Below are 57,486 nucleotides of genomic sequence, written 5' to 3' on the forward strand. Positions count from 1 at the left end.
GGACTTCACGACGGAGCGCAGCTCGCGGTCGAAGTCGCGCACCGGCTGCGCCACCGAGCGCAGCGCCGGGTCGTCGAACAGGCGGATGGGCCGGACCGTCACCGAACCTCCCCGAAAGGTCGCTTGGCGGGAAGGCTTCCCGCGCCCGCCGGCGATCAATCCCGGAGGTGCGGCGGATGTGGCATCGCGGTGACACCCGCAGGCGCGGGCCGGCGGCGGCGCTTGTAGCACAGCGGTAACAGAAGGGACCCAGCGGCGAAACGGCCGGAAAGCACCATTGAGGGCGTGATCTCACTTCTGGTTCACGTGCCTGTGATGTCCGGCCGGGTGCTCGGGGCCCGGCCGGGCCCGCCGGCGCCCCCGACCCGTCAGGAGGTGCCCGCGTGAGCGCCCCGTCCGCCGCCGAGGACCCGTTCCGCCCCGACGAGACGGCGGCCGAGTCCCCGGCCCGCCCGCACGAGGCCGCGGCCGTGGGGCCGGCCCGGCCCCACGAGATGGCCCCCAACGCCCTGTCCGGCTTCACGGTCGGCGTCACCGCCACCCGCCGGCGCGAGGAGTTCGGCGCGCTGCTCGAACGGCGGGGTGCCCGCGTGGTCAGCGCCCCCGCGATCCGCCTGGTGCCGCTCGCCGAGGACGCCGACCTGCTGGCCGCCACCCGCCACAGCCTCGAACGGCCCCTCGACGACGTGGTGGTCACCACCGGCGTGGGCTTCCGCGGCTGGATGGCCGCGGCCGAGGGCTGGGGCCTGTCCGGCGAGCTGGTCGCCCAGCTCGCCCGCGCCCGCCTGCTCACCCGCGGCCCCAAGGCCAGGGGAGCGGTGCGCGCCGCCGGCCTGGACGACCACTGGACGCCCTCCACCGACTCCTGCAAGGAGGTCAAGGAGCACCTGCTCGCCCAGGACCTGCGGGGCCGGCGCATCGCGGTGCAGCTCCACGGCGAGCCGCTGGCCGACTTCGTCGCCGACCTGCGGGCGGCGGGCGCCGAGGTCATCGAGATCCCCGTCTACCGCTGGCTGCCCTACCGCGACCCCTCGCCGCTGCGCCGCCTCATCACCCAGACCATCTCCGGCGCCGTGGACGCGGTCGCCTTCACCAGTGCGCCGGCCGTCCACGCCATGCTCGCCGCCGCCCGCGCCGAAGGGGTGGAGGAGGCGCTGCTCAACGCGTTCGGCGACCGGGTGGTCGCCGCCTGCGTCGGACCCGTCACGGCCGAGCCGCTCGTCTCCCGCGGCGTCCCCACGCTCCAGCCGGAACGCTCCCGGCTCGGCTCGCTCGCCCGCGCCCTGGCCCGCCACCTGCCCGAGCACGGCGTCACCCGCGTCGTCGCCGGCGGCCACAACCTCGAGATCCGCGGCCACGCCGTCGTCGTGGACGGCGAGCTGCGTCCGCTGCCGCCCGCGCCGATGGCGGTGCTCAAGCGGCTGGCCGAGAAGCCCGGCCACGTGGTGTCCCGCACGGACCTGCGCACGGTCCTGCCCGGCAGCGTCGCCCGCGACTCGGCCGAGCACGCGGTGGAGATGGCGATCACCCGGCTCCGGCGCGCCCTCGGGCCCGGCGGCATCGTGGAGACGGTCGTCAAACGCGGCTATCGCCTGGCCTGCACCCACGAGGCCCACCAGTGACCACCCGACCCCGCCACCCCCACGACACCCCGCCCCTCCCATCCGCCGACCTGAGCCCTCGGCCTGCGGGCCTGAGCCTCCCACCCACGGCCCCGAGCTGCCCGCCTTTCGGCCCGGACCGTCCGCCCGCCGACGTGGAGCCGCCGCCCGCGGGCCCGGGCCTTCCGCCGGTCGCGCTGAGTGCGGCTCGGGCCGACGCCGGTGGCGTGGTCGCGACCTCCGCCGGAACGGGCGGCATGCCGGCAGCGGCGCGGAGCCGGTCTGGTGGCGTTCCCACGCTGGTCCTGGCCGCGCACGGGACGCGCAGCGCCGCGGGGGAGCGGACCCTCGCCGAGCTGGCCGCCGTCATACGCCGTCAGCGGCCCGGGCGCCGCGTCGAACTGGCCTACCTGGAGATCAGCCGCCCGCTCCTGCGCGACGTGCTCCCGGTCGTCCCGGGGCCGGTGGTCGTGGTGCCGTTGCTGCTCGCCGGCGGCTACCACGTGCACGTGGACCTGCCCGCCGTCCTGGCCGGGCACCGGCCCGACGCGCTCATGGCGGCCCCCCTGGGTCCTCACGGGCTGCTGACCTCCGCGCTGACCCGCCGGCTCGGCCGCGCGGGGCTGCGCCGTACGGACGCGGTGATCCTCGGCGCGGCGGGCTCGTCCGACCCGTCGGCGCTGGCCGACGTGCGCGCCGCCGCCCACCGCCTGGCGGTGCGGCTCGGCCGCCCGGTCACGGCGGCGTTCGCCTCGGCGGGGACGCCCACGCTGGCCGAGGCGCTGGAACGGGTCCGTTCAGGCCCCGCCCGGCGGGTGGCCGTCGCGTCGTACGTGCTGGCGCCCGGCTTCTTCCACGGCCGCCTCCTGGCCGCGGGCGCCGACCTGGTCACCGACCCGCTGGGCGCCGACCCGGACGTCGCCTCGCTGGTGTGGAGCCGCTACGACGAGGCCGCCCTCGCCCCTCGCGCCGCCACCGCCTGACCGCGGGTGACGACCTCCGAGACTCCCAAGGGTCACGAGACCCTAAAGGGCCACGAGAGATCCCCAGGGGCCGGGCGAGGACCTCCACCGACCGGGCGGAGACCTTCCGGGCAGGACGGGCCGGGGTCAGGGAGGCGGCTCCAGGCGGAGTTCGCGGACGATCTCCTCGGCGCTCGCCTCGCGCGGCGGCACCATGTCCGCCCCCACGAACAGCTCGATGTAGGCCCGGTGGAAGCACCCCGCGAGCAGCAGCCGCGCGCTCGCCCCCGGGTCCACGCCGGCCGCCACCCGCCCGAGCCGCCGCTCCTCCTCCAGGTACGCGGCCAGCGGCGCCACCTCCGCCTCCGGCCCGAACCCCGCGGCGCGCAGCGCCTCGCGGACGCGCACCGTCACGTTCGGCGTGCTGAACGCGGGCAGCGCCGCAGCCTGCACCTCCAGGTGGTAGTCCAGGCCCGCCCGCGCCACCGGCACGAGGTTGCCCGTGACCGTGCCGCGCCCGGCGTGGTGGGTCAGGTCGTGCAGCACGCTCAGCCAGAACGGCAGGCGGTACTGCAGCAGCGCGAGGAAGTGGTCGACAGAGCCGCCCGGGGGCCCGTCGCGCAGGGAGAGCGCCATCTCCAGGACGCGTCGCCTGGCGTCCTGGCTTCGCTGGTGCGGGTCTACGTGAGATGTCACCATGGGGGGCCTTACGTGGGCGGTCACGTGGAAGGTGCGGGGTGACGCCCCTGTGACCGGCGCACGCCCGACTACCCTGGCTCAGCCTCGTCCAGGCCCGGGCCGGAAAGGGGACCGGCTCGCCCTGGCCGTCGTACGGCCCTGATTATGACCCGAAAGCCGCCCGGCAGGCGCGGCCGTAATGCTGGAAGTTAGCTGTCAGTATCGGTGTCGCGATGCCGGAGGTACCGCTCGAACTCCGCCGCGATCGCGTCGCCGCTGGCCTCGGGGAGCTCCGCCGCGTCCTTGCGATCCTCCAGCTCCTTGACGTATTCGGCCACCTCGCTGTCCTGGGAGGCCAGCTCGTCGACGCCGCGCTCCCACGCGCGCGCCTCCTCGTCGAGGTCGCCGAGCGGCATCGGGATGTCGAGGACGTCCTCCAGGCGGCGCAGCAGCGCCAGCGTCGCCTTCGGGTTGGGCGGCTGGGCGACGTAGTGGGGCACCGACGCCCACAGCGACACGGCCTTCATCCCGGCCTCGCCGAAGGCGTGCTGGAGCACCCCCACGATGCCCGTGGGGCCCTCGTAGCGGCTCAGCTCCAGGTTGGTCGAGCGGGCCAGCTCCTCGTCGGTCGCGCCGCCCAGGATCGGCACCGGGCGGGTGTGCGGGGAGTCGTTGAGCAGCGCGCCCAGCATGACGGCCAGCTCCACGCCCAGCTCGCGGCAGACCTCGATGATGTCGGCGCAGAACGAGCGCCAGCGCATGTTGGGCTCGATGCCCCGCAGCAGCACCACGTCGCGCTCCAGGCCCGGCGGGCGGGCGTGGTAGAGCCGGGTGGTCGGCCACACGATCGACCGGGTCAGCCCGTCGCCCATCTCCACGACCGGCCGGGTGACCTGGAAGTCGTAGTAGTCGTCGGGGTCGAGCGCGACCAGCGGCTCGGCCTTCCACGCGGACTCGAGGTGGGCGATCACACCGCTGGATGCCTCGCCCGCGTCGTTCCACCCCTCGAACGCGGCGATGAGCACCGGGTCGACGAGCTCGGGGAGCCCTTCGAGCTCTATCATGTGTCGCCTCCTCTCTTCTCCGTCCCGCTAAGCCTATGCGGTGAGGAGCCGCTCATGTCACCGAGTGGCGATGATCAGCTTTACCAGACCCGGCCCCGGCCGCGCACCATCCGCGAGCGCCGGGATCCCGTCACGGCGCCCGCGGAGCACGGGCCCGCGATCCTTGATGATCGAAAACCCGTGTCCGCTCGAGTCCGGCTCCAGCGCAGCCGATAAGCTGAGCGCCATGAGCAGCTCCGCGTCCGCCTTCCGTGAAGCCCTGTCCCAGCGAGTGATCGTCGCCGACGGCGCCATGGGCACGATGCTTCAGGCCCAGGACCCGACGCTCGACGACTTCCAGGGCCACGAGGGCTGCAACGAGGTGCTCAACGTGACCCGCCCCGACATCGTCGCGGGCGTCCACGACGCCTACTTCGCCGTCGGCGTCGACTGCGTCGAGACCAACACCTTCGGCGCCAACCTCGCCGCCCTCGGCGAGTACGACATCTCCGACCGGGTCTTCGAGTACTCCGAGGCGGGCGCCCGCATCGCCCGGGAGCGGGCCGACCACTGGTCCACCCCCGACCGGCCGCGCTTCGTGCTCGGCTCCATGGGCCCCGGCACCAAGCTGCCGACCCTCGGCCACCTGCCGTACGCGAGCCTGCGCGACGCCTACCGCGACAACGCCGCCGGCCTGATCGCGGGCGGCGCCGACGCCCTCATCATCGAGACCTGCCAGGACCTCCTCCAGGTCAAGGCGGCCGTCGTCGGCGCCAAGCGGGCCGCGGAGGCCGCCGGCCGCGACGTGCCGATCATCGCCCAGGTGACGATCGAGACCAACGGCGCGATGCTGCTCGGCTCCGAGATCGGCGCCGCGCTCACCGCGATCGAGCCGCTCGGCGTCGACGTGATCGGCCTCAACTGCGCCACCGGCCCCGCCGAGATGAGCGAGCACCTGCGCTACCTCGCCCGCCACTCCCGGCTCAAGCTGTCCTGCATGCCCAACGCGGGCCTGCCGGTGCTGACCTCCGACGGCGCCTACTACCCGCTGAGCGCCGAGGAGCTCGCCGACGCCCACGACTCCTTCGCCCGCGACTACGGCCTGTCGATGGTCGGCGGCTGCTGCGGCACCACGCCCGAGCACCTGCGCCAGGTCGTGGAGCGGGTCCGCGGCCGCGAGCCCGCCGCCCGCCGCCCGCACCCGGAGCCGGGCGCCTCCTCGCTCTACCAGACCGTCCCGTTCCGGCAGGACACCTCCTACCTGGCCATCGGCGAGCGGTGCAACACCAACGGCTCCAAGGCGTTCCGCGAGGCCATGCTGGCGGGCCGCTGGGACGACTGCGTCGAGATGGCGCGCGACCAGGCCCGCGACGGCGCCCACATGCTCGACCTGTGCGTCGACTACGTCGGCCGCGACGGCGCCGGCGACATGCGCGAGCTGGCCTTCCGCTTCGCCACCGCCTCCACGCTGCCGATCATGCTCGACTCCACCGAGCCGGCGGTGCTCCAGGCCGGCCTGGAGATGCTCGGCGGGCGCGCCGCCGTCAACTCCGTCAACTACGAGGACGGCGACGGCCCCGACTCCCGCTTCCAGAAGATCATGCGGCTGGTCCGCGAGCACGGCGCGGCCGTGGTCGCCCTCACCATCGACGAGGAGGGCCAGGCCCGCACCGCCGAGCACAAGATCCGCGTCGCGACCCGCCTCATCGAGGACCTCGTCGGCAACTGGGGCATGCGGGTCGAGGACATCATCGTCGACTGCCTGACCTTCCCCATCGCCACCGGCCAGGAGGAGACCCGCCGCGACGGCCTGGAGACCATCGAGGCCATCCGCGAGCTCAAGCGCCGCTACCCGGGCGTGCAGACCACGCTCGGCCTGTCCAACATCTCCTTCGGCCTCAACCCGGCCGCGCGCATGGTGCTCAACTCGGTGTTCCTCAACGAGTGCGTCAACGCCGGCCTCGACTCGGCGATCGTCCACGCCTCCAAGATCCTGCCGATGGCCCGCATCCCCGACGAGCAGCGCCAGGTCGCCCTCGACATGGTCTACGACCGGCGCCGCGACGGCTACGACCCGCTGCAGCGGTTCATGGACCTGTTCGAGGGCGTCGACGCCGCCGCCATGCGGGCCGGCAAGGCCGAGGAGCTGGCCGCGCTGCCGCTGTGGGAGCGGCTCAAGCGGCGCATCATCGACGGCGAGCGCAAGGGCCTGGAGGCCGACCTCGACACCGGCCTGCAGCAGCGACCCGCCCTGGAGATCATCAACGACGTGCTGCTCGACGGCATGAAGACGGTCGGCGAGCTGTTCGGCTCCGGCCAGATGCAGCTGCCGTTCGTGCTCCAGTCGGCCGAGGTGATGAAGGCGGCCGTCGCCTACCTGGAGCCCCACATGGACCGGGTGGAGGGCGAGACGAAGGGCCGCATCGTGCTGGCCACCGTCAAGGGCGACGTCCACGACATCGGCAAGAACCTCGTCGACATCATCCTGTCCAACAACGGCTACCAGGTCGTCAACCTCGGCATCAAGCAGCCGGTCTCGGCGATCCTGGAGGCGGCCGACGACCACAAGGCCGACGTCATCGGCATGTCGGGCCTGCTGGTGAAGTCGACGGTCATCATGAAGGAGAACCTGGAGGAGATGAACTCCAGGGGCCTGTCCGACAAGTACCCGGTGCTGCTGGGCGGCGCCGCGCTCACCCGCGCCTACGTCGAGCAGGACCTCGCCGAGCTGTTCGAGGGCGAGGTGCGTTACGCCCGCGACGCGTTCGAGGGGCTGCGGCTCATGGACTCGTTCATGGCCGTCAAGCGCGGCGTGGCCGGCGCGACGCTGCCGCCGCTGCGCGAGCGCCGCGTCAAGACCGGCGCGGTGCTCCAGCGCACCCCCGTCGAGGAGCTGCCCGCCCGCTCCGACGTGGCCGCCGACAACCCCCTGCCGAAGGCGCCGTTCCTCGGCGACCGCATCGTCAAGGGCATCTCGCTGACCGAGTACGCCGCCTTCCTCGACGAGCGGGCGCTGTTCCTCGGCCAGTGGGGGCTCAAGCCGACCCGCGGCGGCGACGGCCCCGGCTACGACGAGCTGGTCGAGACCGAGGGCCGGCCGCGGCTGCGCATGTGGCTCGACCGCATCCAGACCGAGGGCCTGCTGGAGGCCGCCGTCGTCTACGGGTACTTCCCGTGCGTCAGCGACGGCGACTCGCTGATCATCCTGGACGACGCCGGCAACGAGCGCACCCGCTTCACCTTCCCGCGCCAGCGCCGCGACCGGCACCTGTGCCTGTCCGACTTCTTCCGTTCGCGCGAGTCGGGCGAGACGGACGTGGTGGCGTTCCAGGTGGCCACGATGGGCGGCAAGATCTCCGAGGCCACGGCCGAGCTGTTCGCCAAGGACGCCTACCGCGACTACCTGGAGCTGCACGGCCTGTCGGTCCAGCTCACCGAGGCGCTGGCCGAGTACTGGCACGCCCGGGTCCGGGCCGAGCTCGGCATCGGCGGCGAGGAGTCGCTGGACGACATGCTCAAGGTCAACATCCAGGGCTGCCGGTACTCGTTCGGCTACCCGGCCTGCCCCAACCTGGAGGACCAGGTGCAGCTGTTCGAGCTGCTGTCGCCCGAGCGCATCGGGGTCAGCCTGTCGGAGGAGTTCCAGCTCCACCCCGAGCAGGCCACCTCCGCCCTGGTCGCCCACCACCCCGAGGCCAAGTACTTCAACGTCTGACCCGGCCCACCCCGCCGGCCGCTCGGGGCCTGACACGGCGCGGGGACTCCGCGGGCGCGGGGTCCCCGGCCGCGTGCGGGATCCGCCGGTGGGGCGACCCCGGCGGTCGTCCACCGCCCGGCTACGGGTACGGTCGGATGTCCGGCCCGGATCGCGGCCCGGGCCCGTGAGCACGCCCGTGAGGGCCCCCACGGGCCGGACCCGCGGCCGGACCCTCGACCCCGTGCCCGGCGCCGCCCGCCGGGCCGCCCGGCACCCGTCAGCGACCGATCGGAGACGCATGCAAGCCGCCCTGTTCGACATGGACGGCCTCCTCGTCGACACCGAGAAGGTGTGGCTGGAGATCGAGACCGCCGTGATGGCCCGGCTCGGCGCCCCCTGGTCCGCCGAGCACCAGGCGCACCTGCTCGGCGGCTCCATGGAGCGCACGGTCGCGTACATGCTGGAGGTCTCCGGCGCTGACGTGCCGCCCGCGACCCTGTGGCAGTGGATGGTCGACGGCATGGTCGGCGCGCTGGCCGAGGGCGTGCAGGTGATGCCCGGGGCGGCCGAGCTGCTCGACGGGCTGCGCGCCGAGGGCGTTCCGGTGGCGCTGGTCACCTCCTCGCTCAAGGACATCGCGGACGCCGTGCTGAAGGCCGTGGGCCGCGACCGCTTCGACGCCGTCGTCACGGCCGACGACGTGACCCGCACCAAGCCCGACCCGGAGCCGTACCTGACGGCCGCCCGGCTGCTCGGGGTGTCGCCGGTGCGCTGCGTGGTGCTGGAGGACTCTCCCACGGGCGTCGCGGCCGCCACGGCGGCCGGCTGCGCGGTCGTCGCGGTGCCGAGCGTCCTGCCCGTCGAGCCCGCCCCGGGCCGCCTGGTGGTCTCCTCGCTGACCGAGGTCACGATCGACGACCTGCGCGCCCTCCTCCCGGCCTGAACCCCGGCCCGCTCCGGCTCACGCCCCCTTCCCGCTCACGCCCCCTTCCCGCGTCCGCCCTCCCTAGGTCCGGTCCTGGGACGTATGCCGTCCCGGAACCCGGGGAATCCCTGAGATGCCTGGATCGTCCCCCTAAGGGAGAAGTGGTCCTCGCGGAGGAGCGGCCGCGGCGCGCCCGCGTGCCAGGATGGGGACGTAGCCGAGACGAGGGGTGGACGGATGCCCGGACAGATCGCGACCTGGTTCCCGCTGTGCGTCGGGTTGACCGCCGTGGGGCTGGTGCTCAGCTTCCTGGCCTTCCGGCGCAGGGGAGCCGCGGCGGGCATGCGGACGGCGGCCTGGGCCCTGCTGCCCCTGGCGGCCTACCTGACCGGGGCGCTGCAGGCGTTGTGGACGATCGGCGCGACGGTCGTGGGCTTCGTGACGAGTCTGGTGTTCAGCCCGCTCGTGTGGGCCGGCGTCGCGGTGGCGGGGCTGTCCGTGGTGCTGTTCGTGGCCTCCGGCGTGCTGCGGGGCCGAGCGCTGTCCCGCGACGGCGAGCAGCGCAAGGGCGGCAAGGGCGGCAAGGGTGCCAAGGAGGCCCCGGCGGGCCCGGCGCAGGGTCCGGCGGTCGCCGGCGGGCGGCCCGCCCAGACGGGCAAGCCTGCGGTCGAGGCCCCGGCCAAGCGCAAGAGCGACGACGACTTCTCCGACATCGAGGACATCCTCCGGCGCCGCGGTATCAAGTGACTAGGCTTGTGTCACAGGTTCGGGACAGAATCGCGATCGCTTCCTGACATCCCGTTCAAGATCGATACGAATGAGTTTCGCGTCAGTCACAGTTGAGCCACATCAGTCGATGAGGGGCTGGTCACACCAGCTCAGGCCATAGATTCTGCCTCCTGGGGCCGCGACACCGCGGTCCGCCAAAGCATGGGCGTCCACCCTGACCGGGACCGCGCCGCACACGGACGACGTCGTCTGGAATCCAGGGGGCTACTGGCATGACCGCACCGCTCGATCTGCCGGAATCGGCTGTCGAGGCCGGACCGGAGACCGTTCTTGAAGGGGCGGGGTCTTCAGCCATCCGGGGGCGTTCCCTCGGTCAGATCGCCTGGATGCGCCTCAGGCGCGATCGCGTCGCCATGGCCGGCGGCATCGTCATCGTGCTGCTCATCCTGATCGCGATCTTCGCGCCGCTCATCGTGTCCTGGCTCGGCCACCCACCGGCCGAGTGGCACCGGGAGAAGATCGACCCGGCCATCCAGGCGCCGATCGGCGCGTTCGGCGGCATCAGCTGGGACTACCTGTTCGGTGTCGAGCCGACCACCGGCCGCGACCTGTTCAGCCGCATCCTGTACGGAGCGCGCATCTCCCTGCTGATCGCGTTCTTCGCGACCCTGCTCTGCGTGGTGCTCGGCACCGTGCTCGGGATGATCGCCGGCTTCTTCGGCGGCTGGATCGACACCATCATCAGCCGGGCCATGGACATCTTCCTGGCCTTCCCGCTGCTGGTGTTCGCACTGGCACTGGCGGGGGTGATCCCCGACAAGGCGTTCGGCATGTCGGGCGACACGCTCCGGATCAGCCTGCTGGTGTTCATCATCGGCTTCTTCAACTGGCCCTACATCGGCCGCATCATCCGGGGGCAGACCCTCTCGCTGCGAGAACGCGAGTTCGTCGACGCCTCCCGCAGCCTCGGCGCGCGCAACCACGTGATCCTGTTCAAGGAGATCCTGCCCAACCTGATCGCGCCGATCCTGGTCTACTCGACGCTGCTGATCCCGTCGAACATCCTTTTCGAGGCCGCGCTGTCCTTCCTGGGCGTGGGCGTGCGGCCGCCGACCCCGACGTGGGGAGGCATGCTCGCCGAGGCCGTCCACAACTACGACGTCGCCCCGAACTTCATGCTCTTCCCCGGTCTCGCGATCTTCGTCACCGTGCTGGCGTTCAACCTGCTCGGTGACGGCCTCAGGGACGCCTTCGATCCCAAGGCGCGCTAGACCTCGTGAGGTTCCCGCAAGTGCTACGAACTCCCAGATCAAGGGGTGTGTCAGGTCGATGAAGATAAGATCAACTGCGTCGGCGGTCGCGGTGACCGCCGCCCTCGCCCTGCTCGCCTCCGCGTGCGGTGGCGGCGGCGGTGGCTCCAAGAGCTCCACCGGCGGCGGCGACGCGGCGCCCGCCAGTCAGTACAACGCGGCGGTGACGCAGGTCGTCAACCCGTCGACGAAGACCGGCGGCACGCTCCGGATGGGCATGCCCGGTGACTTCGACTCGGTCGACCCGGGCGACATGTACTACGGCTACGCGTGGAACTTCGCCCGCTTCTACACGCGCGCGCTGACCATGTTCAAGCCGGTGCCGGGCGAGGAGGGCCTCCAGCTCGTCGGCGACCTCGCCGAGGACCTGGGCAAGCCCAGCGACGGCGGCAAGACCTGGACGTACAAGCTGCGCGAGGGCGTCAAGTTCGAGGACGGCACCCCGGTGACGTCCAAGGACGTGAAGTACGCCGTGGCCCGCTCCCTGGACAAGGACATCCTGCCCAGCGGCCCCACCTACTTCAACGACTGGCTCGACACGGGCGACTACACCGGCCCGTACAAGATGAAGGGCAAGCTCGACGACTGGAAGGGCATCGAGACGCCCGACGACCGGACGATCGTCTTCCACCTGAAGAAGGCGTACGGCGGTTTCGACTACTTCGCCATGCTCCCGCAGACGGCCCCCGTGCCCGAGGCCAAGGACACCGGCTCGAAGTACAAGGAGCACCCGGTCTCGACCGGCCCCTACATGTTCAAGGCGCACGAGCTCACCAAGCGCATCGAGCTCGTGAAGAACCCGAACTGGGACGCGGCGACCGACCCGAACCGCAAGCAGCTCAACGACTCCATCGAGGTGCTGCTCGGCCAGAACGAGGACGACCTCGACCAGCGCCTGCTGTCCGGCAAGATCGACGTCAAGGTCAACAGCACCGGCGTCGCGGCCAACGCCCGCAAGACGGTCCTGACCGACGACAAGGTCAAGCAGTACGCCGACTCGGCCCTGATCGACCGGACCTGGTTCACCAACATCAACGGTGACGTCAAGCCGTTCGACAACATCCACTGCCGCAAGGCGGTCCTCTACGCGGCCGACCGCTCGGCCATCCAGGGCGCCTACGGCGGCCCCGACGCCGGTGGCGACGTCGCCCTGAGCCTCATGCCGCCGAAGATGACCGGCTACCAGAAGATCGACCCGTACGGCGTCGAGGCCAACCCGGCCGGCGACGTCGCGAAGGCCAAGGAGGAGCTGGCGGCCTGCGGCCAGCCCAACGGCTTCAGCACCACCATCTCCTTCCGCAACGAGCGCGCCGCCGAGAAGCAGACCGCCGAGGCGCTGCAGCAGTCGCTCGGCCGCGTGGGCATCAAGCTGGACCTGAAGGGCTACCCGCAGGGTGACTACTTCAAGCTGTACGCCGGCAAGCCCGACTTCGCCAAGAAGAACGGCCTGGGCCTCATGGTCTACGGCTGGGGCGCCGACTACCCCGAGGGCTTCGGCTTCTTCCAGCAGATCGTGGACAGCCGGGTCATCCGTCCCGCCGGTAACACCAACCTCGGCGTGAAGGACCCCAAGATCGACGAGCTGATCGACCAGGCGGCGGCCGAGACGGACGCCACCAAGCGCGGCGCCATCTGGGCCCAGGTCGACAAGCAGGTCATGGACTCGGCCTTCATCCTGCCCTACGTGTGGGCGCACGGCCTGTTCTACCGGCCGCCCACACTGAAGAACGTCTTCGTCAGCCAGAACTGGGGCATGTACGAGTTCCTCACGCTGAGCACCCAGTAGCACCCGGCCGGCAGTCCCGCCGGAACGTCCGTCGAAAGCAGGTGAAGGCTTGGGCGGCCGGGCCCACAAGGCCCGGCCGCCGTGGCCGAGATCAGTGTTCACATACATTGTCAGACGGTTGATAGCGGCCGTCATGCTGCTCTTCGTGGTGAGCATCGCGACGTTCGCCATCTTCTTCCTCGTGCCTCGGCTCGCTGGCATGTCTGCTGACGACCTCGCCTCCCGGTACGTGGGCAAGGCGGCCAACGCCCAGGTCATCCACGACACGGCCATCCGGCTCGGCTTCAACGACCCGGTCATCGTGCAGTACGGGCGGTTCGTCAAGGGCATCTTCACCGGTGTCGACCGCAACTACGGCCCCGGCGTCGAGCACTGCCCGGCCCCCTGCCTGGGCTACTCGTACGTGACCCAGAACCCCGTCCTGCCCGACATCCTCAACCGGCTGCCCATCACGCTGTCACTGGCGCTCGGCGCGGCCGTCGTGTGGGTCATCTTCGGCGTGGCGACCGGCGTGGTCTCCGCGCTGCGGCGGGGCAGCTTCTTCGACCGCCTGTCCATGGGCATCGCCCTGGCCGGCGTCTCGCTGCCGATCTTCTTCACCGGCATCGTGTCCCTGGCCATCTTCCGCGACCAGCTCGGCCTGGTCGGCGACGTGGCCGACTGGGTGCCGTTCTCCGAGGACCCGCTCACCTGGGCCAACAACCTGATCCTGCCCTGGGTGACGCTGGCCTTCCTGTACGCGGCCGGCTACGCCCGGCTCACCCGCGCCGGCATGCTGGAGACGATGTCGGAGGACTACATCCGCACGGCCCGGGCCAAGGGCCTGGCCGAACGGGTCGTGGTGCTCAAGCACGGCCTGCGCGCCACGCTCACGCCCGTGCTCACGATGTTCGGCCTCGACCTCGGACTGCTGCTCGGCGGCGCGGTGCTCACCGAGAGCACGTTCTCGCTGCCCGGCATCGGCAAGTACGCCGTCGACGCCATCAGCAACAACGACCTCCCCCAGGTGATGGGCGTCACGCTGATCGCGGCGGCCTTCATCATCCTGGCCAACCTGATCGTCGACCTGCTCTACGCGGTCGTCGACCCGAGGGTGAGGCTGGCGTGAGCCCCTTTCTCGACGTCAAAGACCTGAAGATCCACTTCCCGACCGACGACGGCCTGGTCAGGTCCGTGGACGGCGTGACCTTCAGCCTCGAACGCGGCAAGACGCTGGGCATCGTCGGCGAGTCCGGCTCCGGCAAGTCGGTCACCAGCCTGGGCATCCTCGGCCTGCACAAGGGCCGCGGCGCGAACATCTCCGGCGAGATCTGGCTCGACGGGGAGGAGCTCGTCGGCGCCTCGCAGGAGCACGTGCGCGGCCTGCGCGGCAAGAAGATGGCGATGATCTTCCAGGACCCGCTGTCGGCGATGCACCCCTTCTACACCGTCGGCGACCAGATCATCGAGGCCTACCGCATCCACAACAAGGTCTCCAAGGCCGTGGCGAAGAAGCACGCGATCGACATGCTGGGTCGCGTCGGCATCCCCGAGCCCGGCCGCCGCGTCGACTCCTACCCGCACGAGTTCTCCGGCGGCATGCGCCAGCGCGCCATGATCGCCATGGCGCTGTCGTGCGACCCCGAGCTGCTCATCGCCGACGAGCCGACCACCGCGCTCGACGTCACCGTGCAGGCCCAGATCCTCGACCTCATGCGCGACCTGCAGCGCGAGTTCGACTCCGCGCTCATCATCATCACCCACGACCTGGGCGTGGTCGCCGAGCTGTCCGACGACATCCTCGTCATGTACGGCGGCAAGTGCATCGAGTACGGCTCGGCCGACGACATCTTCTACCGTCCCGAGCACCCCTACACCTGGGGTCTCCTGGGGTCGATGCCCCGTCTCGACCGCGAGCCCACCGAACGGCTCCTCCCGATCAAGGGCAGCCCGCCGTCGCTCATCAACGTGCCGCCCGGCTGCGCCTTCCACCCGCGCTGCCCGTACGCCGAGCGCACCGGCGACAAGGCCCGCACCGTGGCGCCCGCGCTCGCCGAGACCGAGGGCGGCCACCTGGTGCGCTGCCACATGAGCCCGGCCGAGCGGCGCGCCCTGTGGGAGAACGAGATCAAGCCAGCGCTGGAGACCCCGTGACCGAGCCACAGACCCAGCCCGCGACGCAGGACGCGACCCAGCCCGCCCGGCAGGGCGAGCCGCTGCTGTCCGTCCGCGACATGGAGAAGCACTTCCCCGTCACCAAGGGCCTGTTCCAGCGCCAGGTCGGCGCCGTCAAGGCCGTCGACGGCATCAGCTTCGACGTCTACAAGGGCGAGACGCTCGGCCTGGTGGGGGAGTCCGGCTGCGGCAAGTCCACCACCGGCCGGCTGGTCACGCGGCTGCTGGAGCCCACGGGCGGCCAGGTCATGTTCGAGGGCCGCGACATCACGCACATGAGCCAGGGCCGGTTGCGGCCGCTCCGGCGCGACATGCAGATGATCTTCCAGGACCCGTACTCGTCGCTGAACCCCCGCCACACGGTCGGCGCCATCGTCGGCGCGCCGTTCCGCATCCAGGGCGTCCAGACCGAGCACGGCGTCAAGAAGGCCGTCCAGGACCTCCTCGAACTCGTCGGGCTCAACCCCGAGCACTACAACCGCTACCCGCACGAGTTCTCCGGCGGCCAGCGGCAGCGCATCGGCATCGCCCGCACGCTCGCGCTCAAGCCCAAGCTCATCATCGCCGACGAGCCGGTCTCGGCGCTCGACGTCTCCATCCAGGCGCAGGTGGTCAACCTGCTGGAGGACCTGCAGAACGAGCTCGACCTCACCTACGTGGTGATCGCGCACGACCTGTCGGTGGTCCGCCACATCAGCGACCGCGTGGCCGTCATGTACCTGGGCAAGATCGTCGAGATCGCCGACCGCAAGAGCCTGTACGCGACGCCCATGCACCCGTACACCAACGCCCTGCTGTCGGCCGTCCCGGTGCCCGACCCCCGGGGCCGCGCCGGGCGCGAGCGCATCCGCCTCACCGGCGACGTGCCGAGCCCGCTCAACCCGCCGCCCGCCTGCCGCTTCCACACCCGCTGCTGGAAGGCGCAGGAGATCTGCAAGAAGGTCGAGCCGCCGCTGGCGGAGCTGGCGAGCGGCCACCGCGTCGCCTGCCACTTCCCGGAGAACGCCCCCGGCACCCCGGACGTGCCGGCGGCCGGCAAGGACGAGCCGGTCACCGCCTGACCCACCGACAGCCCGCCTCCGGCAAGCCCGGGGGCGGGCTGTCGCATGCCGTCAGCCGGCCTCACGTGCCGTCAGCCGGCCTCACGTGCCGTCAGTCGGCCTCACGTGCCGTCAGTCGGCCTCGCGTGCGGTCAGCCGGCCGGAAGCCGGACAGTCAGGACAACGCGCCGGGAGTGATCAGCCCCGTCTCGTACGCCAGCACCACGGCCTGCACCCGGTCGCGCAGCCCGAGCTTGGTCAGCACGTTGCCCACGTGCGTCTTGACCGTGGTCTCGCTCACCACGAGCTTGGCCGCGATCTCCGCGTTGGACATGCCCTTGGCGATCAGCCGCAGCACCTCCAGCTCCCGCTCGGTCAGCCGGTCCAGCCGCGCCGGGGCGGGCTGCTCGTAGGCCGCCGGCAGCCGCGCCGCGAACCGGTCCAGCAGACGCCGGGTCACGCTGGGCGCCACGATCGCGTCGCCCGCCGCCACCACCCGGATCGCCTGCACCAGCTCGTCCGGCGGCACGTCCTTCAACAGGAAGCCCGACGCCCCCGCCCGCAGCGCCTCCACGATGTACTCGTCCAGGTCGAACGTCGTCAGCACCAGCACCTTCGGCACGTGCGACCCCGGAGCCGCCTCCCGCACGATCCGGCGGGTCGCCTCGATGCCGTCGACACCAGGCATGCGGATGTCCATGAGGACCACGTCCGGCAGCAGGGCCCGGGTCTGCTCCTGGGCGTCCTTGCCGTCGCCGGCCTGCCCCACCACCGTGATGTCCGGCTCGGCCTCGAGGATCAGGCGGAACCCCGTGCGCAGCAGCGGCTGGTCGTCCACCAGCAGCACCCTGATCGTCATTGTCCGTCCTTCAGCGGGAACCTCGCCCGCACCTCGAAACCGCCCCCCGGCCTCGGGCCGATGCTGAGAATTCCACCATAGAGCGCGACACGCTCGCGAATCCCCACCAATCCATGCCCCCTGCCCGCCCGCGTCTCCGCCTCCATGACCCCGGCGTCGTCGTCGCCGTTCCCGTCGTCGCCGTTCCGGCCGGCGCTGTTCCGGTCGGCACCGCCGTCGTGCGGGCCGCGCCCGTCGTCCTCGACGCGGACGTCCAGCTCGTGCGGCTCGTAGCGCACCGTCACCCGCGCCGTCGCGCCCGCCCCCGCGTGCCGCAGCGCGTTCGTCAGCCCCTCCTGGACCAGCCGGTACGCCGCCAGGTCCACGCCCGCCGGCACCGCCCCCGGCACGCCCTCCACCGTGAGCCCCGTCGCCAGCCCCGCCTCCCGCATCTGCTCCACCAGCGCCGGCAGGTCCCGCGTGCCCGGCTGCGGCCCCAGCTCGGCCCGCGCGCCCGCCCGCAGCACCCCGACGATGTTCCGCATCTCGGTCAGCGCCATCCGCCCGGTCTCCTCGATCGCCGTCAGCGCCTCGCCCGCCAGGCCGGGATCCGAGGCCAGCACCCGGCGCGCCGCCGACGCCTGGACGGTCATCACGCTCACGTGGTGGGCGACCACGTCGTGCAGCTCACGCGCGATCCGGGAGCGCTCCTCGGCCCGGGCCGCCCGCCGGTCGGCCGCGCGCGCCCGCTCCAGGCGCGCCGCCCGGTCCCTCAGCTCCTCCATGTACGCGCGGCGCAGCCGCAGGCTCCGCCCCACGCCCCACACCGCCACCAGCGCCACGACCACCACGAGGTGGTCGCTCCAGGCCACCGGCGCGCCGGCCCCCGCCGCCGCGGACGCCGCGTACAGCGCCAGCGCCAGCGCCAGAGCGCCCAGCGCCACCGCCAGCCCCCGATAGGCGGCCACCGAGTACAGCATCACCAGCCCGGCCGCCCCCGTCAGGCCCGTGCCGTACCCGAGGCCCTCCAGCGCCGTCTCGGGCACCAGGGCCGCGCACAGGCCGGTCAGCGGCCACCGCCGGCGCACCGCGACGGGCACGCACGCCAGCAGCACCAGCACGACGCCCAGCGCGTCCGGCTCCCGCAGCCCCTGCACCGGCACGCCGCGCGCCCCCGGACCCCAGAAGGTGAGCAGCGTCAGCGAGACGGCGGCCACGAGCACGGCGAGCAGGGCGTCACGCACCAGCAGCAGGCGCGGCCGCCCCCACACCCTCACGGACGGCTCCCGAGGCGGCCCGTCGTGCCGCCGAGCGGGACCCGCCCGCCGCCGCGCCGGGCAGGCGACCCCGGGCCGCGGACGGTCAAGGGACGCCCCGGGGGGCGCCGGCGGGGCGTGCACCCCTGGGACACGTTCGAGCCTCCCCGCGTGCCGTCACTGCTCCGCCCCGCCTCCACCGGCGGGGTGCCTGCCACTGTAAGGCCGCCCCACCCCGGCCGACCTCCTCCTACGGGAGGAACCGGCGCCCTCCCGCTCCCATGGCCGGAGAGGTCACGGGCGCGTGGCGGCGGGGGCGGCGAGGCCGGAGCCCGGGCCCGGGCCGGGGTCGTGACCACGGAGGCGGCCAAGGATGCGCGCCGTCACGGCGAGCACCCCGTGAGCCCTCACGACCGGCCATGACGGAGGCCCGCCGGCGTCGGCGCGTGCGCGTGACGCCGGCTGTGCCGTGACGACGAGAACCCGGAACCTCTACAGCTCGTCCGTCGCGGCGCGGCGGTTGCGGCGGACGGTGTCGCCCGGCTCGCGGGCCGGCACCGGCGGCGGCGTGCCGCCGAACTCCGGGCACAGCGCCTGATGGTCGCACCAGTCGCACAGCCGGCTGCGCCGCGCCCGCCACTCGCCCGACCGCAGCGCCCGCTCGATCGCCTCCCACAGCGCCCGCACCTTGCGCTCGGTGGCCAGCAGGTCGGCCTCGTCCGGCGCGTACCGCAGCACCTCGCCCTTGCCGCCCAGGTAGACGAGCTGCAGTAACCTCGGCACCTCGCCGCGCAGCCGCCACAGCACCAGCGCGTAGAACTTCATCTGGAACAGCGCCTTCGCCTCGAAGTCGGGCCCGGGCGCGCTGCCCGTCTTGTAGTCGACCACCCGCACCTCGCCGCTCGGCGCGACGTCGAGCCGGTCGACGTAGCCGCGCAGCATCAGCCCGCCCTCCAGCACCGCCTCGACGTACAGCTCCCGCTCGGCCGGCTCCAGCCGGGTCGGGTCCTCCAGCGTGAAGTAGCGCTCCAGCATGGCCCGCGCCTGCGCCAGCCACTCCCCCTGCTCGGCCTCGTCGGCGAACATCTCGGCGTACTGCGGCTCCTCGTCGAGCAGCCGCAGCCACTGCGGCTCCAGCAGCTCCAGGGCCGCCTGGACGGAGCGGGCCGGGGCGGGCAGGTCGTAGAGGCGCTCCAGCACGGCGTGGACCACCGTGCCGCGCACGGCCGCCGGCGACGGCCGCTCCGGCAACTGGTCGACCACGCGGAACCGGTAGAGGAGGGGACAGGTCATGAAGTCGCCCGCCCGGGACGGGGAGAGAGCTCCGATGATCACCGGATCGGTCAACGTCATGCACCGCACTCTAGGTCACTCCTCCGACAGAACCGCGACGGGGAAAGCGGGATCACCCCGTCCGGCGCGTAGCATCGAGGCAGCGACATCCCATGACGGACGGCGAGGAGTTCGGTGAGCGAGCAGAGCCCCCAGCAGGAGTTCTCGGGCCTGAGGATGGGAAAGCCGTTCGGCATCCCGGTGTACGTCTCCTGGACCTGGTTCATCGTCGCCGCCTTCATCACGTGGATGTACGGCAAGAACGTGCGCAACGCGCTGCCCGAGCTCGACGCGCCCGCCGCCTACGCCGTCGCCTTCGTCTTCGCGGTCCTGCTGTACGTGTCGGTGCTGCTGCACGAGCTGGCCCACAGCGTCCTGGCCAAGGCGTACGGCCTGCCGGTGCGGCGCATCACCCTCTACCTGCTCGGCGGCGTGTCCGAGATCGAGAAGGAGCCGCCCACGCCGGGCAAGGAGTTCATGGTCGCCGCGGCGGGGCCCGCGCTCTCGCTGGGGCTGGGCGGCGCCGGCCTGCTCGCCGACATATACCTCGTCACCGGCGGCGGCATCCCTCAGCAGCTGATCTGGCAACTCTGGATCTCCAACCTCATCGTCGGCGTCTTCAACCTGCTGCCGGGCCTGCCGCTCGACGGCGGCCGGATGCTGCGCGCCGGCGTGTGGAAGCTCACCAGCAAGCCCGGCACCGGCACCGTCGCCGCCGCCTGGGGCGGCCGGGTCCTGGCCGTGCTGCTCGTCGCCGCGTCGCTCGCCATGGCCGCGTGGGGCGGGCAGGGCATGGACTTCACCGGCATGATCTGGCCGCTGGTGCTGGCCTCCTTCATCTGGATGGGCGCCTCGCAGTCGCTGCGCGTGGCCCGCATCCGCGCCCGCATCCCGCAGGTCGACGCCCGTTCCCTGGCCCGGCGGGCGATCCCCGTCGCCGGCGACGTGCCGCTGGCCGAGGCGCTGCGCCAGGCCGGCGAGCGGCGGGCCGGGGCGCTCGTCGTCGTCGACCACGACGGCCGGCCCGTCGCGATCGTCAACGAGGCCGCCGTGCAGGCCACCCCGGAGCACCGCCGTCCCTGGGTGACCGTCGCCTCGCTGGCCAAGTCGCTGGAGCCGTCCATGATCCTCGCCGCCGACCTGACGGGCGAGCCGCTCATCGACGCCATGCGCGAGACCCCGGCGGGGGAGTACCTCCTGGTCGAGAGCAACGGCGAGATCTACGGCGTCCTGGCCACCTCCGACGTCAACCGCGTCTTCACCGGCGTCTGACCCCACCCCTGCCCTCTTGCCCTCTGCCCCCGGGCCCGCCTTGCCCCCTCTGCCCCCGGGCCCGCCTTGCCCCCTTGCCCCCTTGCCCCCTGCCCTCCGCTCTCTGCCCTCGGTCCGCCTGCCCCTTGCCCTCTGCTCTCTGCCGCCCCCGCCCGCCCGCCTGCCCCCGCCGCCGTCCGCCGGCGGGGCGGCCGGTCCCTGGGCGCCAGAACGGCGGTGACGTCCCGCGCGGCCGGTTCGCCACGGCTCTCCCGGACGGTTTCCCTGGACGGTTCTGGTGCGCTTCGCCCGGTCGGGCGGGATCTTCTGAGGGTGCGTCTGATTTGTCCTACTCGAATAACCGGCAGCCCCCGGCTAGTGTCGTAACTGGTGATCAGGCCGGATGCGCGCCGGCCCGGATCCCACCCCCGGCGGTTCGAGGAAGCGACGGCTGGCCGATAGTGTTCCGTTTGGCCGAACTCACAGACCGGAGGGGTTCGCCGCGGCCCGACGATCCGACGGATCGGCACCGCCTCGCCGTGGCGCTCCCCGCCGCTGGGACGCGTAAGGCTGGTGGCCAGCACGGCAGTGCGGGTGCCGTAATATCGCCGGCTTCCGGGGAGGAGAGTTGAGTGACCGAGCGCAGCGAGGGCACCGTTGAGCGTCAGCGCACCACCGTCGGCGTGAAGGAGGACTCATGACCGACCAGGGCTTCGGCGTGGTGCGTCCGCTCCCCGGCGACGGCCTCGTCGCCTGCCTCGGCGGGCTGCTGCTGGTCTGCGACGCGGGTGAGGCCGCCGCGGACGACCTGCTTGAGGCGTTGCGCTCGACGGCCGCCTCCGGCGGCGACGGCCGGGCCCTCGCCAGGCGCGCGGCCCAGGTGCTCGCCGCCAACATGACGGGCGACCCCGCCACCTGCGCGGTGGCCGGACCGGTCGGCGGCGGAGGCGTCGCCGTCCTCGTCAGCGGCTCGGCCGCCGCCGTCATCACCACCGCCGACGGCGATACCCGCCTGGCTGGCAGCGACTCGCTGACCTGGGCCGACCGGCTCATCGCCGGCCCCGTCGAGCGCGTGGAGCTCACCCTGCCCGGCGCCGGCACCCCGCATCCCGCCGTCCGCTTCGACGGCGGCGTCGTCCACGGCGGCGGCCTGTCCGGCGACTTCGGCGACCTCGGCGAGCAGGCCGCGCCCGCCCCGGCCCGGCAGCTCACCAGCGAGCTGCCGAACACCGCGCTGCACATGGAGCCCGACCTCATCCAGCCGCCCGCCCCCGAGCGCGCCCCGGTGAACCTGCCGCCCTACCCGATGTCGGGCGACCAGCCGCCGGCTGCCGCGCCGCAGGGCCCCGGCTTCCAGCCCGGGCCGCCCTCCGGGCCGCAGGCCGCCCCCTCTCCGGAGCCCGCGGGCACCGGGGCGTCCCTCGGCTTCCCGCCGCCGCCCGCCGAGCAGTCGCCCGCCTCGCCGTTCCAGCCGCTGCACGAGCAGCCGCAGCCCGGCGGCTACCCCAGCTACGACGAGCCCGCCCACACGCCCAACGGCGCCGGCGAGCCGTACGAGCAGCCGGGGCCGCCCGAGCCGCAGCCCGGCCCCCACCTGTCGGCCGTGCCCGACTACTTCGAGCCCGCCCAGCCCTCCGGCCCGCCCTCGGGCGACCACCCGGACCCGTACGACCAGTCCGGTCAGCCCCGATACGAGCAGGCCGGCCCGCCCGGATTCGACCAGTCCGGTCAGCCGGGGTACGAGCAGTCCGGTCAGCCCGGGTACGACCAGTCCGGCCCGCCCGGGTACGAGCAGCCGGGCCAGCCCGGACCGGGCCAGCACGGCGGCCAGGAGCAGCCCGAGCACGGCGACCGTCCGCTCGTCTACGGCGTCGACTGCAAGAACGACCACTTCAACGACCCGCGCTCGCCCTACTGCGCGGTCTGCGGCATCGCCCTGGTGCAGCGCACCCTCGTCCCGTACAAGGGGCCGCGCCCGTCGCTCGGGGTCCTCGTCCTTGACGACGGCACGACGCTGCCGCTGGAGAGCGACTACCTCCTCGGCCGCGACCCCGAGCGCGCCCCCGAGGTGGCCGGCGGCTCGGCCCGTCCCGCCAAGGTCACCAGCCCCGACGGCTCGGTCTCGCGCCGCCACCTGCGGGTGGCGCTCGACGGCTGGGACGTCAACCTGGTCGACCTCGGCTCGGTCAACGGCACCCAGATCCAGCCGCCGGGCGACCCCAACTTCTACGACATCCCGCCGAACGAGCCGGTCACGATCGCGCCCGGCACCACGGTCCGGGTGGGCGTGTCCCGCACGATGCGCTTCGAGCCCCACCGCACCTGACCGCCTGGATCGCCGGCGGTCCCACGACCGCCGGCGATCTCTCGAACAGACAGCGGCCGACCGACTGACAGCGGTCTACTGGCAGCGATCCGCCGACTTGGCAGCAAGCCGGCCTTCGGACCGGCGGCAGACACGGCAACGCGCGGCGGACCTTCGGACCGGCAGCAGCGGGACGTGTCGACCGACGGCAGACCTTCCGGCCGACGGCAGGCCTTCCGGCGGGCGGCCTTCCGGCGGGTGGCGACCTTCCGATCGGCGGACGCCTCCGGTCACCGAGCCCGCGCGACCACTTCAGGTCGCGCGGGCCTCGTCGTCCCGGCGCGCATTCCCCAGCGCGTGCTCCTTGGCACGCGCCTTCCACGCGCCTTCGGGGCACGCTCCTTCCGGGCGTCTTCCACGCACGCTCCCGGGCGTCTTCCACGCACGCTCCCGGGCGTCTTCCACGCACGCTCCCGGGCGTCTTCCGCGCGCTTCCGCACGTCTTCCGCGCGTGCTCCAACGCGAGACGGCGGCCCCCACAGCGCGCCGTGACGTGCAGGGCCCGCATCTGGGACGTGACCTGCAGGTCCGCAGCGCGACGTGACGTGAAAGGCCCGTAGCCGGAGGTGGCGTGAAGGGCGTCGCAGGGGCGCCCGCCCGTTCTCACCGCGCGCCGGCGGCGTGGCGGCCCTGGTCAGCGTGAGGCGGCCGGGTGGCCCTCGCCGAAGGCGTGCACCCCGCGCAGCAGCCGAGCGGCCGCGTCCAGCCCGCTGGCCGCCTCCAGGGCGCGGCCCCCGGCGGTGGCGAGCCGGCTGAGCAGGTGCTCGTCATGGTCGCCGAAGTCCCGCCCGGCCACCCACAGCCGCAGGTGCTCGCGGACCGCCAGCGGCACCGGGGACGCCAGGAATCCCGGCTCGCCCGCCGGGACGTCCCGCGGCAGGCGCACCGGCCGGTCCGACGCGGTCAGGAGCTTGAGCACCCCCGACCCGGCCAGCCAGGGCAGCACCCGCGACGGGTCGCCGGGCGGCGCGTGGACGTGGACGGCGTGGGCGGTCTCCCGCAGCGGGTCCACCCGGACGAGTCCGGCGTACCCGGTGCCGGAGAGGGAGGCCGCGGCGTGGGCCAGCAGGTCGGCCAGCGCCGCCGCGTCCGGGCAGGCGAACGAGCGGATGAGTTCGTGCACGGTGACATGAGCGCGGTTGCCAGGCATCGACGTTCCCTCCGTGGGAGGGTGAGAGATCGCGTTCTTGGTCACGCGATCTACGGGTGCGGTGACCCGGAGTATTCTCCGAGACCCGCCCGTTGACCAGACCTCAACGGGAAAGACCGATTTCTGCCAACCGCGGCGTGCTCCCGCGGAAAGCGCGTGCCGGCCTCACCGGGCGAGGGCGGGCGACGCCGGGCGGGACCGCAGCCGCACCCAGTGGACGTCGTCGGCCCGCGTGCCGTCCCGCGTCAGGAACAGCTCCCGGTGCACGCACTCCTTCTCGAACCCGGCCCGCCGCAGCACGGCGTGCGACGCCTCGTTGGCCGCGTTCGTGCCGGCCGTGACCCGGTGCAGCGGGGTGTGCGCGAACGCCCAGTCCACCAGCAGCCGTACGGAGCGCGTCATGAGGCCGCGGCCGCGGAACTCCTCCAGCAGCGAGTAGCCCACCATGGCCTGCCCCATCACCGGCGTCACCTGCATGAGCTGCACGTGCCCCGCGAACGCCCCGGACGCGGCGTCGCGGATCGCCAGCTCGATCCGCTGCCCGGTCACCCACCAGTAGCCGGTGTTGCGGCAGCGCCGCTCGATCTCCTCCAGCGTGGCCACCGGGCCCACCGCGTAGACCACCGTGCTGGCCTCGGCCATCATCCGCTGGAAGTCCCGGGCGTCGCCGACCTCCATGGGCGTGAGCCGGACCACGCCGTCGGTCAGCTCGCCGCCCTCGAACGGCGGCAGGTACGACGGCGCCTCCTCGCCCGCGTCCAGCGCCAGCCGCCCGAACAGGACGAGGTCGGTCAGCCGCCCGTCACGCGTCTCCCGCGCGTCGCGCAGCCGCCCCTCCTCCCGGAAGCCGGCCTTCAGCGCCACCCGCAGCGACGAGAGGTTCTCCACCTCCGCCTTCAGCTCCACCCGGTGGACGCCCTGGTCGAACAGCCACTGGGTCACCGCCCGCACGGCCGCCGTGGCCACGCCCTTGCCCCGCGCCCACGGCGCGACCAGGTAGCCGATCTCGACCGCGCCCCACCGGTCGGGCGGCGACACGCGCACCGCCCCGGCGTAGGCGCCGTTCTCGGCGACGGTGAACTCGGCGCCGCCCTCCTCCCACGTGCGCGCCGCCACGGCCAGGTGGTCGCGGGCGTCCTGCTCGGTGTACGGGGTCGGCAGCACGGGCAGGAAGCGCGCGGTCACCGGGTCGCCGCACGTGGCGGTCATCGCCTCCACGTCGGCCTCCTCGGGCGCGCGCAGGACGAGGGATCCGGTGGACAGGACGGCACGAGGCAGCATGACCCATACATATCGCGCGTCAGAGGCCGGTCGAAAGCCCTATAACCTTGCCGCCATGGGTTTCCGCAGGCATGGGCCGTTCCAGGTGGGGGATCAGGTGCAGCTCACCGACCCCAAGAACAAGCGTCACACGTTCACGCTCAAGCAGGACGGCGTCTTCCACACGCACAAGGGCGCCATCCCGCACAGCGACCTGATCGGGCAGCCGGAGGGCTCCGTGGTGCGCTCCTCGGGCGGCACCCAGTACCTCGCGTTCCGGCACCTGCTGCAGGACTACACCCTGGCGATGCCGCGCGGCGCCGCGGTGATCTACCCGAAGGACGCCTCGATGATCGTCGGCATGGCCGACATCTTCCCGGGCGCCCGGGTCATCGAGGCGGGGGTCGGGTCGGGCGCGCTGACCTGCTTCCTGCTGCGGGCCGTCGGCCCCGAGGGGCACGTCACCTCCTACGAGCGCCGCCAGGACTTCGCCGACGTCGCCCGCGGCAACGTGGAGAAGTTCTTCGGCACCGAGGAGGACGGCCCGCTGGCCAACTGGCGGCTGGTCGTCGGCGACCTCGTCGCCTCGATCGACGAGGTCGACGTCGACCGCGTCATCCTCGACATGCTGGCCCCGTGGGAGTGCGTGGACGCCGCCGCCAAGGCGCTGACGCCCGGGGGAGTGATCTGCTGCTACGTGGCGACGACCACGCAGATGTCCAAGACCGTCGAGGTTATCCGCGATCACGGGAGTTTCACGGAGCCCCATGCGTGGGAGACCCTGGTTCGCGACTGGCATGTCGAAGGACTCGCCGTACGGCCCGATCACCGGATGATCGGCCACACGGGGTTCCTCGTCACCGCCCGCCGCATGGCGGACGGCGTCACACCCCCGCCACGTCGCCGACGACCGAAGGGAACCACCGAAGAACTATGACAATTCGGCCACGAGGCTTCTTTGGTGCGTGAGACGGGAACAAGCCGCCGGGTTACCGCGCTGGCAGGATTAAACGCACAATCGAGGATTATTCACCGAACACTGAATGTCACTCTACGAACACTGCCCGGCCAGGTTACGGAGGGGCCCGAGATAGGTAAGGTCCTAAGTAGTCGCCCTCGACTGGGAAGGAGGTGACGGGGCGTGGCAGCTCGCGATGATGCAGAGGCTCGAGCCGCGCAGCGCGAACGGGAGGTCGCTGATCTTTCAACACAGGTCTCCTTCCTGCAGGAGGAGATCACCGCGCTGAGGCGGAAGCTGGCCGAGTCACCCCGTCAGGCCAGAGTCCTCGAAGAGCGCCTTCACGAGGCGCAGGCGAACCTCGCGGCCGTCACCGGCCAGAACGAGCGCCTGGTCGCCACGTTGAAGGAGGCACGGGACCAGATCGTCGCCCTCAAGGAGGAGGTCGACCGGCTGGCGCAGCCGCCATCCGGCTTCGGCACCTTCCTGGAGGCCCGCGAAGACGGCACGATCGAGGTGTTCACCGGCGGCCGCAAGCTGCGGGTGAACGTCAGCCCGGCCGTCGACGTCGACTCGCTGCGGCGTGGCCAGGAGGTCATGCTCAACGAGGCCCTCAACGTGGTCGAGGCCCTCGGCTACGAAGAGGTCGGCGAGATCGTCATGCTCAAGGAGCTCCTCGACGAGGGCAAGCGCGCCCTGGTCATCTCGCACGCCGACGAGGAGCGCGTGGTCCGCCTGGCCGACTCGCTGGTGGGCCAGCCGATCCGAGCCGGCGACTCCCTTCTGCTGGAGCCCCGCTCCGGCTACGTCTACGAGCGCATCCCCAAGTCCGAGGTCGAGGAGCTCGTCCTGGAGGAGGTCCCCGACATCTCCTACGAGGAGATCGGCGGCCTGTCCCGGCAGATCGAGCAGATCCGCGACGCCATCGAACTGCCCTACCTGCACGCCGACCTGTTCCGCGAGCACCAGCTGCGCCCGCCCAAGGGCGTGCTGCTCTACGGCCCTCCCGGCTGCGGCAAGACGCTCATCGCCAAGGCGGTCGCCAACTCCCTGGCCAAGCAGGTCGCGGAGAAGACCGGCCAGTCCGGCAAGAGCTTCTTCCTCAACATCAAGGGCCCCGAGCTGCTCAACAAGTACGTCGGCGAGACCGAGCGGCACATCCGCCTGGTCTTCCAGCGGGCCCGGGAGAAGGCCTCCGAGGGCACTCCCGTCATCGTGTTCTTCGACGAGATGGACTCGATCTTCCGCACCCGCGGCTCGGGCGTGTCCTCCGACGTCGAGAACACCATCGTCCCGCAGCTGCTGTCGGAGATCGACGGCGTCGAGGGACTGGAGAACGTCATCGTCATCGGCGCCTCCAACCGCGAGGACATGATCGACCCGGCGATCCTGCGGCCCGGCCGCCTGGACGTCAAGATCAAGATTGAGCGGCCGGACGCCGAGGCGGCCAAGGACATCTTCTCCAAGTACCTCGTCGCGGACCTCCCGCTGCACCCGGAGGACCTCTCCGAGCACGGCGGCTCCCGCGAGGCGACCATCCACGGCATGATCCAGAGCGTCGTCGAGCGCATGTACACCGAGAGCGAGGAGAACCGCTTCCTCGAGGTGACCTACGCCAACGGCGACAAGGAAGTCCTCTACTTCAAGGACTTCAACTCCGGCGCGATGATCCAGAACATCGTCGACCGGGGCAAGAAGATGGCCATCAAGCAGTTCCTCGAGAGCGGCCAGAAGGGCCTGCGGGTGCAGCACCTGCTCACGGCCTGCGTGGACGAGTTCTCCGAGAACGAGGACCTGCCCAACACCACCAACCCCGACGACTGGGCCCGCATCTCCGGCAAGAAGGGCGAGCGGATCGTCTACATCCGCACCCTCGTCTCCGGCAAGCAGGGCGCCGAGGCCGGCCGTTCCATCGACACCGTCGCCAACACCGGCCAGTACCTGTAATCGCGACCTCGTCACCTCGAAGAGGGCCGCGCGGATCCACCCGCGCGGCCCTCTCGCGTTCCCGCCCCGAGCCAAAATCCGGACATGGCGTGTGAAAGCTGTGACTGGCGGGAACCGAAGTGATCGTCGCGACGTCCAAAGGGCGTGCATCACCACCACCGGCCGCGCCGCGCCCGAGGAACCCGAGGCACCCGAGGAGACGGCAGGCTGGCGGAGCTCGACCTGCTGAGGTTCGTCGCCGCCCTGGCCGTGCTCGCCTTCCACTACCTCGTCGCCTACGCCTCCGTGTGGGGCGAGCGGCCCGCCGAGCTGTTCCCCGCCGCCGCGCCCTTCGCCGGCCTCGGCATCCTCGGCGTCGAGCTGTTCTTCGTCATCAGCGGCTTCGTCATCCTCATGAGCGCGTGGGGCCGCTCGCTGGGCGCCTTCGCCCGGTCCCGGCTCGTCCGCCTCTACCCGGCGTACTGGCTGAGCCTGGCCGCCGTCGCGGCCCTGTACGGCCTCACCGACGCCAAGGCGCTCGACCCGAGACTCAGCCCCGGCGACTACGCCGTCAACGCCACCATGTTCCAGCGGCTGTTCGGCGTCACCGACGCCGCCGGCGTCTACTGGTCGCTCTGGGCCGAGCTGCGCTTCTACCTGATCATGGCGGTCCTCGTCGTCATCGGCGTCACCTACGGACGCGTGCTCGTCCTCGGCGGCCTCTGGCTCGCCGCCGCGCTCGGCGCCGAACTGCTCGGCAACGACCTCCTCAACGAGATCGTCATGCCGCGCTACGCCCCGTACTTCGTCGCCGGCATGGCCCTCTACCTCATCCACAAGCACGGCAGCGCCTGGTTGCCCTGGCTCTACGTCGTGGCCGGCTGGGCGATGTCCCTCCACGCCGCACTCGAACGCGTCCACGGCCGCATCAAGGTCGCCGGCTTCAAGAACATGCCCGTCACCGACGTCTCCGTGATCGTCACCATCACGGTCGTCTTCGCCGTGATGGCGCTGGTCGCGCTCGGCCTCCTCCGGCTCAGACCCTCCAAGGTCCTCACCGCGCTCGGCTCGACCACCTACCCCCTCTACCTGCTCCACTCCGCCGTCGCCGTCGCGCTCGTCCCGCGGCTCACCGGCGCCCTCCCGCCCTGGCTCACCGCCACCGTCACCGCGCTGGCGGCGATCGTCCTGTCGTATCTCGTCTACACCTTTGCCGAACGCCCGATCCAGCGTCTCCTCAGGCCCCGCCGCACAGCAGCGGCCCACCCGGCCCCGGCCGTACAGGTCGAAAAGGCGTCGGTGCCATAACTCTGTGACCCTGGGGCACTGTGAAGGGCATAGGCTCGGGCATATAAACGGCGGATAGGCAGATCCGGACGAACAGAGGGTGTTGCATGACGGTGCGTCGGGTGATGGGCATCGAGACCGAGTACGGCATCTCCGTACCAGGTCAGCCGGGCGCCAACGCGATGGTGACCTCCTCGCAGGTGGTGAACGCCTACCTGGCGGCCTCGGCGGCACGTGCGCGCAGGGCCCGCTGGGACTTCGAGGAGGAGAACCCCCTCCGCGACGCCCGCGGCTTCGACCTCGCACGAGAGGTCGCCGACCCCAGCCAGCTCACCGACGAGGACCTCGGCCTGGCCAACGTCATCCTCACCAACGGCGCCCGCCTCTACGTCGACCACGCCCACCCCGAGTACTCCACCCCCGAGTGCACCAACCCCCGCGCCGCGGTCATCTGGGACAAGGCCGGCGAACGCGTCATGTACGACGCCGCGCAGCGCGCCTCCGCCATCCCGTCCAACGCGCCCATCCAGCTCTACAAGAACAACACCGACGCCAAGGGCGCCTCCTACGGCTGTCACGAGAACTACCTGATGCGGCGCGCCACCCCGTTCGCCGACATCGTCCGCCACCTCACCCCCTTCTTCGTCAGCCGCCAGGTCGTCACCGGCGCCGGCAAGGTCGGCATCGGTCAGGACTCACGCGGCGAGGGCTTCCAGATCAGCCAGCGCGCCGACTTCTTCGAGGTCGAGGTCGGACTGGAGACCACCCTCAAGCGGCCCATCATCAACACCCGCGACGAACCCCACGCCGACCCCGAGAAGTACCGGCGGCTGCACGTCATCATCGGCGACGCCAACATGTCCGAGATCTCCACCTATCTGAAGCTCGGCACCACGGCACTCGTCCTCGCCATGATCGAGGACGGCTTCATCACCCGCGACCTCGCCGTGGACAACCCGGTCCAGGCGCTGCGCGCCGTCTCCCACGACCCCACCTGCCGCTACGAGATCTCCATGCGCGACGGCCGCCGGCTGACCGCCGTCCAGCTCCAGATGGAGTACCTCGACCAGGCGCGCAAGTACGTCGAGGAGCGCGGCACCGCACAGGAGGAGATGAACAAGGACATCCTCGACCGCTGGGAGTCCGTGCTCACCCGCCTGGCCGAGGACCCCATGCAGCTGTCCCGCGAGCTCGACTGGGTCGCCAAGCTGGAACTGCTGGAGGGCTACCGCACCCGCGACAACCTGCCCTGGTCCCACTCCAGGCTCCAGCTCGTGGACCTCCAGTACTCCGACATCCGGCCCGACCGCGGCCTGTACAACCGCCTCGTCGCCCGCGGCCGCATCCAGCGCCTCGTCACCGAGGACGAGGTCCAGCGGGCCGTGGAGAACCCGCCGACCGACACCCGCGCCTACTTCCGCGGGCGCTGCCTGCGTCAGTACAGCGAATCCGTCGCCGCCGCCTCCTGGGACTCCGTCATCTTCGACATCCCCGGCCGCGAGTCCCTGCAGCGGGTCCCCACCCTGGAGCCGCTGCGCGGCACGAAGGCCCACGTGGGCGAGCTGTTCGACCGCTGCCGCACCGCCGCCGACCTGGTCGCGGCCCTCACCGGCGGCGACTGACCTCTCCGCGCGTACGCGAACGGCGCCCCGGAACCCGTCCGGGGCGCCGTTCGCCGATCTCCGGCGTGACCGCTCTCAGATCAGCAGCCCCACGCCCAGCGTCAGCGCGCCCACCGCCAGGCAGGCCCCGCCCGCCACGGTGAGCCCGATCAGGCGGCTCGGCCTCGTGTCGGACGGCCGGATGACCGACAGGAAGAAGCCCAGGGGCATGAGGATGGGCGCCGCCACGACGAGCAGGCGCACCAGCCACTTCAGGCCCTCCGGCAGGCCGGTCTGGTCCACGTAGAGCATGGCCACCAGGCTGAACAGCACCAGCACGCCCGCGTGGGCGTGCCCGGCGCGCCACAGGCCGCGCCGCACGGGGTTGTCGATGTAGCCCGGGACGCCCCGCATGAGGAACTTCAGCAAGGTGACGCCGCCGAAGGCGATCGTCGGCACGGTGATGAGCAGCACACCGGCCATGGTGAGGGAAGCGGGGGACACGTGAACCTCCAGGCAGAGCAGCGCGAACGCATTGGATAGTACAGCTATCTAGACAAACCGGCAAGATCGCCTGCCGATCGGCGCGAAATGTCGTCCGGTTCGGGGAAGATAAGCCTCAAGAGGCAGTCCCCCGAGTGGAGGTACGACATGGCGAGCAGGGACACCGGAGGCCAGAAGCAGGCCGGCCGGCGCGACAGCGACGTCGAGGAGACCGAGGCGTCGGCGGCGTCCGACGTTCAGGAGCGCCAGGAGAAGCTGTCCGACGATGTCGACGCGATCCTGGACGAGATCGACGAAGTTCTCGAAGAGAACGCGGAGGAGTTCGTGCGCAGCTACGTCCAAAAGGGCGGCCAGTAGGCAGAACAGACCGGAAAAATTGAGACAAGGCCGTGGAAAGCGACGAGGGCATGAAGCGGTGCCCGGACTGTGGGGAGGCCACGGCGCTCTCCGAGTTCGGGCGCAACCAGAGCCTGGCCGACGGCCGGGCGCGGCACTGCAAGCCCCGCCTCCCCGGCCACGCGTAAGCCCTGCCACACGCTCATACACCACTCTTGCGGCACCGAGGACGACTTCGAGCGCATACCGGCCGAGCAGGGCGGCCTGTGCGCCATCCGCCGGGTCATCCCGGGCACGTTCGTCGACCGCCGCCACCGCGCCGGCCGCCGACGAGGTGGCCCGGACGCGGACCTGCCTGCCCTCCATCTGTCGCGGCGTCACGCGCCGGCTGAGGCGCGGGAGCGCCCGGCGTTCTATTCGAGGGCGGTCAGGGTGTAGGAGGTCGCTTCGTCGCCCGGTGGGGCGTACTCGACGGCGACGCCGAGCAGGCGTACGGGGCGGGTGAGGTCGAACCGGCCGAGGACGGCGAGGGCGACGCGGGTCAGCTCGTCGGGGTCCGTGGTGGGCGCCGGGAGCCGTGATTGGCGCGTGCGGGTGAGGAACGGGGCGAACCTCACCTTGACGGAGACGCGGACGACGGCGCGTCCGGCGTCGGAGGCGTCGGCGGCGACCTGCCGGGCGAGTGCGGCGACATGGCCGCTGACGGCGGACGGGTCGGTGAGGTCCTGGGGGAAGGTGGTCTCGCGGCTGTGGCCGCGCGGCACCCACGGGGTGGTGGCCACCTCGGACTCGCCTCTGCCGTGGGCGAGGTGGTGCAGCCAGGGTCCGTTGACGGGGCCGAAGTGGCGGGCCAGGTCGGCGGGGTCGGCGGCGGCGAGATCGGCGACCGTGCGCAGGCCCAGGCCGGCGAGTTTGCGCGCGGTCTTGGCCCCGATGCCCCACAGGGCGTCCGTGGGCCGCTCGTACATCTCCTGCGCCCACGTGGCGGTGGTGAGCCGGTGGACGCCGGCGGGTTTGGCGAAGGCGGAGGCCAGCTTGGCCTGGTGCTTGTTGTCGCCGATGCCGACGGAGCAGGACAGGCCGGTGGCGGCGAGGACGGCGCGCCGCAGGTCGGCGGCGAGGGCTTCGGGGTCGTCGGTGCGGGCGCCGATGAACGCCTCGTCCCACCCCCAGACCTCGACCCGGACGGGGAAGCCGCGCAGCGTCGCCATGACCTGTTCGGAGGCGGCCTCGTAGGCGGGTCTGTCGCTGGGCAGGAAGACCGCCTCGGGGCACAGCCGCAGGGCGGTGCGCAGCGGCATGCCGGAGCGGATGCCGTGCGCGCGCGCCTCGTAGGTGGCGGTGGCGGCCACGGTGCGCGGGCGGGTGGGGTCGCCGGAGCCGCCCACGACGACGGGCCTGCCGCGCAGCTCGGGGTGGCGCAGGAGCTCCACGGCGGCGATGAACTGGTCGAGGTCGACGTGCAGGACCCAGTCCCGCCCGGACTCCTCGGGCCCCGTCATGGTGCCAGTATCGCCTGCCGGGGGCCGGCGGGGCGGGCCGAGGGACGATGCGGACGTCTGGCGAGTGTAAAGAAACGATCTGGTGACCGGTTCGCCGTGAGCTGATCGTGGGAAGTGCAGACAGCAACACAACATGAGTAGTGTCGCTCTAGGAACACTGACCTTTGGGAGGGAGTCGCGTGGCATCGCACAGGGATCTGCCCGCCGGCTTGGTGAACCAGCTTTTCCACAACACCGGGAGTTCCTCGTTCACGGAGTTCGTCGCGGCGTACGCGCCTGAGTTGCTGCCGCAGCGTGACAAGGTCCTCGCCACCCCGATCGGTGACCAGGTTCCCCACGCGACCACGATCGTGGCGGCGACCTTCGCCGGCGGTGTGGTGATGGCGGGCGACCGGCGGGCGACGTCCGGCAACATCATTTCCCAGCGTGACGTGGAGAAGGTGTTCCGGGCCGACGACTACTCCTGCATGGGCATCGCCGGCACGGCCAGCACCGGCATCGAGATGGCCCGGCTCTACCGCGTGGAGCTGGAGCACTACGAGAAGATGGAGGGCCGCACGCTGTCCGTGGCGGGCAAGGCCAACCGCCTGGCCACGATGATCCGCGGCAACCTGGGCATGGCGATGCAGGGCCTCGTGGTGGTGCCGTTGTTCGCGGCCTACGATCCCGACCGCGACGAGGGGCGGATCTTCAGTTACGACGTGGCGGGCGGCCCGTACGAGCGTGACCGGTTCGACGCGATCGGGTCCGGCTCGATCTTCGCGCGTGGCGCGCTGAAGAAGCTCTACCGCGACGGGGCCTCGGCCGACGACATGGTGATGACGCTGATCCAGGCGCTGTACGACGCGGCCGACGACGACTCGGCGACCGGCGGCCCGGACGTGACGCGCAAGATCTGGCCGATCGTCTCGGTGATCGACGCCGACGGCTACCGCCGGCTGACGGAGGAGCAGGTGGCGGGCTACGTCGAGCAGATGCTCCAGCAGCGCCTGATCTCCCCTGACGGCCCCATCGCCCCGCTGCGCTAGAAAGGACCATCACGGTGTCCATGCCTTTCGGATATGCGTCCCCTGAGCAGATCATGCGGGACAAGGCGGATTACGCGCGCAAGGGCATCGCGCGGGGCCGCAGCGTCGTCGTGCTCCAGTACGAGGACGGCATCCTGTTCGTGGCGCCCAACCCGTCGCGGGCGCTGCACAAGATCAGTGAGATCTACGACCGCATCGGTTTCGCCGCGGTGGGCCGCTACAACGAGTTCGAGGAGCTGCGGCTCGGCGGCATCCGCTACGCCGACATCAACGGCTACACCTACGACCGCTCCGACGTGACCGGGCGGGGCCTGGCCAACCTGTACGCCTCCAACCTGGGCCGCATCTTCACCGAGTCGATCAAGTCGCTGGAGGTGGAGGTCGTGGTCGCCGAGGTAGGCGACACCTCCGACGGTGACGCCATCTACCGGCTGACCTTCGACGGGTCGGTGTTCGACGAGCACGGTTTCGCCGCGATGGGCGGGCAGGCGGACGCGGTGGCCACGCGGCTGAAGGAGCGTTACCGCGAGGGCATGCCGCTGGCCGACGCGCTGGAGGTGGCGCTGACGGCGCTGACGGAGCCGGGCGGTGAGCGTCCGCCGGTGGCGCAGCTCGAGGTGGCGGTGCTCGACCGCAAGCGTGAGCACCGCAAGTTCCTGCGGCTGACGGGCGCGCGGCTGGAGCGGCTGCTGTCGCAGACGTCCGCGGGCGGTGGAGCGGCTCAGGGGGCGGCTGAGGAGCCGCCGGGAGCCGCTCCTGGCGAGGGCGCCGGGGGAGCCTCGGACGCTTCGGGGTCCTCGGGGTCCTCGGGGTCCTCGGGGTCCTCGGGGTCCTCGGGGTCCTCGGGGTCCTCCGGTCAGGCGGCCCCGCCGGCCGACACGCCGCCGCCCACGGGGCCGGAGGGCGACATCGACGACGGCTCCTCGCCTCTGTAGGAGGTCTGGGCCGGCTTCGGCCGTGGTCGCACCAGCGTGATGGGGTGAGGCCACGGCCGCGCCGGTTTCCCGGGTGCGCCAGGTGGTGTCCGTTCCCACCCGTTCCGGGCTGACGACCGCGTCCTCGAGCCGCGCAGTCCTCGTGGAGACGCCTACAAGCACGCCGAGCCTCGGCCTCGCGCCGCCTCCGCACTCGTCCCGACACCTGCGGCCACAGGCGCGCGGCGCCTCAGCCTCGCGCCGTTTTCATGCCCGTGCCCGGAGCAAGCCGCGACTCATGGCCTCTGGCCCGCCTGGCGTCGAGACCACCTCCCTGCCCGCGCTCTGCGGCCCGCCCGCGACCATGGGGTGGGGCGAGCGGCCCGGAACGTCCCACAGGGCTGCCTGGGGGCGGGGAGCGAGCACCTGCACACAGCGGGGCGGGTGCGACCGGCCGGGGAAAGGAGGTGGGCGGCGCGTGTTGGTAAAGGGGGCGGCCCACGCCGTCCCCGCGATCTTCGGGTTCGGTCAAATGTCGGACGGGCCGGGTGTCGGCGGGGCGGCGGCCGGGGCGCCGGGTGCTGGCATGACCTCATGATCAAACTGAGTGTCGTCGTGGCCTCCGCCACCCTCGTCCTCCTGGGAGCGCAGGGTGGTACCGCGCTCGCCTCCGCCGGGCCCCGCCCCGAGTCGCCCCCGATCAGCCACTCCGAGACCCCGGGCGCGGCGGGCACCCACAGGGCCGGGCACCTGTCCCGGGCCGTGACGTGGCACGCGTCCCACCGGGGGAGCGCCCGCGACGCCGTGCGGCCCTCCCCGCGCTCCTCCACCCGCCAGGTCCCGCGCTCCACCGACCGCCCCGCTCCGGGTACGTCCGGTCGTGACGCGCTTCGCTCCCTGGGTCATCGGACGCTTCGCGTGTCCGTCCGGCCGTCCGCCGGCGGACCGTCGGGCACGGCCGCCTCGGCGCCCGCGGCGAACAGCGCGTGGCCGGGAGAGCCGGCGCAGCTCACGGTCGTCGGGCAGGGCTCCGTCCAGGCGCCGCCCGACGTGATGCGCCTCAACGTGGGCGTGGACGTGCGCCGTGACCGGGCCTCCTCCGCCTTCAGCGCCGCGAAGGCCGCCCGGGCCCGGCTCGCCGCCGCGATCCAGGGCGCCGGCATCTCCGTGAACGACATGCGCACCGAGAACCTCACGCTCGGCGCCGAGTACAAGGACGGGCCCCAGGTCGTCGGCTACCGGGCGGCGCAGGGCGTGGAGGTGATCCTGCGCGACATGTCGAAGGCCGACGCGGTCATCGACGCGGTCGCGGCCGTGGGGGACGAGGTGCAGATCAACGGCATCTCGTTCGAGGTGTCCAAGGCCGAGGCGCTGCTCGCGCGGGCGCGGGCGGCGGCGTACCGCGACGCGCTGAGCAAGGCCCGCCAGCTCGCGGCGCTGGCCGGCCGGCACGTGGGCCGGGTCGTGAAGATCGACGAGCAGTCCGACTCGACGCCGCGCTTCTCGCTGGCGGGGGCTGACGCGGCGTTCGTCAGTCCCGGCCAGTCGTCGATCTCCGTGATCGTCAACGTGGTGTACGAGCTGATCTGACGCGCTCTCCGAGACCCCTCGCCCTAGATGTGACCTATGTCACTTTTGCTGGAGTGAACTCCGGCCTGGGGCGGGGGGTCTCACCTGTCCGTGAAGACTTCTTTACGAGCACTGCTCGCGGTCGGCGCCTCCGCCGCCCTGGTCCTGACCTCCGGCGCGGCCTTCTGGGCGTCCACGGCGGCCACCGCGGGCGTCTCCGCCGGTGCCGCGGCCCCGGCGCGGCCCATCCCGGCCTTCAAGGCCCCGAAGATCTTCGGGACCTCCTTCCAGCCGGACCCGAAGCACGACTTCACCAAGGGGATCCACTCCCGGCACGACGGCATCCTGCGCGGCTGGATCACCTCGATCCGCGGCGGCGTCGCCGAGTACGAGCCGATCAGGTGGAAGAAGGGCACCCAGACCGAGGGCTACTTCGTCGGGCCGCCCGAGGGCGACGTGACCGCCTACGCCTCGCCCGTCGCCAAGGACGTCGTGTACCTGTCGGCCTTCGGCTGCAAGACCACCATGTCGCAGATGACGGTCAGCCGCTCCACGGGGCTGGGCGCCAAGCGCTGCGACCGTTCCGTGCTGCTCAAGCGGCACAAGAAGCAGGGCCAGCCGTCCCTGATCACCGTCTACAAGGGTGAGATCGTCAAGGTTCAGGAGATCTACACCCCCTGAGTGCGGGGCTGAGCGGACGCACGGTCCGACACCGTCGTCCGCAACGGTCTCCGGGGACGGGGGACGGGGGACGGGGGCGGGGGAGCTGGGCGGTGACCGGCTCGGAGAGACCCACGTGGGGCGCGGGGGCGCCCGCGTGGGGCCTCCGGGCCATGCGTGCCCATGGGGGCGGCAAGGGCGCCGTGCTCGCGCAGAGGGCCGGGCAGGGCGCTGTGCGCGCGCCGGGGCCGGGAAGCGCCCGGAGTCCCGTCCGGCACCGGATCAGGGGGACGAACCGGACGGGCACGCCGCCCGCAGGGCGCGGAGCGGCAAAACACGCCGAAGATCCCTCCCGCTCGCCGATCCGTGGGCATAGTGTGAGGTGATGGATCGTCGCATCTTCGGGCTGGAGAACGAGTACGGCGTGACCTGCACGTTCCGGGGACAGCGCAGGCTGTCGCCCGACGAGGTCGCGCGCTACCTGTTCCGGCGAGTCGTGTCCTGGGGCCGATCGAGCAACGTCTTCCTCCGCAACGGCGCACGCCTGTACCTCGACGTGGGCAGCCATCCTGAGTACGCAACACCCGAGTGTGACAACGTCATCGAACTCGTCACCCACGACAAGGCCGGCGAGCGGATCCTCGAGGGCCTCCTCGTCGACGCCGAGAAGCGGCTGCGCGAGGAGGGCATCGCCGGCGACATCTACCTGTTCAAGAACAACACCGACTCGGCCGGCAACTCCTACGGCTGCCACGAGAACTACCTGGTCGGCAGGCACGGCGAGTTCGGGCGGCTGGCCGACGTGCTCATCCCGTTCCTGGTGACCCGGCAGATCATCTGCGGGGCAGGCAAGGTGCTGCAGACGCCGCGCGGCGCCGTCTACTGCGTCTCGCAGCGGGCCGAGCACATCTGGGAGGGCGTCTCGAGCGCCACCACCCGCAGCAGGCCGATCATCAACACGCGCGACGAGCCGCACGCCGACGCCGAGCGGTTCCGGCGCCTGCACGTGATCGTCGGCGACTCCAACATGAGCGAGACGACCATGCTGCTCAAGGTCGGCGCCACCGACCTGGTGCTGCGCATGATCGAGGCCGGCACCGTGATGCGCGACCTGTCGCTGGAGAACCCGATCCGGGCCATCCGCGAGGTCTCGCACGACATGACCGGCCGGCGCAGGGTCCGCCTGGCCAACGGCCGCGAGGCGTCGAGCCTGGAGATCCAGCAGGAGTACCTGTCGAAGGCCAAGGACTTCGTCGAGCGGCGCGGCGGCGACGCGACCGCCCAGCGGGTGCTGGAGCTGTGGGAGCGCACGCTGACGGCGGTCGAGACCGGCAACCTCGACCTGGTGGCCCGCGAGATCGACTGGGTGACGAAGTACCAGCTCATCGAGCGCTACCGCAAGAAGTACGACCTGCCGCTGTCCTCGCCGAGGGTGGCGCAGCTCGACCTGGCCTACCACGACGTGCACCGCAAGCGCGGCCTGTACTACCTGCTGCAGAAGCGCGGCTCGGTGGAGCGGGTGGCGTCCGACCTCAAGATCTTCGAGGCCAAGTCGGTGCCGCCGCAGACGACCAGGGCGCGGCTGCGCGGCGAGTTCATCCGCAAGGCCCAGGAGAAGCGGCGCGACTTCACCGTCGACTGGGTCCACCTCAAGCTGAACGACCAGGCGCAGCGCACGGTGCTGTGCAAGGACCCGTTCCGCAGCGTGGACGAGCGCGTGGACAAGCTGATCGCGGGGATGTAGCCGTCGCTTTACCCGTCGGTTTACCCCGGCCCTACCCGGCGGTCGGATAGGGTGACGCGAACCTGCAGTCCACCGAGGGAAGTCCATGCGCCGCGCCCTGGCCGTCCTGGCCGCCGTGCCACTGATCTTCTTCGCCGCCGCGTGCGGCTCCGACACCGCCACCACCTCCGGCTCCCCTGGGGCCGGAGGCGCGGCGGCGGGTGTGAAGGTCACCGGAAACCTGGGCGCCAAGCCCACTGTGACGATCTCGGGGGCGCCCGCCACCAAGTCGTCGTACGAGGTGATCTCGCCGGGCACCGGCCCGGCGGTCAAGAGCGGCGGCCAGGTGATCGTCAACCTCACCGTCTACAACTGGGACGGCAAGCAGAACGCCTTCCAGGGCTCCTCCTACGACACCAAGCAGCCGGAGACCATCCCGGTCAACGAGCAGCTCCCGCAGGTGCTGCGCGACGGCTTCACCAAGGTCAAGCACGGCGGCCGGCTGCTGGCCGTGATGGCCTCCGACTCCACCCAGCAGCAGGCCCAGGCGACGCAGGCCGCCCAGCCGACGAAGGTGTTCGTCATCGACGTCGTCGGCGCCCCGCCCGAGCCGCTCAAGGCCGCCACCGGCAAGGAGACCGGCGACAGCATCAAGGGCGTCAAGGTGGTCAGCCCCGGCGGTGACAAGGCGCCGACGCTGACCACGAAGACGAGCGAGAAGGCGCCGAAGGAGCTCGTCGTCAAGACCCTGATCCAGGGCACCGGGCAGAAGGTGCAGGCGGCCAACACGCTGACCGTCCACTACACCGGCAAGATCTGGGGCACCGACAAGGAGTTCGACTCGAGCTGGACCAAGGGGCAGCCGGCGTCGTTCCCGCTGTCGGGCGTGATCCAGGGCTGGCAGAAGGGGCTCGTGGGCGTGCCGGTCGGCAGCCGCGTGGTGATGAGCATCCCGCCGGACCTCGGCTACGGCGCGCAGGAGCAGCAGAACATCCCGGCCAACAGCACCCTCGTGTTCGTGGTGGACGTCCTGTCCGCCTACTGAGGTCGAGCGCCTCTCCTGAGGCGCTTGTCCGCCACCTGAGGTCCGGTTCGCCGGAGACGCCCTTCCCGGGCCGGTCGCGCCGGCGTCCGGGGAGGGCGTCGGCGCGCCTAGACTCCGGCTGTGCGCGAAGAGCATCTGGAGGCCCTGTCCCTGCTGCACGATCCCGTGCGGCGCAGCCTGTACGAGGCCGTGGCGGGCAGCGGCGGCGACGTGGGCCGGGCGGAGGCGGCCGAGGCCACCGGGGTGTCGAGGACCCTCGCCGGTCACCACCTCGACAGGCTGGTGGAGGCCGGGCTGCTGGAGAGCGGCTTCCGGCAGCCCGAGCGGCGCGGGCCCGGCAGCGGCCGGCCCGCGAAGGTGTACCGGCGCGCCTCGGGGGAGCGGTCGGTGAGCCTGCCGCCGCGCGACTACGCCGTGCTGGCCTCGGTGCTGGCGGGCGTGGTGGACGCGCTGGGCGCCGAGGAGAAGGCCGAGGAGGTGGCCAGGGCGGCGGGCGCCCGCCTGGCCCGGGGCCACCGGGGCGAGCCCGTGGAGGCCGTGCTGGCCGAACGCGGCTACGAGCCGTACGCCGACCACGCCGGTGACGCCGGCGTCGGGGCCGGAGGCCGGCTGCGGCTGCGCAACTGCCCGTTCCACGCGCTGTCGCAGGAGCACCCGCTGCTGGTGTGCTCGATGAACCTCGCGCTGTGCCAGGGCCTGCTGGAGGGCCTCGGCGACCGGCCGGAACGCGCGGAGCTGGATCCGAGGCCGGGGGAGTGCTGCGTCTCCCTCGCCCTGCCACCCGGCTCCGCCCTGCCACCGGACTCTAAAACAAATGAAGATTGACATAGAAGCGAAGGGCGTGGTGTGCTGACGCCATGCACCTCGCCCAGCTCAACATCGCCCATCTGCGCGCCCCCGTCGACGCCCCCGAGCTCGCCGCGTTCGTGGAGCTCCTGGAGCCCATCAACGACCTGGCCGACGCCGCCCCCGGATTCGTGTGGCGGCTCAAGGAGAGCGAGGAGGACCCCACCGCCACGGTCGTCCACGACTACGGCGACCACCTGCTCGTCAACTTCTCGCTGTGGGAGTCGATCGACGCCCTGTGGACGTTCGCCTACCGCAGCGCCCACCTGGGCGTGCTGCGCCGGCGCAGGGAGTGGTTCCTGCGCATGGCGGAGCCGTACATGGTGATGTGGTGGGTGCCCGAGGGGCACATCCCGACGCTGGCCGAGGCCATGCGGCGGCTGGAACACCTCAGGGCCCACGGCCCGAGCCCCGAGGCGTTCACCTTCCAGGAGCCCTACGAGAGCAGCGAGGCGGCGAACCTGCCCGCCGCCGCCGAGGCCAGGAAGTAGGCCAGGTCCTCCTCCAGCCCCCGGCCCATCGTCGAGAGCCGCACCGGTGAGGCACGCAACGCCTCGTGCAGGCCGTCCACCGGCACGGGCACCAGCTCGTGCCGGACGGCCAGCAGCTCGGCCTGGTCGCGCACCCGCTCGCCGAACTCGCCCGGCAGCATCGGCACCGGCACGTGGGCCCGCGTCAGCGCCACCCGGCCGTAGGCCGTCAGCGAGTGGTGCGACACGCCGAGGTGCCGCTCACGCCGGTCGCCCTCGCTGATCCGCAGCGCCGCCACCGGCCGGCCGAGCAGCACGGCGGCGGCGTTGACCGCCTCGCCCGCCGAGACGCCGGAGAAGCCCCACCGGGTGCCCGTGCCGAGGTTGCCCGGCCCCTGGGCGACGATCGCGACGTCCGCCTCCAGCACGTGGCGGGCCGCCAGCAGCCCCGTGTGCGTGGTCACCGCCTCCACGTCGCCGCCGAACGCCTGCCCGACCGTCACCACCCCGGCCAGCCAGCCGATCTCGCGCAGCGTCGCGCACGCCATCGAGAACCACGCCGGCAGCGCCCCGCCGTCCTGCATCACGTACGCCACGCGCACGCCGCCGCCCGCGCCGCCCGGCACCGCCTCGTACAGGCCGCACAGGATCGGCGGCAGCGCCGAGTGCAGGTCGGCCACCACCACGGGCATCCCGTCGACCGAGTCGGCCTCGCGCAGGAGCTCGTGATGGGGCGAGTCCTGCTCGTCCGCGCCGAGCACCGTCGCCTGCATCGGGGTGTAGCGGGCCTTCACCAGGTGCCCCGGCCCTTGCGGATCTTCCGGTAAACGGTTCGGGAGGGCCACCACCATGGCGTAACCTCCCGTACCGAGACCCATCGCGAGTGCCGTCGTGTTGAGCAGCACCTCGTCGCCGGGTTCCGGGCGGCCCACCAGTGCCGGATAGGCCAGTGCCCGGCACTGCCCCTCGGGCACGGCGACGTCCAGCTCCACCGCCCCTGGCCACTCTCGGCGGATCCGCACGACCTCGCCCTTGCGCCATCTGATCACGGGGGCAGGGTAGCGTCCATGAAGGAGGAGTGAGGCAGATGTCACGCCGTAAGACCGAGCGGTTGCTGAATCTGGTGATCTGCCTGCTCGCCACCGGGAGGCCCCTGTCGGCCGAGCAGATCCGCCACGCGGTGCCCGGCTACGACCGCGACGGCGACGAGGCGTTCCAGCGGATGTTCGAGCGCGACAAGAACGAGCTGCGCGAGATCGGCATCCCCATCGACGTGGTGCGCGACCCCTGGGAGGACGAGCCGGGCTACCGCATCCGCCGCGAGTCCTACGAGCTGCCCGAGATCACCCTGGAGCCCGACGAGGCGGCCGTACTGGGCCTGGCCGCCCAGGTGTGGCAGCGCGCCAGCCTGGCCGAGGCCGCCTCGGGCGCCCTGCTGAAGCTGCGCGCCGGCGGCGTGGCCACCGACGAGACCGTCGGCGGCCTCGGCCCGGCCGGAGGAGCGCTGGAGCTGCGCGTCGACACCCGCGACCCGGCCTTCCCGCCGCTGTGGGAGGCCGTGCGCGACCGGCGGGTGGTCCGCTTCGACTACCGCGGCTCCGGCAGCGAGACCGTGCGCACCCGCACCGTCGAGCCGTGGGGCGTGGTCAGCCGCCGGGGCCGCTGGTACCTCGCCGGCTTCGACCGCGACCGCCAGGCGCCGCGCGCCTTCCGGCTCAGCCGGATCACCGGCCAGGTCGCCACCGTGGGCCGCCCGGGCGCCGTCGAGGTGCCCGACGGGGTGGACCTGCGCTCCATGGTGGGCTTCCCGGAGGAGCCCGTGGAGGAGCGCGTGGCCGTGGTCCGCGTCCGCCGGGGCACCTGCCAGGGCCTGCGCCAGCTCGCCCGCGCCGTGCGCCCCTCCTCGGGCGACCCGGCGGAGTGGGACGAGGCGGAGCTGGCCTTCTCCGACCCCGAGCGGCTGGCCGGATGGATGGCCAGCCTGGGCTCCGACGTGGAGGTCGTCGAGCCGCCCGACGCCCGCGAGGCCGTCATCCGCCGACTGAAGGGAGCCCTGGCATGACCGGATCCGCGTCCCGGGAGGGGGCGGCGTGAGCGGCTCCGCCGACCGGCTGCCGAGGCTGCTGGCCCTCGTGCCGTACCTGATGTCCCACCCCGGCGCCCAGGTGGGCGAGGTCGCCGAGGTGTTCGGGCTGAGCGAGAAGCAGCTCATCGACGACCTGCAGCTCGTCTGGATGTGCGGCCTGCCCGGCCACACGCCGGGCGACCTCATCGACGTGTCGTGGGACGGCGGCGAGATCCTCATCGACAACGCCGACACCATCGCCCGGCCGCTGCGGCTCGGCATCGACGAGGCCAGCGCCCTGCTCGTCGCGCTGCGCATGCTGGCCGCGATGCCGGAGCTGGCCGAGGTGCCCGGCGACGCGCTGCCGCGCGTGGTGGCCAAGCTGGAGCGGGCCGCGGGCGAGGGCGCCGCGTCCGTCAGCAGCCAGGTCGCCGTGGACGTCGACGCCGCCCCCGACGCGCTGCCCCGGGTGCGCGAGGCGCTGACCGGGCGGCGCCGCCTGTCGCTGCGCTACTACGTGCCCGGCCGCGACGAGGTGACCCCGCGCGAGGTCGACCCCATGCGGCTGGTGGTGGCCGACGGCCGCACCTACCTGGAGGGCTGGTGCTACCGGGCCGAGGCGATGCGGCTGTTCCGGCTGGACCGGGTCCTCGGCGCCGACGTGCTCGACGTGCCCGCCGACCCGCCCGCCGGGGCCGAGCCGATCGACGTCGCCCAGGGCGTCTTCCGGCCCTCGCCCACCGACGAGCTGGTCGAGCTGGAGGTCACGGCCGCCGGGCGGTGGGTGGCCGAGTACTACCCGTGCGAGCGGGCCGAGGAGCTCGGCGAGGGCCGGCTGCGGATCACGCTGCGGGCCCGCGACGAGGACTGGGTGCTCAAGCTGGCGCTGCGGCTGGGCGACACCGGCCGCGTCGTCTCGCCGCCGGCGATGGCCGCACGGGTGCGCGAGGAGGCCGAACGCGCCCTGGCCCGCTACGCTCACCGGTCATGACGTGGATCTTCTTGGCCGCCGGGCTCGTCGCGGCCGGTCTGGTCGTGCTCCTGGTCGCCGGCACGCGGGTCGCGCGGGCGGCGCGGACGTTGAACAGCGAGATCGCTCAAGTTCATGCGCTGTTCAACGCCAAATCGGACGTCAGGGGATGAGGCATCGGCCCTGTCGGCGTACGATCGGTCCTAAGCACAGCACTTCGCTCTCACCATGAAGGACGTCACATGAACTTGGGAGCTCCCGAGATCGTTCTGATCTTGATTGCCTTGGTCCTCCTCTTCGGCGCCAAGAAGCTTCCGGACCTCGCCCGTGGCGTCGGCCGGTCTCTGCGCATCTTCAAGGCGGAGACCAGCAAGATGAACGATGACGACGACGACCGGCCGACGGTGGTGCAGGCCCAGCAGCAGGCTCAGCCCGCCCCGCAGCAGATCCCGCCGGCCGCGCCCGCGCCGGCGCTGTCCGCCGAGGAGCAGGCCCGTCAGCTGGAGGAGCAGGCCGCGAGGCTGCGCGCCGCGGCGCAGGCCGACAAGCGCCCCTGACCCCCGTCCCTTCGGCCACCTGGACTGCTAGATGGCGTTGCTGAAACGGTCGGGCCCGAAGCCGGAACGGGACCCAGAAGGCCGGATGCCGCTCATGGAGCACCTCCGTGAGCTGCGTAACCGGCTGCTCATCGCGATCGCCGCCGTCGCGGTGGGCGTCGTCGTCGGCTGGATCGTCTTCGGGCCGGTGTGGGAGCTGCTCCGCGAGCCCTACTGCTCGACCGTCCAGTCGAGGCAGCTCACCGGGCACTGCAGTCTCACCTACAACGGCATCTTCTCGTCGTTCTTCATCACGCTGAAGGTCTCGCTGATGGTGGGCCTGGTGGTGTCGTCGCCGGTCTGGCTCTACCAGATCTGGGCGTTCGTCACCCCCGCCCTCTACCGCACCGAGAAGCGCTACACGCTCACCTTCCTCGCGCTGGCCATCCCGCTGTTCGTGCTGGGCGCGACCGTGTCCTACCTGATCATGGACACCGCGCTGACGTTCCTGCTGGGCTTCTCGCTCGAGGACACCGTCGCCACGATCTCGATCGACGACTACCTCGACTACGTCCTGATCATGCTGGTGATCTTCGGGGTGTCGTTCGAGCTGCCGCTGCTGCTGGCGTTCCTCAACATCATCGGCGTGGTGTCGCACGCGACGATCGCCAAGCACCGGCGGCTGGTCATCTTCCTGATGTTCGTCTTCGGCGCCGTGATCACCCCCGGCGGCGACCCGCTCAGCATGATGGCGCTGGCCACGCCGATGATCATCCTGTTCCTGGCGGCCGAGCTGTTCATGTACCTGCGGGAGAAGCGGCAGCCGCAGAGCGAGTTCGCCGGCCTGTCCGACGACGAGGCGTCGCCGCTGACCCACGACGACACCCCGCTGGAAGAGGATTCCGGTTCGGGCCGATAGGCGATAGGTTCCGGGCGTGTCCCCTCGACTCGCCCTGCTCGTCAACCCCGCGGCCCGCGGCGGCCGCGCGCTGCGGCTGCTCGAACCCGTGGTGCGCCGCCTGCGCATGGGCGGCGCCGACGTGTCGGTGATCGCCGGCGCCGGCCCGGCCGACGCCCTCGAACGCGCCTGCGCCTGCGTGGCCGAGCGTCCCGACGCGCTGGTGGCCTTCGGCGGCGACGGGCTCGTCCACCTGGCCGTGCAGGCCGTGACCGGCACCGACGTGCCGCTCGGCATCATCCCCGTGGGCACCGGCAACGACGTCGCCGCCGCCCTGGGCGTGCCGTGCGGCGACCCGATGGCGGCGGCCCGCACGGTGCTGCGCATGAGGACCCGGCCGGTCGACGTGGCCCGCGCCGTGACGGGCCAGGGCGAGGAGCTGTTCGCCAGCGTGCTGTGCTGCGGCTTCGACGCCCGGGTCAACGAGCGGGCCAACCGGCTGACGTGGCCGTCCGGGCGGGCCCGGTACGTGCGGGCGGTGGTGGAGGAACTGCGCGCGTTCCGGCCGGTGCCGTTCCGGGTCACGCTCGACGGCGAGGAGGTGCTCGAACGCGACGCCGTGCTGGTGGCCGTCGGCAACACCCGCTCCTACGGCGGCGGCATGCGGATCTGCCCGGACGCGCGGCCCGACGACGGGCTGCTGGACGTGGTGGTGGCGGGCGCGCTGGGCGTGGGGGAGTTCCTGCGGGTGTTCCCGGGCGTCTACCGGGGCACGCACGTGGCCCATCCGTCCGTGACGGTCCGGCGGGCGCGGCACGTGCGGCTGGAGGCGGACGGCGTCCCGGTCTACGCCGACGGCGAACGTCTGGGCAGCGGCCCGGTGACGTGCGCGGCGGTGCCCGGCGAGCTCCAGGTCATCGCCTGAAATCTACAATGTAAAGGCGTGCCCGCCGGAGAACCCGGAGATCGCCGTCAGCGCCGGGACGGACCGGAATGGCGGTTTCGGTAGGCTGACGTCATGACGACGCCAGCGGAACGGTACGCGGCCTTCCGCGACAGGTTCGGAGACGACGGGGCCGCTTTCAGATCGTTCCGAGGACTGTACGACTTCCAGCTCGACGACTTCCAGGTGGATGCGTGCCGCGCGCTGGAGGCCGGCGACGGCGTCCTCGTGGCCGCCCCCACCGGCTCGGGCAAGACGGTCGTCGGCGAGTTCGCCGTCCACCTCGCCCTGGAGCAGGGGCAGAAGTGCTTCTACACCACCCCCATCAAGGCGCTGTCCAACCAGAAGTACAACGACCTGGTCAAACGCTACGGCAGCGCCAAGGTGGGCCTGCTGACCGGCGACAACAGCGTCAACGGCGAGGCCCCGATCGTGGTCATGACCACCGAGGTGCTGCGCAACATGCTCTACGCCGGCTCGGCGACGCTGGCCGGGCTGGGGTTCGTGGTGATGGACGAGGTCCACTACCTGGCCGACCGGTTCCGGGGGGCGGTGTGGGAGGAGGTCATCATCCACCTGCCCGAGTCGGTCCGGCTGGTCGCGCTGTCGGCGACGGTCAGCAACGCCGAGGAGTTCGGCGAGTGGCTGGGCGAGGTGCGCGGCGACACCACCGTCATCGTCGACGAGCACCGGCCGGTGCCGCTGTGGCAGCACATGATGGTCGGCAACCGCGTCTACGACATGTTCATGAGCGACGACGACGTCGCGCGCATCAACCCGACGCTCATGCGGGTCACGCGCGACGCCGAACGGCTGGCCATGGGCCGCGGCAGGCGCGGCTACGGCCGGCCGCAGCGCTCCCGGCCGCCGGACCGCGCCCAGGTGATCGAGAAGCTCGACGCCGAGGGGCTGCTGCCGGCGATCACGTTCATCTTCTCCCGGGCCGGCTGCGACGCGGCCGTGGCCCAGTGCCTGTACGCCGGCATCCGGCTCACCACCGAGCGGGAGCGGCACGAGATCCGCCAGCTCGTCGACGAGCGCACCGCGCACCTGCCCGACGAGGACCTGGCGGTGCTCGGCTACCTGGAGTGGCGCGACTGCCTGGAGCGGGGCCTGGCCGCCCACCACGCGGGCATGCTGCCGGCCTTCAAGGAGGTCGTCGAGGAGCTGTTCACCCGCGGCCTGGTCAAGGCGGTGTTCGCGACCGAGACGCTGGCGCTGGGCATCAACATGCCGGCGCGCACCGTGGTGATCGAGAAGCTCGACAAGTGGAACGGCGAGTCGCACGCCGACCTGACGCCCGGCGAGTACACCCAGCTCACCGGCCGGGCCGGGCGGCGCGGCATCGACATCGAGGGCCACGCCGTGGTGCTGTGGCAGCCGGGCATGGACCCGCTGTCGGTCGCCGGTCTGGCCGGCACGCGCACCTACCCGCTGCGCTCCAGCTTCCAGCCCTCGTACAACATGGCCGTCAACCTCGTCGGCCAGTTCGGCCGCGAGCGCGCCCGCACGCTGCTGGAGGAGTCGTTCGCGCAGTTCCAGGCCGACCGGGCGGTCGTCGGGCTGGCCAAGCAGCTGCGCAAGCACGAGGAGGCGCTCGAGGGCTACCAGGAGGCGATGACCTGCCACCTGGGCGACTTCACCGAGTACGCGGCGCTGCGGCGGCGCCTGTCGGACCGGGAGGCCGAGCTGTCGCGCCAGCGCGGCTCGGCGCGGCGGGCGGCGGCCGTGCGCTCCCTGGAGGCGCTGCAGCCGGGCGACGTCATCCGGGTGCCCGGCGGGCGCCGGGCGGGCCTGGCCATCGTGCTCGACCCCGGCCGCAACCCGCGCGGCAACGGCCCCAGCCCGCTGGTGCTGACCATCGGCAAGCAGATCAAGAAGCTCGACGCGGCCGACTTCCCCGTGCCGGTCGAGCCGATCGAGAAGCTGCGCATCCCGAAGAACTTCAACGGCCGCTCGCCCAAGGAGCGCGCCAACCTCGTCTCCACGCTGCTCGCCAAGATCGGCGACCGTGACCTGGGCAAGCCGCCCAGGGCGCGCGACCACAGCGTGGAGGACGAGGAGGTCAACGAGCTGCGGCGGCGCATCCGGCAGCACGCCTGCCACGGCTGCGACGAGCGTGAGGACCACGCCCGCTGGGCCGAGCGCTACTACAAGCTGCTGCGCGAGACCGAGGGGCTGCGGCGGCGCGTCGAGGGCCGCTCGCACGTCATCTCGCGTACCTTCGACCGCATCTGCGCGGTGCTGGAGCAGCTCGGCTACCTGCACGACGAGACCGTCACCGACGAGGGCCGCCGGCTGGGCCGGCTGTACACCGAGCTGGACCTGCTGACGGCCGAGTGCCTGCGCAGCGGGCTGTGGGAGAACCTGGAGCCGGCCGAGCTGGCGGCGTGCGTGTCGGCGCTGGTGTTCGAGTCGCGGCAGTCCGACGACGCCCGCCGCCCGAAGATCCCGGCCGGGCGGGCGCAGGACGCGCTGACGGCGATGGTGCGGCTGTGGGCGGAGCTGGAGGGCATCGAGTCCGACCACGGCCTCGACACCATCCGTGAGCCCGACCTGGGGTTCGCGTGGGCGGCGTTCCGCTGGACCAAGGGGCACACCCTGGACGCGGTGCTCATGGACGGCGTCAACGGCAACGAGCTGGCGGCCGGCGACTTCGTCCGGTGGATCAAGCAGCTCATGGACCTGCTCGGACAGCTCGGCAACGCCGCGCCGCCGAACAGCAAGATCAGGCAGACGGCGTCCAAGGCGATCGACGGGATGCGGCGCGGCGTGGTGGCGTACTCGTCCGTGAGCTAGCTCACGCCGGGCTTCCGGCGGCGCGCCCCGCTCCCAGGGGCGCGCCGATCTGGGTGGGGTGCTCATCCCGGCGGGGCGCGCCCGTCTTGGAGGGGGCGTGCCCTTCCACGGTCCGGACCTCTACGGTCCGGGCCTCTGCGGTCCGGGCCTCAATGGCCTGGCCTCTGCGGGTGTGGGCCTCTCCGGGGGCGCGGACTGACCGGCCGGTCAAGGTGCCGTCATCGGTGGTCTACGCAACGTCACCGCCAGGCCAGTTTCCCTCCCGAACCCCGCGGACATCCCCATGTCGGAAAGCCCGTCACGCTTCGGACGCACCGCGCTGAGGCCCGCCCCCGGCTCGGATCCCCGGCGTCCGTCGGACCTCCCGGAGGTGGCCATGTTCGCCCTCGTCGCAGCCGTGTTCTTCCTGCTCGCCCTGATCTTCGCCCTCGCGGGGCTGTCCGTGGGCGGCGTCCTGACGGTCACCACGCTCGGGCTGGCCGGGCTCCTCTGCGTCGCCCTGCACCTCATGGGGGTGGGGGCGGGCTGGAGCGTCCTGAAGAAGTGACCCCTGCCCGTGTGGCCGCGGGCCCGTCCACCCGGGCCGCGGCCACAGCCGTGCCGAGGCCCGGAGCGGTCGGCGGGCCAGGACGACGGCCGCGACGGGCTTCAGGCCAGGGCGAAGCGGACCTCGCGGGTGGCGGGGTCGGCCTGCACGAGGCGGACCGTGACGTTCTCGCCGAGCGGCAGGGCGCCGTCGCAGCGGGCGATCACGGCCGGCTCCACGAGCTGGACCTGCCCGCCCCTGCCGTCCGCCGACACGTCGATCACCGCGGCCTCGAACGCCTCCCCGATGCTGTCGCGCAGCAGGAACGCCTCCACCAGGTCCACGCAGGCCCGCTCCACGGTGCTGCCGCGCCGGCTCGCGGCCGCCATGACCGGCGGCAGCTCCGGCAGGGCGCGGGCGACGTCCTCGGGCACCGGTTCGCCCGCCGCGACCGCCAGGCACACCTCGGTGGCGTAGCGGTCGGCCAGGCGCCGCAGCGGCGCGGTCACGTGCGCGTACGGCGCGCCGACCGCGGCGTGGTCGGCCAGCGCGGGAGGGGCGCCGTCGAAGGCGACGTAGCCGGAGCCGCGCAGCAGCACCCGTGACTCGTGCAGGAACGCGGCCTGCTGCGGGCTCTTGGCGTCGAGCCCGTGGACGACCTCCCCATAGGTGGCGTCGTCGGCCCAGGCGACGCCCAGCGCCGCCGCCACCCGGCGTACCTTGGCCAGGTCGTCGGGCTGGGGCGGCGGCAGCACGCGCAGCAGCCCGACCTCCGCGTCGAGCATCATGGTGGCCGCGGCCATGCCGGTGAGCAGGGAGATCTGGGCGTTCCACGCCTCGGCGGGCAGCGGCACGCGGTATTCGAGCCGGTAGCCGCCGCCGGCCGGCGCGACCTCCTGCTCGGGGGTGGGCAGGGTGACGCCGCCGCGTTCGCGCTCCAGCGCCAGCCGCAGCGGGCCGATCTCGGCCAGCAGGCCGAGCGTGCCGTCGGCCGTGCCGGTCTCCACGGCGGCCTGGACGTAGGCGTAGTCGAGCCGCTCGCGGCTGCGCACCAGGGCGCGGCGCACGTCGGCGCCGAGCGTGCGGCCGTCGGCGTCGAGGTCGATCCGCCACACCGCCGCGGGACGGGTGGCGCCGGGCAGCAGGCTGGCCGCGCCCTCCGACAGCACCGTGGGGTGCAGCGGCACCTTGCCGGTGGGCAGGTAGACGGTCTCGCCCCGGAGCCTGGCCTCGGCCTCGACGGCGCCGCCCGGGCGGACGAACGCGCCCACGTCGGCGATGGCGTACCACACCCGGTAGCCGCCGCCGAGGCGTTCCAGGTGGACGGCCTGGTCGAGGTCCATGGCGCCGGGCGGGTCGATGGTGACGAACGGCAGCTCGGTCAGGTCCTCGCCGGAGACGCGGGGCGCCTCGGCCACCCAGTCGGCCTCGTCGAGCACCGCTCTGGGGAACTCGGCCGGCAGGTCGGCCTCGCGCCTGATGCGCGCGAACCCGTCCTCCAGCCGCTGGGGGACACCGTCTCGGACCTGGATGCTCGTCTTCGACACGCCGATCAACCTACCGCGCGGCGTGCGTCCCGCCCGTCGGGCCCCCGGCGGATGTAAAAGAATCTGTACATGAGGTCAAAGACGGGTTACCTTGGCTGTGTCAAAGATTCTGTACATCGCAGAGGATGGTCGATGACGCACGAAGAGAAACGCGCGTGGATCCGGCTGGTCGTCTCCGTGGTGGCCTACGGCGCGTACGCGGTGATCGTCGCGGGCCGGGCCGGCGGACGCCCGCTGGCCGAGACGCCGTACGAGGCGGCCCTGCTGTGGTCGGTCGGCGGGGCCGTCGCGGCCTCGATCCTGGCCGAGGTCGTCATGGCGGCGGCGAACCCGGGGGCGTCCCGGGTCAGGGACGTGCGCGACCGCGAGATCGCGCGCTTCGGCGACCACGTCGGCCAGGCGTTCGTCGTCATCGGCGCCGTCGCGGCGATGCTGATGGCGATGGCCGGCTGGGAGCGGTTCTGGATCGCCAACGCGGTCTACCTGTGCTTCGTCCTGTCGGCCGTCCTCGGCGGAGTCGCCAGGATCGTCGTCTACCGCAGGAGCATGCCGGAGTGGTGAAGCCCACGCGAGTCACGAACCGCATCCGCGCCCTGCGCTTCGAGCACGGCGAGATGACCCAGGCGGACCTGGCCGAGCGCATCGGCGTGACCCGGCAGACCGTCATCGCCATCGAGCAGGGACGCTACTCGCCGTCCCTGGAGATGGCCTTCCGGATCGCGCGGGTGTTCGGCGTCCCGCTCGACGACGTGTTCCAGTATCCCGACCTGGCCGAGGGGGCGTCATGAAAGCGATCGTCCAGGACGTGTACGGCCCGGCCGGCGTGCTCCGGCTGGAGGAGACCGACCCGCCGCCCATCGGCGACGACGAGGTGCTGGTCCGGGTGCGCGCCGCCGGCGTGGACCCCGGTGTGTGGGTCCTCATGACCGGCCGGCCGCCCGCCGTGCGCCTCATGGGGTTCGGGCTGCGCCGCCCCAAGGAGCGCGTACGCGGCCGGGACCTCGCCGGGACCGTGGAGGCCGTCGGCTCCCGCGTGACCAGGTTCCGGCCCGGCGACGAGGTGCACGGCACGTGCGACCACGGCTCGTTCGCCGAGTACGCGGCGGCGCCCGAGCGGCTGCTGGCGCGCAAGCCGGCGGGGCTGTCGTTCGAGGAGGCCGCGGCGGTGCCCGTGTCGGGGACGACCGCCTTACAGGCCGTGCGCGACGCCGGCCAGGTGCGGCCGGGGCACCGGGTGATGGTCATCGGCGCCGGGGGCGGGATCGGGACGTTCGCCGTGCAGATCGCCAAGGCGCTCGGCGCGAGCGTCGTCGCCGTGTGCGGGCCCGGCAAGGCCGACCTCGTGCGCTCGCTGGGGGCGGAGGAGGTCATCGACTACACCCGCGAGGAGGTCGACCGGGACGGGCCGCGTCACGACGTGATCATCGACGCGGCCGGGTGCCGTCCGATGTCGCTGCTGCGGCGCGCCCTGACGCCGCGCGGCACGCTCGTGCTCGCCGGCGGCGGCCACGACGCCCCCGGCCTGCTCGGCGGGTACTCACGCGCGCTCCTGCGCCGGCCCCTGGTGCAGCTGGCCACGAGGCAGCGGCTGCGCGGCCTCACTGTCCGGGAGAGCGCCGACGACCTGGCGGAGCTGGGCGGGCTCATCGAGTCGGGTGCGGTCAGGCCGGTGATCGGCCGGGCCTACCCGCTCGCCGAGGCGCCCGCCGCGATCGAACACCTCGCCCAGGGACACCCCACCGGGAAGATCGTCCTGACCGTCTGACTCCTGTGGGTCAGCCGGGGAGGGCGTCCAGGAGGCGGTTGAGGGGGCTGTCCAGGCCGTAGCGGTCGGCCAGGCGTACCAGGGCCTCCGGGTCGCGCGGCTTGCCCGGCAGCGCCAGGTCGGCGGCCGGGAGCGGCACGTACGAGGACACCTCGACCACGGCCGGGGCGACGCTCAGGTAGTCGCGGGCGGCCGACAGCCGGGTGCGGCTCCCCGCCGGGAACCCTTCGGTGGCGCCCGCGTCGAGTGCGGCGAGCAGCGCCTCCAGCGAGCCGAAGCGGGTGATGAGCGAGGCGGCCGTCTTCTCGCCGACGCCGGCCACCCCGGGCAGGCCGTCGCTCGGGTCGCCGCGCAGGGTCGCGAAGTCGGCGTAGGCGCGGCCCGGGATGCCGTACTTGCCGGTCACGAACGCCTCGTCCACGATCTGCAGGTTGCGGATGCCGCGCGCGGTGTAGAGGACGCGCACCGGCCGGGCGTCGTCGACCAGCTGGAACAGGTCGCGGTCGCCGGTCACGATGTCGACCGGGCCGTCCTCGCGGTGGGTGAGGGTGCCGATGACGTCGTCGGCCTCGAAGCCGGGAGCCTCCAGCCGGGCGATGCCGACCGCGTCGAGCACCTGCTCGATCACCGGGATCTGCGGCACGAGCGCGTCGGGCACCTCCTCCTCGTCGCCCTGGGCCACCCGGTGCGCCTTGTACGTCGGGATGGCCGCCACCCGGAACGCGGGCCGCCAGTCGGCGTCCATGGTGGCCGCCATCCTGGTGGGGGAGTGGGCCCGCACCAGGGTGGCGATCATGTCGATGAGGCCGCGCACCGCGTTGACGGGCATGCCGTCGGGCGCGGTGACCGAGTCGGGCACGCCGTAGAAGGCGCGGAAGTACAGCGACGGGGTGTCGAGCAGCATCAGCACCCCCCCATGGTGGCATCCGGGAGTGACAATCCCGCGCGCCGGTCAGCGGGTCGTGAAGGCTCCGCCGTTCACGTGGATGGTCTGTCCGGTGATGTGCCGGGCGCCCGGTGAGGCGAGGAAGAAGACGGTCTCGGCGATGTCGCCGGGGGTGCCGGGCCGCTTGAGCAGCGTCTCCTCCACGAGCCTGCGGTGGCGCTCCTCGGTCATGCCGTCGCCGAAGAAGTTGGTGCCGGTGACGTACCCGGAGGAGATGACGTTGCAGGTGACGTCCCGGGGGCCGAGCGCGGCGGCGAGGGTGGCGTTCCAGGCGGCCAGCGCGGCCTTGGCGGCGCCGTAGGAGCCGCCGCCGCGTTCGGCGCCGATCGAGCCGATGCTGACGACCGTGCCCCCCGGGGCGAGCAGGTCGCTCACCGCGGTCGTGGTGAGGACCGCGGTCAGGACGTTGGCGGAGACGCTGGACAGCCACTCCTGGGCGAGCGCCTCCAGCGGCGGCGTTCCGGCGGCCGGCCGCGCGGGCAGGCCGCCCGCGGCGTTGACGAGCACGTCGAGCGGTCCGCCCAGCTCACCGGCCAGGGCGGCGACCTGGTGGGGGCGGGCGGAGTCGCAGGCCAGCCCGCGCACTCCCAGCTCCTCGGCGGCGGGCTCGACGGTGTCCGGGCGGCGGCCGGTGATGACGACGTCGGCGCCGTCGGCGGCGAACCGGGCGGCGACGGCCCGGCCGATGCCGCTGGTACCTCCGGTGACGAGCACGGTCCTGCCCATGATTCCTCCTCACGACTGGTACGTTTAGCCCTAAACGTAGCGGAGGACGCCCCGATGGACCAAACCCCGACCAGTCCCGCGGAGATCGCCGCGGCCTGGCAGCGCGAGCGCCCCGGCACGCCGACCGACTCCATCGAGATCGTCACGCCCATCTGGCGGCTGGCCAAGATGTTCGCCGACGACCGGGCCCGCGTCCTGCGCGCCGCCGGGATCGACGCGGCCACGCTCGACCTGCTGTCGGTGATCCGCCGCTCTGGCCCGCCGTACCGGCTGAGCACCCGCGAGCTGGCCCGCCGCACGCTGGTGACGGCCGGCGCGATCTCCCAGCGGGTGGCCAGGGCCGAGCGCGCGGGCCTGATCCGGCGCGGCCCCGGCGACAGCGGGCCCAGGAGCGTCGCGGTGTCGCTCACGGACGAGGGCCACGCGCTCATCGAACGATCGGTCGACTCGGTCCTCGGCCGCGAGGCTTCGCTGGTGGCGGGGCTGACCCCGGCGGAGCGGGCCACGCTCGCCGACCTGCTGGGGAAGCTGACCGCCGACGTCCGGGACAGGATGACGCGTCCCGCGCCGTGAGCGGACGCCCGGGCGGTCCCGACCGGACGATCAGGTGCCCCCGGTCAGGGGCCGGGGCGGTTCTGGATGCCGACGGCGAGCAGGCAGGCGTCGTCCTCCGGGTTGGGGCCGCCGATCTCCTCCAGCAGCCGGTCCAGCGCCGCGTCCAGCCCGAGGTGCAGGTCGTCGCGGGGCAGGCGGGCGGCGGCGGCCAGCACCAGCGCCAGGCCCTCGTCGATGTCGCGGTTGCGCCGCTCGACCAGCCCGTCGGTGAACATCAGCAGCAGGTCGCCCTCCCGCAGCTCCACGCGCGCCAGATGGTACGCCTGGTCGCAGGCCGCCCCGAGGAGCACGCCCCTGGCCTGTTCGAGCTGGAAGGCGACGCCGTCGCGCACCAGGACGGGCGCCAGATTGCCGGCCCGCGCCCAGCTGAACACCCGCGTCGAGGAGTCCAGGTGGCCGATCACGGCCGTGGCGGTGGTGCCCTCCAGGCGGTGGATCACCAGGTCGTTCAGCAGCGCCAGCAGGCCGCTCGCCGGACGCCCGGTCATCGTCAGCCCGACCAGCGCGTGGCGCAGCTGCGCCATGTGCGCGATGGCGGGCAGGCCGTGGCCCGACACGTCGCCGATCGCCAGCAGCACCCGCCCGTCCGGCAGGGGGGCGGCCTCGAACCAGTCGCCGCCGAGGCTCGCGGTCTTCTCCGCCGGCACGTACCGCACGGCGATCCGGGTGCGCGGCAGGTCCAGGCAGCCGACCGGGTCGGGCAGGATGGCCTCGCGCAGCGCCAGCATCACGTGCCGCTCCTCGGCCGCCTTGACGCGGGCCTCCAGGAGCTGGCGCCGCGACTCCGACATGATCCGCTCGGCCCGGCGGCGGCCCGTGATGTCCTGGAAGACCGCGTGGACGCCGCGCACCGTGGCCGCCGCCCGCAGCCCGGCGCCCGCCGGGCCGGCGCCCGCGTCGTCGGCCGCCCGGCCCGCCGACAACAGGGGCTCCAGGACGACGCGGAGGTTGCGCAGCTCGCCGCCGCGCCGGATGCGCATCTCCGCCTGCGCCGCCTCCGCCTCGTGCACCACGGTCAGCAGGAGCTGTTCGAGCATCCGCAGGTCGTCCGGCTCCACCAGGCCGGCCAGCTCCGGCAGGTCCGCCGGCCCCTTGGCCGGGTCACGGCCGAAGATCACGTACACCTGGTCGGACCAGGCGGTCTCGCCGGTGCGCAGGTCCCACTCGGCCCAGCCCATGTTGCCCAGCCGCTGGGCGTGCGCCAGCCGCACGGCCAGCAGCTCCCGCTCGGCGGCGCCCTGATGGGAGGCGCCGGCGGCACCCCCCGGACGCCGCCGCTGCCCCGGCCCGCCGCTGATGACGTCGACCATGAGACACACCCTCGAATGCAGTGGAACGGGACATTCGCCTCACACTATGCGGCCGGGCGTGAGCGAACGGTAGCGATGGCTTGCCGTGTTGTAA

General features: G+C 72.4%; 53 protein-coding genes (1 of these 53 only partly in view). 38 read left to right on the forward strand and 15 right to left on the reverse strand.

Features of this window, described 5'->3' with window-relative positions; all coding sequences use genetic code 11:
- Window positions 1-102 carry the 5' end (the start) of a peptide deformylase gene (locus HT134_RS16575; RefSeq protein WP_175601284.1) on the reverse strand. The gene continues 384 nt to the left of window position 1, outside the view, so 102 of the gene's 486 nt are visible here — the first part of the coding sequence; its start codon is at window positions 100-102; its stop codon lies off the left edge, out of view.
- Window positions 103-494: 392 nt separating this feature from the next.
- Between HT134_RS16575 and HT134_RS16580 the strand changes: the two genes are divergently transcribed.
- Window positions 495-1,622, forward strand: a complete 1,128-nt coding sequence (locus HT134_RS16580) for a uroporphyrinogen-III synthase (protein WP_175601675.1) — start codon at window positions 495-497, stop codon at window positions 1,620-1,622.
- A gap of 206 nt (window positions 1,623-1,828) precedes the next feature.
- Complete coding sequence (locus HT134_RS16585; protein WP_312888166.1) at window positions 1,829-2,584, forward strand: sirohydrochlorin chelatase; 756 nt, start codon at window positions 1,829-1,831, stop codon at window positions 2,582-2,584.
- Between the two features lie 126 nt (window positions 2,585-2,710).
- Here HT134_RS16585 and HT134_RS16590 read toward each other — a convergent pair whose 3' ends face one another.
- Together HT134_RS16590 and HT134_RS16595 are read right to left on the reverse strand one after the other, a co-directional pair.
- The gene (locus HT134_RS16590) at window positions 2,711-3,259 is read right to left on the reverse strand and encodes a hypothetical protein (RefSeq protein WP_175601285.1); all 549 of its coding nucleotides are present in this window, start codon (window positions 3,257-3,259) and stop codon (window positions 2,711-2,713) included.
- 191 nt (window positions 3,260-3,450) lie between these two features.
- Window positions 3,451-4,305, reverse strand: coding sequence for a PAC2 family protein (locus tag HT134_RS16595; protein ID WP_175601286.1), 855 nt, complete (start codon window positions 4,303-4,305; stop codon window positions 3,451-3,453).
- 226 nt (window positions 4,306-4,531) lie between these two features.
- Between HT134_RS16595 and metH the strand changes: the two genes are divergently transcribed.
- The 8 genes from metH to HT134_RS16635 all read left to right on the forward strand — a co-directional run bounded on the left by metH (window position 4,532) and on the right by HT134_RS16635 (window position 15,946).
- Window positions 4,532-7,999, forward strand: a complete 3,468-nt coding sequence (gene metH, locus HT134_RS16600; protein WP_175601287.1) for a methionine synthase — start codon at window positions 4,532-4,534, stop codon at window positions 7,997-7,999.
- A gap of 280 nt (window positions 8,000-8,279) precedes the next feature.
- Window positions 8,280-8,924 carry an HAD family hydrolase gene (locus tag HT134_RS16605; RefSeq protein ID WP_175601288.1) on the forward strand — a complete coding sequence of 215 codons (645 nt, stop codon included), beginning with the start codon at window positions 8,280-8,282 and terminating at the stop codon, window positions 8,922-8,924.
- A 219-nt stretch (window positions 8,925-9,143) separates the two neighbouring features.
- On the forward strand, window positions 9,144-9,653 hold the full coding sequence (locus HT134_RS16610) for a cellulose synthase (RefSeq protein ID WP_175601289.1): 510 nt from the start codon (window positions 9,144-9,146) through the stop codon (window positions 9,651-9,653).
- Between the two features lie 254 nt (window positions 9,654-9,907).
- Window positions 9,908-10,906: an ABC transporter permease gene (locus HT134_RS16615; protein WP_175601290.1), complete on the forward strand. Its 999-nt coding sequence runs from the start codon at window positions 9,908-9,910 to the stop codon at window positions 10,904-10,906.
- Window positions 10,907-10,964: 58 nt separating this feature from the next.
- Complete coding sequence (locus tag HT134_RS16620) at window positions 10,965-12,731, forward strand: ABC transporter substrate-binding protein (RefSeq protein ID WP_175601291.1); 1,767 nt, start codon at window positions 10,965-10,967, stop codon at window positions 12,729-12,731.
- Window positions 12,732-12,825: 94 nt separating this feature from the next.
- Window positions 12,826-13,839, forward strand: a complete 1,014-nt coding sequence (locus tag HT134_RS16625; protein ID WP_175601292.1) for an ABC transporter permease — start codon at window positions 12,826-12,828, stop codon at window positions 13,837-13,839.
- A complete protein-coding gene (locus HT134_RS16630; protein WP_175601293.1) occupies window positions 13,836-14,864 on the forward strand; it encodes an ABC transporter ATP-binding protein in 1,029 nt (342 codons plus the stop codon). The genes HT134_RS16625 and HT134_RS16630 overlap by 4 nt, the downstream gene beginning before the upstream one ends.
- A gap of 80 nt (window positions 14,865-14,944) precedes the next feature.
- The gene (locus tag HT134_RS16635; protein ID WP_246364543.1) at window positions 14,945-15,946 is read left to right on the forward strand and encodes an ABC transporter ATP-binding protein; all 1,002 of its coding nucleotides are present in this window, start codon (window positions 14,945-14,947) and stop codon (window positions 15,944-15,946) included.
- Window positions 15,947-16,100: 154 nt separating this feature from the next.
- On the opposite strand, the gene HT134_RS16640 is transcribed toward HT134_RS16635, so the two are convergent.
- From HT134_RS16640 to HT134_RS16650, 3 genes are all read right to left on the reverse strand, one after another.
- Window positions 16,101-16,784, reverse strand: a complete 684-nt coding sequence (locus tag HT134_RS16640) for a response regulator (protein WP_175601295.1) — start codon at window positions 16,782-16,784, stop codon at window positions 16,101-16,103.
- Complete coding sequence (locus tag HT134_RS16645; protein ID WP_175601296.1) at window positions 16,781-18,040, reverse strand: sensor histidine kinase; 1,260 nt, start codon at window positions 18,038-18,040, stop codon at window positions 16,781-16,783. The genes HT134_RS16640 and HT134_RS16645 overlap by 4 nt, the downstream gene beginning before the upstream one ends.
- 471 nt (window positions 18,041-18,511) lie before the next feature.
- Window positions 18,512-19,372 carry a RecB family exonuclease gene (locus HT134_RS16650; protein ID WP_175601297.1) on the reverse strand — a complete coding sequence of 287 codons (861 nt, stop codon included), beginning with the start codon at window positions 19,370-19,372 and terminating at the stop codon, window positions 18,512-18,514.
- A gap of 114 nt (window positions 19,373-19,486) precedes the next feature.
- Between HT134_RS16650 and HT134_RS16655 the strand changes: the two genes are divergently transcribed.
- Entirely contained in the window at window positions 19,487-20,623 is a 1,137-nt protein-coding gene (locus HT134_RS16655; RefSeq protein WP_312888167.1) for a site-2 protease family protein, read from the forward strand.
- Window positions 20,624-21,299: 676 nt separating this feature from the next.
- Window positions 21,300-22,928, forward strand: coding sequence for an FHA domain-containing protein (locus HT134_RS16660; RefSeq protein WP_175601298.1), 1,629 nt, complete (start codon window positions 21,300-21,302; stop codon window positions 22,926-22,928).
- 673 nt (window positions 22,929-23,601) lie between these two features.
- Here HT134_RS16660 and HT134_RS16665 read toward each other — a convergent pair.
- Entirely contained in the window at window positions 23,602-24,090 is a 489-nt protein-coding gene (locus HT134_RS16665; protein WP_175601299.1) for a hypothetical protein, read from the reverse strand.
- A 192-nt stretch (window positions 24,091-24,282) separates the two neighbouring features.
- Window positions 24,283-25,398: a GNAT family N-acetyltransferase gene (locus HT134_RS16670; protein WP_175601300.1), complete on the reverse strand. Its 1,116-nt coding sequence runs from the start codon at window positions 25,396-25,398 to the stop codon at window positions 24,283-24,285.
- A gap of 55 nt (window positions 25,399-25,453) precedes the next feature.
- Here HT134_RS16670 and HT134_RS16675 point away from each other — a divergent pair, with 55 nt between their 5' ends.
- From HT134_RS16675 to dop, 4 genes are all read left to right on the forward strand, one after another.
- Entirely contained in the window at window positions 25,454-26,314 is an 861-nt protein-coding gene (locus HT134_RS16675) for a tRNA (adenine-N1)-methyltransferase (protein ID WP_175589534.1), read from the forward strand.
- 204 nt (window positions 26,315-26,518) lie between these two features.
- Entirely contained in the window at window positions 26,519-28,282 is a 1,764-nt protein-coding gene (gene arc / locus HT134_RS16680) for a proteasome ATPase (protein WP_175589533.1), read from the forward strand.
- 144 nt (window positions 28,283-28,426) lie between these two features.
- Window positions 28,427-29,569 carry an acyltransferase family protein gene (locus tag HT134_RS16685; protein ID WP_175601301.1) on the forward strand — a complete coding sequence of 381 codons (1,143 nt, stop codon included), beginning with the start codon at window positions 28,427-28,429 and terminating at the stop codon, window positions 29,567-29,569.
- An 86-nt stretch (window positions 29,570-29,655) separates the two neighbouring features.
- Window positions 29,656-31,170, forward strand: a complete 1,515-nt coding sequence (gene dop, locus HT134_RS16690; RefSeq protein ID WP_217707963.1) for a depupylase/deamidase Dop — start codon at window positions 29,656-29,658, stop codon at window positions 31,168-31,170.
- 75 nt (window positions 31,171-31,245) lie between these two features.
- On the opposite strand, the gene HT134_RS16695 is transcribed toward dop, so the two are convergent.
- A complete protein-coding gene (locus tag HT134_RS16695) occupies window positions 31,246-31,653 on the reverse strand; it encodes a hypothetical protein (RefSeq protein ID WP_175601302.1) in 408 nt (135 codons plus the stop codon).
- A 147-nt stretch (window positions 31,654-31,800) separates the two neighbouring features.
- On the opposite strand from HT134_RS16695, the gene HT134_RS16700 reads away from it, so the two are divergent.
- Window positions 31,801-32,010 (forward strand): ubiquitin-like protein Pup, encoded by a 210-nt coding sequence (locus tag HT134_RS16700; RefSeq protein ID WP_175601303.1) that lies wholly within the window; start codon window positions 31,801-31,803, stop codon window positions 32,008-32,010.
- A 32-nt stretch (window positions 32,011-32,042) separates the two neighbouring features.
- Window positions 32,043-32,177 (forward strand): hypothetical protein, encoded by a 135-nt coding sequence (locus HT134_RS46990; RefSeq protein WP_281387533.1) that lies wholly within the window; start codon window positions 32,043-32,045, stop codon window positions 32,175-32,177.
- A gap of 225 nt (window positions 32,178-32,402) precedes the next feature.
- On the opposite strand, the gene HT134_RS16705 is transcribed toward HT134_RS46990, so the two are convergent.
- On the reverse strand, window positions 32,403-33,491 hold the full coding sequence (locus HT134_RS16705; protein WP_175601304.1) for a DNA polymerase IV: 1,089 nt from the start codon (window positions 33,489-33,491) through the stop codon (window positions 32,403-32,405).
- A gap of 179 nt (window positions 33,492-33,670) precedes the next feature.
- Between HT134_RS16705 and prcB the strand changes: the two genes are divergently transcribed.
- From prcB to HT134_RS16745, 8 genes are all read left to right on the forward strand, one after another.
- Window positions 33,671-34,519: a proteasome subunit beta gene (prcB, locus tag HT134_RS16710; protein WP_175601305.1), complete on the forward strand. Its 849-nt coding sequence runs from the start codon at window positions 33,671-33,673 to the stop codon at window positions 34,517-34,519.
- 20 nt (window positions 34,520-34,539) lie between these two features.
- Complete coding sequence (gene prcA / locus HT134_RS16715) at window positions 34,540-35,454, forward strand: proteasome subunit alpha (RefSeq protein ID WP_175601306.1); 915 nt, start codon at window positions 34,540-34,542, stop codon at window positions 35,452-35,454.
- A 573-nt stretch (window positions 35,455-36,027) separates the two neighbouring features.
- Window positions 36,028-37,023, forward strand: a complete 996-nt coding sequence (locus HT134_RS44715) for an SIMPL domain-containing protein (RefSeq protein WP_217707964.1) — start codon at window positions 36,028-36,030, stop codon at window positions 37,021-37,023.
- Window positions 37,024-37,113: 90 nt separating this feature from the next.
- A complete protein-coding gene (locus tag HT134_RS16725; RefSeq protein ID WP_175601307.1) occupies window positions 37,114-37,683 on the forward strand; it encodes a hypothetical protein in 570 nt (189 codons plus the stop codon).
- 364 nt (window positions 37,684-38,047) lie between these two features.
- The gene (gene pafA, locus HT134_RS16730) at window positions 38,048-39,406 is read left to right on the forward strand and encodes a Pup--protein ligase (RefSeq protein WP_175601308.1); all 1,359 of its coding nucleotides are present in this window, start codon (window positions 38,048-38,050) and stop codon (window positions 39,404-39,406) included.
- An 85-nt stretch (window positions 39,407-39,491) separates the two neighbouring features.
- Window positions 39,492-40,430, forward strand: coding sequence for an FKBP-type peptidyl-prolyl cis-trans isomerase (locus HT134_RS16735; RefSeq protein WP_175601309.1), 939 nt, complete (start codon window positions 39,492-39,494; stop codon window positions 40,428-40,430).
- A 120-nt stretch (window positions 40,431-40,550) separates the two neighbouring features.
- Entirely contained in the window at window positions 40,551-41,255 is a 705-nt protein-coding gene (locus HT134_RS16740; RefSeq protein ID WP_175601310.1) for a helix-turn-helix transcriptional regulator, read from the forward strand.
- A gap of 32 nt (window positions 41,256-41,287) precedes the next feature.
- Complete coding sequence (locus HT134_RS16745) at window positions 41,288-41,767, forward strand: DUF3291 domain-containing protein (RefSeq protein ID WP_175601311.1); 480 nt, start codon at window positions 41,288-41,290, stop codon at window positions 41,765-41,767.
- Here the strand turns inward: HT134_RS16745 and HT134_RS16750 are convergent.
- Entirely contained in the window at window positions 41,713-42,795 is a 1,083-nt protein-coding gene (locus HT134_RS16750; RefSeq protein WP_175601312.1) for a DUF3866 family protein, read from the reverse strand. The genes HT134_RS16745 and HT134_RS16750 overlap by 55 nt on opposite strands.
- A 38-nt stretch (window positions 42,796-42,833) precedes the next feature.
- Between HT134_RS16750 and HT134_RS16755 the strand changes: the two genes are divergently transcribed.
- The 8 genes from HT134_RS16755 (at window position 42,834) to HT134_RS16790 (ending at window position 50,504) form a co-directional block, all read left to right on the forward strand.
- A complete protein-coding gene (locus HT134_RS16755; protein WP_175601313.1) occupies window positions 42,834-43,808 on the forward strand; it encodes a helix-turn-helix transcriptional regulator in 975 nt (324 codons plus the stop codon).
- Window positions 43,809-43,836: 28 nt separating this feature from the next.
- Entirely contained in the window at window positions 43,837-44,802 is a 966-nt protein-coding gene (locus HT134_RS16760; RefSeq protein ID WP_312888168.1) for a helix-turn-helix transcriptional regulator, read from the forward strand.
- Window positions 44,799-44,954 (forward strand): hypothetical protein, encoded by a 156-nt coding sequence (locus tag HT134_RS16765; RefSeq protein ID WP_175601314.1) that lies wholly within the window; start codon window positions 44,799-44,801, stop codon window positions 44,952-44,954. Before HT134_RS16760 ends, HT134_RS16765 begins: the two co-directional genes overlap by 4 nt.
- Before the next feature lie 69 nt (window positions 44,955-45,023).
- A complete protein-coding gene (tatA, locus tag HT134_RS16770; RefSeq protein ID WP_175601315.1) occupies window positions 45,024-45,338 on the forward strand; it encodes a Sec-independent protein translocase subunit TatA in 315 nt (104 codons plus the stop codon).
- Between the two features lie 94 nt (window positions 45,339-45,432).
- Complete coding sequence (gene tatC / locus HT134_RS16775) at window positions 45,433-46,236, forward strand: twin-arginine translocase subunit TatC (RefSeq protein ID WP_246364508.1); 804 nt, start codon at window positions 45,433-45,435, stop codon at window positions 46,234-46,236.
- A gap of 16 nt (window positions 46,237-46,252) precedes the next feature.
- On the forward strand, window positions 46,253-47,140 hold the full coding sequence (locus tag HT134_RS16780; RefSeq protein ID WP_175601317.1) for a diacylglycerol/lipid kinase family protein: 888 nt from the start codon (window positions 46,253-46,255) through the stop codon (window positions 47,138-47,140).
- Between the two features lie 93 nt (window positions 47,141-47,233).
- On the forward strand, window positions 47,234-49,957 hold the full coding sequence (locus HT134_RS16785) for a DEAD/DEAH box helicase (protein WP_175601318.1): 2,724 nt from the start codon (window positions 47,234-47,236) through the stop codon (window positions 49,955-49,957).
- 376 nt (window positions 49,958-50,333) lie between these two features.
- Window positions 50,334-50,504 carry a hypothetical protein gene (locus HT134_RS16790; protein WP_175601319.1) on the forward strand — a complete coding sequence of 57 codons (171 nt, stop codon included), beginning with the start codon at window positions 50,334-50,336 and terminating at the stop codon, window positions 50,502-50,504.
- A 101-nt stretch (window positions 50,505-50,605) separates the two neighbouring features.
- On the opposite strand, the gene HT134_RS16795 is transcribed toward HT134_RS16790, so the two are convergent.
- The gene (locus tag HT134_RS16795) at window positions 50,606-52,030 is read right to left on the reverse strand and encodes an RNB domain-containing ribonuclease (RefSeq protein WP_312888169.1); all 1,425 of its coding nucleotides are present in this window, start codon (window positions 52,028-52,030) and stop codon (window positions 50,606-50,608) included.
- A gap of 132 nt (window positions 52,031-52,162) precedes the next feature.
- On the opposite strand from HT134_RS16795, the gene HT134_RS16800 reads away from it, so the two are divergent.
- The 3 genes from HT134_RS16800 to HT134_RS16810 are packed head-to-tail and all read left to right on the forward strand — an operon-like array spanning window position 52,163 to window position 53,795.
- A complete protein-coding gene (locus tag HT134_RS16800) occupies window positions 52,163-52,591 on the forward strand; it encodes a hypothetical protein (protein ID WP_175601320.1) in 429 nt (142 codons plus the stop codon).
- A complete protein-coding gene (locus tag HT134_RS16805) occupies window positions 52,585-52,818 on the forward strand; it encodes a helix-turn-helix transcriptional regulator (RefSeq protein WP_175601321.1) in 234 nt (77 codons plus the stop codon). The genes HT134_RS16800 and HT134_RS16805 overlap by 7 nt, the downstream gene beginning before the upstream one ends.
- Window positions 52,815-53,795: an NAD(P)-dependent alcohol dehydrogenase gene (locus HT134_RS16810; RefSeq protein WP_175601322.1), complete on the forward strand. Its 981-nt coding sequence runs from the start codon at window positions 52,815-52,817 to the stop codon at window positions 53,793-53,795. The genes HT134_RS16805 and HT134_RS16810 overlap by 4 nt, the downstream gene beginning before the upstream one ends.
- A gap of 10 nt (window positions 53,796-53,805) precedes the next feature.
- Here the strand turns inward: HT134_RS16810 and HT134_RS16815 are convergent, their stop codons facing one another.
- Window positions 53,806-54,699, reverse strand: a complete 894-nt coding sequence (locus tag HT134_RS16815) for a 5'-3' exonuclease (protein ID WP_175601682.1) — start codon at window positions 54,697-54,699, stop codon at window positions 53,806-53,808.
- A gap of 48 nt (window positions 54,700-54,747) precedes the next feature.
- Complete coding sequence (locus tag HT134_RS16820; protein ID WP_175601323.1) at window positions 54,748-55,467, reverse strand: SDR family NAD(P)-dependent oxidoreductase; 720 nt, start codon at window positions 55,465-55,467, stop codon at window positions 54,748-54,750.
- 54 nt (window positions 55,468-55,521) lie between these two features.
- On the opposite strand from HT134_RS16820, the gene HT134_RS16825 reads away from it, so the two are divergent.
- The gene (locus HT134_RS16825) at window positions 55,522-56,040 is read left to right on the forward strand and encodes a MarR family winged helix-turn-helix transcriptional regulator (protein WP_175601324.1); all 519 of its coding nucleotides are present in this window, start codon (window positions 55,522-55,524) and stop codon (window positions 56,038-56,040) included.
- A gap of 44 nt (window positions 56,041-56,084) precedes the next feature.
- On the opposite strand, the gene HT134_RS16830 is transcribed toward HT134_RS16825, so the two are convergent.
- A complete protein-coding gene (locus tag HT134_RS16830; protein ID WP_175601325.1) occupies window positions 56,085-57,392 on the reverse strand; it encodes a PP2C family protein-serine/threonine phosphatase in 1,308 nt (435 codons plus the stop codon).
- Window positions 57,393-57,486 lie beyond the last annotated feature (94 nt).

It is taken from the genome of Nonomuraea rhodomycinica, from assembly GCF_013363995.1.
GTDB classification, from domain to species: Bacteria; Actinomycetota; Actinomycetes; order Streptosporangiales; family Streptosporangiaceae; genus Nonomuraea; species Nonomuraea rhodomycinica.

Coding starts and splice junctions, on each gene's coding strand:
- HT134_RS16580 (WP_175601675.1), top strand. CDS start 495: ATGGCCCCCAACGCCCTGTCCGGCTTCACGGTCGGCGTCACCGCCACC.
- HT134_RS16595 (WP_175601286.1), bottom strand. CDS start 4,305: ATGATAGAGCTCGAAGGGCTCCCCGAGCTCGTCGACCCGGTGCTCATC.
- metH (WP_175601287.1), top strand. CDS start 4,532: ATGAGCAGCTCCGCGTCCGCCTTCCGTGAAGCCCTGTCCCAGCGAGTG.
- HT134_RS16605 (WP_175601288.1), top strand. CDS start 8,280: ATGCAAGCCGCCCTGTTCGACATGGACGGCCTCCTCGTCGACACCGAG.
- HT134_RS16610 (WP_175601289.1), top strand. CDS start 9,144: ATGCCCGGACAGATCGCGACCTGGTTCCCGCTGTGCGTCGGGTTGACC.
- HT134_RS16615 (WP_175601290.1), top strand. CDS start 9,908: ATGACCGCACCGCTCGATCTGCCGGAATCGGCTGTCGAGGCCGGACCG.
- HT134_RS16620 (WP_175601291.1), top strand. CDS start 10,965: ATGAAGATAAGATCAACTGCGTCGGCGGTCGCGGTGACCGCCGCCCTC.
- HT134_RS16635 (WP_246364543.1), top strand. CDS start 14,945: ATGGAGAAGCACTTCCCCGTCACCAAGGGCCTGTTCCAGCGCCAGGTC.
- HT134_RS16640 (WP_175601295.1), bottom strand. CDS start 16,784: ATGACGATCAGGGTGCTGCTGGTGGACGACCAGCCGCTGCTGCGCACG.
- HT134_RS16650 (WP_175601297.1), bottom strand. CDS start 19,372: ATGACGTTGACCGATCCGGTGATCATCGGAGCTCTCTCCCCGTCCCGG.
- HT134_RS16660 (WP_175601298.1), top strand. CDS start 21,300: ATGACCGACCAGGGCTTCGGCGTGGTGCGTCCGCTCCCCGGCGACGGC.
- HT134_RS16670 (WP_175601300.1), bottom strand. CDS start 25,398: ATGCTGCCTCGTGCCGTCCTGTCCACCGGATCCCTCGTCCTGCGCGCG.
- HT134_RS16675 (WP_175589534.1), top strand. CDS start 25,454: ATGGGTTTCCGCAGGCATGGGCCGTTCCAGGTGGGGGATCAGGTGCAG.
- dop (WP_217707963.1), top strand. CDS start 29,656: ATGACGGTGCGTCGGGTGATGGGCATCGAGACCGAGTACGGCATCTCC.
- HT134_RS16700 (WP_175601303.1), top strand. CDS start 31,801: ATGGCGAGCAGGGACACCGGAGGCCAGAAGCAGGCCGGCCGGCGCGAC.
- HT134_RS16705 (WP_175601304.1), bottom strand. CDS start 33,491: ATGACGGGGCCCGAGGAGTCCGGGCGGGACTGGGTCCTGCACGTCGAC.
- prcA (WP_175601306.1), top strand. CDS start 34,540: ATGCCTTTCGGATATGCGTCCCCTGAGCAGATCATGCGGGACAAGGCG.
- HT134_RS44715 (WP_217707964.1), top strand. CDS start 36,028: ATGATCAAACTGAGTGTCGTCGTGGCCTCCGCCACCCTCGTCCTCCTG.
- pafA (WP_175601308.1), top strand. CDS start 38,048: ATGGATCGTCGCATCTTCGGGCTGGAGAACGAGTACGGCGTGACCTGC.
- HT134_RS16735 (WP_175601309.1), top strand. CDS start 39,492: ATGCGCCGCGCCCTGGCCGTCCTGGCCGCCGTGCCACTGATCTTCTTC.
- HT134_RS16745 (WP_175601311.1), top strand. CDS start 41,288: ATGCACCTCGCCCAGCTCAACATCGCCCATCTGCGCGCCCCCGTCGAC.
- HT134_RS16755 (WP_175601313.1), top strand. CDS start 42,834: ATGTCACGCCGTAAGACCGAGCGGTTGCTGAATCTGGTGATCTGCCTG.
- HT134_RS16765 (WP_175601314.1), top strand. CDS start 44,799: ATGACGTGGATCTTCTTGGCCGCCGGGCTCGTCGCGGCCGGTCTGGTC.
- tatA (WP_175601315.1), top strand. CDS start 45,024: ATGAACTTGGGAGCTCCCGAGATCGTTCTGATCTTGATTGCCTTGGTC.
- tatC (WP_246364508.1), top strand. CDS start 45,433: ATGGAGCACCTCCGTGAGCTGCGTAACCGGCTGCTCATCGCGATCGCC.
- HT134_RS16785 (WP_175601318.1), top strand. CDS start 47,234: ATGACGACGCCAGCGGAACGGTACGCGGCCTTCCGCGACAGGTTCGGA.
- HT134_RS16790 (WP_175601319.1), top strand. CDS start 50,334: ATGTTCGCCCTCGTCGCAGCCGTGTTCTTCCTGCTCGCCCTGATCTTC.
- HT134_RS16800 (WP_175601320.1), top strand. CDS start 52,163: ATGACGCACGAAGAGAAACGCGCGTGGATCCGGCTGGTCGTCTCCGTG.
- HT134_RS16810 (WP_175601322.1), top strand. CDS start 52,815: ATGAAAGCGATCGTCCAGGACGTGTACGGCCCGGCCGGCGTGCTCCGG.
- HT134_RS16815 (WP_175601682.1), bottom strand. CDS start 54,699: ATGCTGCTCGACACCCCGTCGCTGTACTTCCGCGCCTTCTACGGCGTG.
- HT134_RS16820 (WP_175601323.1), bottom strand. CDS start 55,467: ATGGGCAGGACCGTGCTCGTCACCGGAGGTACCAGCGGCATCGGCCGG.
- HT134_RS16825 (WP_175601324.1), top strand. CDS start 55,522: ATGGACCAAACCCCGACCAGTCCCGCGGAGATCGCCGCGGCCTGGCAG.
- HT134_RS16830 (WP_175601325.1), bottom strand. CDS start 57,392: ATGGTCGACGTCATCAGCGGCGGGCCGGGGCAGCGGCGGCGTCCGGGG.